Source organism: Sphingomonas sp. S1-29 (genome assembly GCF_026167545.1).
GTDB lineage: Bacteria > Pseudomonadota > Alphaproteobacteria > Sphingomonadales > Sphingomonadaceae > Sphingomonas.
The window spans coordinates 2,832,844-2,890,514 of sequence record NZ_CP110678.1 but is presented as its reverse complement, the minus strand read 5'-3'; the positions used below and the strand labels follow the sequence as shown (position 1 = coordinate 2,890,514).

General features: G+C 65.4%; 46 protein-coding genes, 1 tRNA gene and 1 pseudogene (2 of these 48 only partly in view). 23 read left to right on the top strand and 25 right to left on the bottom strand.

The genetic code is table 11. The features are described from left to right. The 6 genes from gltB to OKW76_RS13725 form a co-directional block, all read right to left on the bottom strand. Positions 1 to 2,948, bottom strand: partial view of a glutamate synthase large subunit gene (gene gltB / locus OKW76_RS13750; RefSeq protein WP_265552984.1) — the 5' portion only. 1,573 nt of this gene lie to the left of the window's left edge; the window shows 2,948 of its 4,521 coding nt (coding positions 1-2,948); it begins with the start codon at positions 2,946 to 2,948; its stop codon lies beyond the left edge, outside the window. A 40-nt stretch (positions 2,949 to 2,988) separates the two neighbouring features. Further along, positions 2,989 to 3,480: a hypothetical protein gene (locus tag OKW76_RS13745; RefSeq protein ID WP_265549421.1), complete on the bottom strand. Its 492-nt coding sequence runs from the start codon at positions 3,478 to 3,480 to the stop codon at positions 2,989 to 2,991. Continuing rightward, on the bottom strand, positions 3,477 to 3,773 hold the full coding sequence (locus tag OKW76_RS13740) for a hypothetical protein (protein WP_265549420.1): 297 nt from the start codon (positions 3,771 to 3,773) through the stop codon (positions 3,477 to 3,479). The genes OKW76_RS13745 and OKW76_RS13740 overlap by 4 nt, the downstream gene beginning before the upstream one ends. Beyond that, positions 3,770 to 5,218, bottom strand: a complete 1,449-nt coding sequence (locus tag OKW76_RS13735; RefSeq protein ID WP_265549419.1) for an NAD(P)-dependent oxidoreductase — start codon at positions 5,216 to 5,218, stop codon at positions 3,770 to 3,772. The genes OKW76_RS13740 and OKW76_RS13735 overlap by 4 nt, the downstream gene beginning before the upstream one ends. Before the next feature lie 166 nt (positions 5,219 to 5,384). Then, entirely contained in the window at positions 5,385 to 6,185 is an 801-nt protein-coding gene (locus OKW76_RS13730; RefSeq protein ID WP_265549418.1) for an undecaprenyl-diphosphate phosphatase, read from the bottom strand. A 52-nt stretch (positions 6,186 to 6,237) separates the two neighbouring features. After that, positions 6,238 to 7,170 carry a complex I NDUFA9 subunit family protein gene (locus OKW76_RS13725; protein ID WP_265549417.1) on the bottom strand — a complete coding sequence of 311 codons (933 nt, stop codon included), beginning with the start codon at positions 7,168 to 7,170 and terminating at the stop codon, positions 6,238 to 6,240. Between the two features lie 155 nt (positions 7,171 to 7,325). Between OKW76_RS13725 and OKW76_RS13720 the strand changes: the two genes are divergently transcribed. The 3 genes and pseudogenes from OKW76_RS13720 to OKW76_RS13710 all read left to right on the top strand — a co-directional run bounded on the left by OKW76_RS13720 (position 7,326) and on the right by OKW76_RS13710 (position 10,662). Further along, positions 7,326 to 7,412: transfer RNA gene (locus tag OKW76_RS13720), tRNA-Leu, on the top strand. Between the two features lie 653 nt (positions 7,413 to 8,065). Beyond that, positions 8,066 to 9,514, top strand: coding sequence for a DUF1800 domain-containing protein (locus OKW76_RS13715; RefSeq protein ID WP_265549416.1), 1,449 nt, complete (start codon positions 8,066 to 8,068; stop codon positions 9,512 to 9,514). A gap of 3 nt (positions 9,515 to 9,517) precedes the next feature. Beyond that, positions 9,518 to 10,662 (top strand): annotated as a pseudogene (locus OKW76_RS13710) (DUF1501 domain-containing protein). Between the two features lie 153 nt (positions 10,663 to 10,815). Here OKW76_RS13710 and OKW76_RS13705 read toward each other — a convergent pair. Continuing rightward, a complete protein-coding gene (locus OKW76_RS13705; RefSeq protein ID WP_265549415.1) occupies positions 10,816 to 11,304 on the bottom strand; it encodes a BLUF domain-containing protein in 489 nt (162 codons plus the stop codon). 276 nt (positions 11,305 to 11,580) lie between these two features. On the opposite strand from OKW76_RS13705, the gene OKW76_RS13700 reads away from it, so the two are divergent. Next, a complete protein-coding gene (locus OKW76_RS13700) occupies positions 11,581 to 11,901 on the top strand; it encodes a hypothetical protein (RefSeq protein ID WP_265549414.1) in 321 nt (106 codons plus the stop codon). Positions 11,902 to 12,053: 152 nt separating this feature from the next. Here OKW76_RS13700 and OKW76_RS13695 read toward each other — a convergent pair whose 3' ends face one another. Beyond that, complete coding sequence (locus OKW76_RS13695) at positions 12,054 to 12,947, bottom strand: cobalamin B12-binding domain-containing protein (protein ID WP_265549413.1); 894 nt, start codon at positions 12,945 to 12,947, stop codon at positions 12,054 to 12,056. Between the two features lie 257 nt (positions 12,948 to 13,204). On the opposite strand from OKW76_RS13695, the gene OKW76_RS16225 reads away from it, so the two are divergent. Then, a complete protein-coding gene (locus OKW76_RS16225; protein WP_416221820.1) occupies positions 13,205 to 13,726 on the top strand; it encodes a TspO/MBR family protein in 522 nt (173 codons plus the stop codon). A gap of 336 nt (positions 13,727 to 14,062) precedes the next feature. On the opposite strand, the gene OKW76_RS13690 is transcribed toward OKW76_RS16225, so the two are convergent. The 4 genes from OKW76_RS13690 to OKW76_RS13675 form a co-directional block, all read right to left on the bottom strand. Then, positions 14,063 to 17,110, bottom strand: coding sequence for a TonB-dependent receptor (locus tag OKW76_RS13690; protein WP_265549412.1), 3,048 nt, complete (start codon positions 17,108 to 17,110; stop codon positions 14,063 to 14,065). Positions 17,111 to 17,212: 102 nt separating this feature from the next. Beyond that, positions 17,213 to 18,142, bottom strand: a complete 930-nt coding sequence (locus OKW76_RS13685; RefSeq protein ID WP_265549411.1) for a FecR family protein — start codon at positions 18,140 to 18,142, stop codon at positions 17,213 to 17,215. A gap of 1 nt (position 18,143) precedes the next feature. Then, a complete protein-coding gene (locus OKW76_RS13680; RefSeq protein WP_265549410.1) occupies positions 18,144 to 18,644 on the bottom strand; it encodes an RNA polymerase sigma factor in 501 nt (166 codons plus the stop codon). Between the two features lie 68 nt (positions 18,645 to 18,712). Beyond that, the gene (locus tag OKW76_RS13675) at positions 18,713 to 20,128 is read right to left on the bottom strand and encodes a phosphoesterase (RefSeq protein WP_265549409.1); all 1,416 of its coding nucleotides are present in this window, start codon (positions 20,126 to 20,128) and stop codon (positions 18,713 to 18,715) included. Between the two features lie 494 nt (positions 20,129 to 20,622). On the opposite strand from OKW76_RS13675, the gene OKW76_RS13670 reads away from it, so the two are divergent. The 3 genes from OKW76_RS13670 to OKW76_RS13660 are packed head-to-tail and all read left to right on the top strand — an operon-like array spanning position 20,623 to position 23,278. Further along, positions 20,623 to 22,077: a PAS domain-containing sensor histidine kinase gene (locus tag OKW76_RS13670; RefSeq protein ID WP_265549408.1), complete on the top strand. Its 1,455-nt coding sequence runs from the start codon at positions 20,623 to 20,625 to the stop codon at positions 22,075 to 22,077. Beyond that, the gene (locus OKW76_RS13665; RefSeq protein ID WP_265549407.1) at positions 21,992 to 22,747 is read left to right on the top strand and encodes a response regulator transcription factor; all 756 of its coding nucleotides are present in this window, start codon (positions 21,992 to 21,994) and stop codon (positions 22,745 to 22,747) included. The genes OKW76_RS13670 and OKW76_RS13665 overlap by 86 nt, the downstream gene beginning before the upstream one ends. Before the next feature lie 33 nt (positions 22,748 to 22,780). Next, positions 22,781 to 23,278: a BLUF domain-containing protein gene (locus OKW76_RS13660; protein WP_265549406.1), complete on the top strand. Its 498-nt coding sequence runs from the start codon at positions 22,781 to 22,783 to the stop codon at positions 23,276 to 23,278. An 8-nt stretch (positions 23,279 to 23,286) separates the two neighbouring features. Here OKW76_RS13660 and OKW76_RS13655 read toward each other — a convergent pair whose 3' ends face one another. The 6 genes from OKW76_RS13655 to OKW76_RS13630 all read right to left on the bottom strand — a co-directional run bounded on the left by OKW76_RS13655 (position 23,287) and on the right by OKW76_RS13630 (position 29,548). After that, positions 23,287 to 23,760: a spore coat U domain-containing protein gene (locus OKW76_RS13655; protein ID WP_265549405.1), complete on the bottom strand. Its 474-nt coding sequence runs from the start codon at positions 23,758 to 23,760 to the stop codon at positions 23,287 to 23,289. Beyond that, positions 23,739 to 26,039 (bottom strand): fimbria/pilus outer membrane usher protein, encoded by a 2,301-nt coding sequence (locus OKW76_RS13650; RefSeq protein ID WP_265549404.1) that lies wholly within the window; start codon positions 26,037 to 26,039, stop codon positions 23,739 to 23,741. The genes OKW76_RS13655 and OKW76_RS13650 overlap by 22 nt, the downstream gene beginning before the upstream one ends. A gap of 7 nt (positions 26,040 to 26,046) precedes the next feature. Next, on the bottom strand, positions 26,047 to 26,736 hold the full coding sequence (locus OKW76_RS13645) for a molecular chaperone (protein ID WP_265549403.1): 690 nt from the start codon (positions 26,734 to 26,736) through the stop codon (positions 26,047 to 26,049). A 50-nt stretch (positions 26,737 to 26,786) separates the two neighbouring features. Beyond that, on the bottom strand, positions 26,787 to 27,302 hold the full coding sequence (locus tag OKW76_RS13640; RefSeq protein ID WP_265549402.1) for a spore coat U domain-containing protein: 516 nt from the start codon (positions 27,300 to 27,302) through the stop codon (positions 26,787 to 26,789). 539 nt (positions 27,303 to 27,841) lie between these two features. Next, on the bottom strand, positions 27,842 to 29,011 hold the full coding sequence (locus tag OKW76_RS13635; RefSeq protein WP_265549401.1) for a GDSL-type esterase/lipase family protein: 1,170 nt from the start codon (positions 29,009 to 29,011) through the stop codon (positions 27,842 to 27,844). A gap of 216 nt (positions 29,012 to 29,227) precedes the next feature. Beyond that, complete coding sequence (locus OKW76_RS13630; RefSeq protein WP_265549400.1) at positions 29,228 to 29,548, bottom strand: hypothetical protein; 321 nt, start codon at positions 29,546 to 29,548, stop codon at positions 29,228 to 29,230. 507 nt (positions 29,549 to 30,055) lie between these two features. Between OKW76_RS13630 and OKW76_RS13625 the strand changes: the two genes are divergently transcribed. The 7 genes from OKW76_RS13625 (at position 30,056) to cobA (ending at position 39,784) form a co-directional block, all read left to right on the top strand. Continuing rightward, positions 30,056 to 30,634 carry an ANTAR domain-containing response regulator gene (locus OKW76_RS13625; protein WP_033923418.1) on the top strand — a complete coding sequence of 193 codons (579 nt, stop codon included), beginning with the start codon at positions 30,056 to 30,058 and terminating at the stop codon, positions 30,632 to 30,634. Next, positions 30,634 to 31,848: a CmpA/NrtA family ABC transporter substrate-binding protein gene (locus OKW76_RS13620; RefSeq protein ID WP_265549399.1), complete on the top strand. Its 1,215-nt coding sequence runs from the start codon at positions 30,634 to 30,636 to the stop codon at positions 31,846 to 31,848. The genes OKW76_RS13625 and OKW76_RS13620 overlap by 1 nt, the downstream gene beginning before the upstream one ends. A 230-nt stretch (positions 31,849 to 32,078) precedes the next feature. Continuing rightward, positions 32,079 to 33,317 carry a nitrate/nitrite transporter gene (locus tag OKW76_RS13615; RefSeq protein WP_265549398.1) on the top strand — a complete coding sequence of 413 codons (1,239 nt, stop codon included), beginning with the start codon at positions 32,079 to 32,081 and terminating at the stop codon, positions 33,315 to 33,317. A gap of 35 nt (positions 33,318 to 33,352) precedes the next feature. Next, complete coding sequence (gene nirB / locus OKW76_RS13610) at positions 33,353 to 35,830, top strand: nitrite reductase large subunit NirB (protein ID WP_265552982.1); 2,478 nt, start codon at positions 33,353 to 33,355, stop codon at positions 35,828 to 35,830. A gap of 112 nt (positions 35,831 to 35,942) precedes the next feature. Next, a complete protein-coding gene (gene nirD / locus OKW76_RS13605; protein WP_265549397.1) occupies positions 35,943 to 36,284 on the top strand; it encodes a nitrite reductase small subunit NirD in 342 nt (113 codons plus the stop codon). A 103-nt stretch (positions 36,285 to 36,387) separates the two neighbouring features. Next, a complete protein-coding gene (locus OKW76_RS13600; RefSeq protein WP_265549396.1) occupies positions 36,388 to 38,979 on the top strand; it encodes a nitrate reductase in 2,592 nt (863 codons plus the stop codon). Continuing rightward, complete coding sequence (gene cobA, locus OKW76_RS13595) at positions 38,969 to 39,784, top strand: uroporphyrinogen-III C-methyltransferase (RefSeq protein ID WP_265549395.1); 816 nt, start codon at positions 38,969 to 38,971, stop codon at positions 39,782 to 39,784. The genes OKW76_RS13600 and cobA overlap by 11 nt, the downstream gene beginning before the upstream one ends. Positions 39,785 to 40,608: 824 nt before the next feature. On the opposite strand, the gene OKW76_RS13590 is transcribed toward cobA, so the two are convergent. Continuing rightward, complete coding sequence (locus OKW76_RS13590) at positions 40,609 to 40,869, bottom strand: histidine kinase dimerization/phospho-acceptor domain-containing protein (RefSeq protein ID WP_265549394.1); 261 nt, start codon at positions 40,867 to 40,869, stop codon at positions 40,609 to 40,611. Beyond that, positions 40,869 to 41,216, bottom strand: coding sequence for a hypothetical protein (locus tag OKW76_RS13585; RefSeq protein WP_265549393.1), 348 nt, complete (start codon positions 41,214 to 41,216; stop codon positions 40,869 to 40,871). The genes OKW76_RS13590 and OKW76_RS13585 overlap by 1 nt, the downstream gene beginning before the upstream one ends. A 281-nt stretch (positions 41,217 to 41,497) precedes the next feature. Between OKW76_RS13585 and OKW76_RS13580 the strand changes: the two genes are divergently transcribed. Genes OKW76_RS13580 through OKW76_RS13565 form a run of 4 tightly spaced genes read left to right on the top strand, consistent with a single transcriptional unit; the run spans position 41,498 to position 44,893 of the window. After that, positions 41,498 to 42,403: an ABC transporter ATP-binding protein gene (locus OKW76_RS13580; RefSeq protein WP_265549392.1), complete on the top strand. Its 906-nt coding sequence runs from the start codon at positions 41,498 to 41,500 to the stop codon at positions 42,401 to 42,403. After that, positions 42,403 to 43,155, top strand: coding sequence for an ABC transporter permease (locus OKW76_RS13575; RefSeq protein WP_265549391.1), 753 nt, complete (start codon positions 42,403 to 42,405; stop codon positions 43,153 to 43,155). The genes OKW76_RS13580 and OKW76_RS13575 overlap by 1 nt, the downstream gene beginning before the upstream one ends. 32 nt (positions 43,156 to 43,187) lie before the next feature. Next, positions 43,188 to 44,291 (top strand): sensor histidine kinase, encoded by a 1,104-nt coding sequence (locus tag OKW76_RS13570; RefSeq protein ID WP_265549390.1) that lies wholly within the window; start codon positions 43,188 to 43,190, stop codon positions 44,289 to 44,291. After that, on the top strand, positions 44,288 to 44,893 hold the full coding sequence (locus tag OKW76_RS13565) for a response regulator transcription factor (protein WP_265549389.1): 606 nt from the start codon (positions 44,288 to 44,290) through the stop codon (positions 44,891 to 44,893). Before OKW76_RS13570 ends, OKW76_RS13565 begins: the two co-directional genes overlap by 4 nt. A 573-nt stretch (positions 44,894 to 45,466) precedes the next feature. On the opposite strand, the gene OKW76_RS13560 is transcribed toward OKW76_RS13565, so the two are convergent. Genes OKW76_RS13560 through OKW76_RS13550 form a run of 3 tightly spaced genes read right to left on the bottom strand, consistent with a single transcriptional unit; the run spans position 45,467 to position 48,653 of the window. Continuing rightward, positions 45,467 to 46,168, bottom strand: coding sequence for a gluconate 2-dehydrogenase subunit 3 family protein (locus tag OKW76_RS13560; RefSeq protein ID WP_265549388.1), 702 nt, complete (start codon positions 46,166 to 46,168; stop codon positions 45,467 to 45,469). Continuing rightward, the gene (locus OKW76_RS13555) at positions 46,165 to 47,865 is read right to left on the bottom strand and encodes a GMC family oxidoreductase (RefSeq protein WP_265549387.1); all 1,701 of its coding nucleotides are present in this window, start codon (positions 47,863 to 47,865) and stop codon (positions 46,165 to 46,167) included. Before OKW76_RS13555 ends, OKW76_RS13560 begins: the two co-directional genes overlap by 4 nt. Continuing rightward, a complete protein-coding gene (locus OKW76_RS13550) occupies positions 47,862 to 48,653 on the bottom strand; it encodes a 3-keto-disaccharide hydrolase (protein ID WP_265549386.1) in 792 nt (263 codons plus the stop codon). Before OKW76_RS13550 ends, OKW76_RS13555 begins: the two co-directional genes overlap by 4 nt. Positions 48,654 to 48,655: 2 nt before the next feature. Between OKW76_RS13550 and OKW76_RS13545 the strand changes: the two genes are divergently transcribed. Continuing rightward, positions 48,656 to 49,618, top strand: coding sequence for an NIPSNAP family protein (locus tag OKW76_RS13545; protein ID WP_265549385.1), 963 nt, complete (start codon positions 48,656 to 48,658; stop codon positions 49,616 to 49,618). 41 nt (positions 49,619 to 49,659) lie between these two features. Here the strand turns inward: OKW76_RS13545 and OKW76_RS13540 are convergent, their stop codons facing one another. Both OKW76_RS13540 and OKW76_RS13535 read right to left on the bottom strand, forming a co-directional pair. After that, entirely contained in the window at positions 49,660 to 51,144 is a 1,485-nt protein-coding gene (locus tag OKW76_RS13540; protein WP_265549384.1) for an MFS transporter, read from the bottom strand. Between the two features lie 78 nt (positions 51,145 to 51,222). Further along, positions 51,223 to 52,269, bottom strand: a complete 1,047-nt coding sequence (locus OKW76_RS13535) for a LacI family DNA-binding transcriptional regulator (protein ID WP_265549383.1) — start codon at positions 52,267 to 52,269, stop codon at positions 51,223 to 51,225. Positions 52,270 to 52,609: 340 nt separating this feature from the next. On the opposite strand from OKW76_RS13535, the gene OKW76_RS13530 reads away from it, so the two are divergent. The 3 genes from OKW76_RS13530 to OKW76_RS13520 form a co-directional block, all read left to right on the top strand. Continuing rightward, positions 52,610 to 55,264: a TonB-dependent receptor gene (locus OKW76_RS13530; protein ID WP_265549382.1), complete on the top strand. Its 2,655-nt coding sequence runs from the start codon at positions 52,610 to 52,612 to the stop codon at positions 55,262 to 55,264. Between the two features lie 74 nt (positions 55,265 to 55,338). Next, the gene (locus tag OKW76_RS13525) at positions 55,339 to 56,847 is read left to right on the top strand and encodes a tryptophan halogenase family protein (protein WP_265549381.1); all 1,509 of its coding nucleotides are present in this window, start codon (positions 55,339 to 55,341) and stop codon (positions 56,845 to 56,847) included. Then, positions 56,844 to 57,671, top strand: the 5' end (the start) of a protein-coding gene (locus OKW76_RS13520; RefSeq protein ID WP_265549380.1) for an alpha-amylase family glycosyl hydrolase. The gene runs 1,020 nt beyond the window's last position; the window shows 828 of its 1,848 coding nt (coding positions 1-828); its start codon is at positions 56,844 to 56,846; the stop codon falls past the right edge of the window. Before OKW76_RS13525 ends, OKW76_RS13520 begins: the two co-directional genes overlap by 4 nt.

Sequence of the window (57,671 nt, the reverse complement as noted above, 5' to 3'; positions counted from 1 at the left end):
GTCGCGTGGCGAAGCTTGGCGATGAACTCGGTCACCTTGAAGCCGGGCAATTGCCCGCCCTCGCCGGGCTTGGCACCCTGCGCCACCTTGATCTCGATCTCGTCGCAGGCGTTGAGATATTCGGCGGTCACGCCGAAGCGCCCGCTGGCGATCTGCTTGACCCCCGAATTGGCGTTGTCGCCATTGGCATAGGGGGTGTAGCGCAGCTTGTCCTCGCCGCCCTCGCCCGACACCGCCTTGGCACCGATGCGGTTCATCGCGATCGCCAGCGTCTCGTGCGCCTCGGGGCTGAGCGCGCCCAACGACATGCCCGGCGTGACGAAGCGCTTGCGGATCTCGGTGATCGCCTCGACCTGCTCGATCGCGATTCCCTCGCGCGGGAAGTTGAACTCGAGCAGGTCGCGCAGATACACCGGCGGCAAATCGCGCACCCCGCGCGAGAACTGCATATAGGTCGAGAAGCTGTCGTTGCCGACCGCGGTCTGCAGCAGGTGCATCAGCTGCGCCGAATAGGCATGCGTCTCGCCCGAATGGCGCTGGCGATAGAAGCCGCCGATCGGCAGCGTCGTCACCGCGCGATCGAACGCCGCTTCGTGCCGCTCGGTCGCGTTGACGTAGAGCGAGGCATAGCCCTCGCCCGAGATCTTGGCGGGCATGCCGGGGAACAGATCGGCGACCAGCGCGCGGCTCAAGCCCACCGCTTCGAAATTATAGCCGCCGCGATAGCTGGAGATCACCGCGATCCCCATCTTCGACATGATCTTGAGCAGCCCCTCGTCGATCGCGGTGCGATGCCGCGCGAGGCACTGGTCGAGCGACAGGTCGCCGAACAGCCCGCGTGCCTGGCGGTCGGCGATCGCGGCTTCGGTGAGATAGGCGTTCACCGTCGTCGCGCCGACACCGATCAGCACCGCATAATAATGCGTGTCGAGGCATTCGGAGACGCGGACGTTGACGCTGGCATAGGAGCGCAAGCCCCGCCGGACGAGATGCGTATGCACCGCCGCGGTCGCGAGCACGCCGGGGATCGCCACGCGATCCTCGCACACCGCCTCGTCGGTCAGGAACAATTCGGTCTTGCCCTCGCGCACCGCCTGTTCGGCCTGCGCACGGATGCTGGCGATCGCGGTGCGCAGCGAATCGGGGCCGCTGGCGGGCGAGAAGGTGCAGTCGATCGTCGCCGACAGCCCGCCGAAATGCGCCTTCAGCCGATCCCATTCGGCGCAGGTGAGCACCGGCGATTCGAGCACCAGCACGCGCCCGCGCGCCGCCTCGACATCGAGGATGTTGGCGAGATTGCCGAACCGCGTCTTGAGCGACATCACATAGCGTTCGCGCAACGGGTCGATCGGCGGGTTGGTGACCTGGCTGAAATTCTGGCGGAAGAAATGGCTGATCAGACGCGGCTTGTCGCTGATCACCGCGAGCGGGGTATCGTCGCCCATCGAGCCGATCGCTTCCTTGCTCATCTCGACCATCGGCGCGAGGATGAGCTCCATGTCCTCGAGCGTCTGGCCCGCCGCCACCTGCCGCCGCGCCAGTTCGGCGCGATCGTAGCGGCAGGTGCTGGCCGGAACGTCGGGCAGGTCTTCGATCGAGAGATAGCCGCCGATCATCTCGGCATAGTCATGCTCGGCGGCGATCCGGTCCTTGATCTCGCGATCGTGGAACAGCACGCCGGCGTCGAGGTCGACCGCGATCATCTCGCCCGGCCCAAGCCGGCCCTTTTCGAGCACCGAGGATTCGGGCACCGGCACCATGCCCGTCTCCGATCCGACGATCAGCAACCCGTCCGACGTGCGCGTGTAGCGCAGCGGGCGCAGTGCGTTCCGGTCGAGCCCCGCCACCGCCCAGCGTCCATCGGTCATCGCCAGCGCAGCGGGGCCGTCCCACGGCTCCATCACGCTCGCGAGATACGAATACATATCGGCATGCGCGGTTGGCAGGTCGCTGCGGCCCTGCCAGGCCTCGGGCACCAGCATCAGCTTGGCGGTGGGCGCGTCGCGGCCCGAGCGGCAGATCGCCTCGAACGTCGCGTCGAGCGCGGCCGTGTCCGACGCGCCCGCCGGGATCACCGGCTTGATGTCTTCCGAATGCTCGCCGAACGCGATGCTCGCCATCTTGATCTCGTGGCTGAGCATCCAGTTCTTGTTGCCGCGGATCGTGTTGATCTCGCCATTGTGCGCCAGGCAGCGGAAGGGCTGCGCCAGCCACCATTGCGGGAAGGTGTTGGTCGAATAACGCTGATGGAAGATTGCGACCCGGCTCTCGAAGCGCTCGTCGAGCAGGTCGGGGTAGAAGAGCGACAGGCTCTCGGCGAGGAACAGCCCCTTGTAGATGATCGAGCGGCAGCTGAGCGAGCAGATGTAGAAGCCGCTGATCTGCGCGGCGATCACCTGCCGCTCGATCCGCCGGCGGACCAGGTACAGGTTCTTCTCAAACTCGGCGGCGTCAGCCTCGTCGGGCATCGGGCCGGCGATCATGATCTGCTCGATCTCGGGCCGGGTCGCCTGCGCCTTCATGCCGATCACCGACACATCGACGGGCACCTGCCGCCAGCCATAGATGGTGTAGCCGGCATCGATGATGACGCTCTCGACGATCGTGCGGCAGGTTTCCTGCGCACCGAGATCGGTGCGCGGCAGGAAGATCATGCCCACCGCCAGCCGGTTGGGCCGCACCTTGTGCCCCGAGGCGACGACGGCGTCGTCGAAGAAGCGCAGCGGCAGATCGACATGCACGCCCGCGCCATCGCCGGTCATGCCATCGGCATCGACCGCGCCGCGATGCCACACCGCTTTCAGCGCATCGATCGCCGACTGGACGACGCGGCGCGATGGCTTGCCATCGGTGGCGGCGACGAGCCCGACGCCGCAGGCATCGCCTTCATATTCGGGGCGATACATACCGTGTTCGGCCAGGCGGAGGCGTTCGGTTTCGTTGGTCATCATTCGCATGTCCTTGGCGGTCGCAGTCGCGAACCGAGTGCTAGAGATCGCCGTGCAAGAGCCGTTCGCGCTCGACAAAGTCGTGGATCGATCGACCGGTTTCGATCAGGGTTTCGCGCATGTGCCAGGCGGCATTGACCTGGCCCGCCTGCTTTGCCGGATCGAGCGGATATTCATGCGCCAGCGCGTTGCGAACCCGTACCGCATCAGCCCATGCTTTTGCGTCGGGAATGATCCCAAGCGACGCTGCCCGAAACGCCACGTCGCGCGGCGTCAAGCGCAGCACCTCACCCAAGTGCATCAGCATCACGACCGTCTTCAGGGTCCGACCCAGCGCCTCTTCCAACTGTTCAAAGGTCTTCAGGAACGCCAGCACATAGATGTGATCGTCGCCGGCAAGCGCTCTTGTCCGCTCGGGGGTAAACGGCACCAGCGAGGCGATGCGCCCCTGCACCCGGTCCAGGCTGCCCACCAAATGGTCGACCGTCTCCAGATGCTCGCGCAGGATCAGCGCTTCGCCCTCGCGGTTCACAGCGCGATCCCGTCACGACGTGCGACCAGATCGATGCCCCGCAGCGGGTTGCCGCGCTTGTGAACCGTGACATCGACGCGCTGTTCATCGATCCGGGCGAACAAATTATCCTCGAACCGCAAACGGGCGTTCCACTCATCGATCTCGGGCGCGACTTCGACATGGAGGTCGATATCACCCCCCTTGCGAGCATCATCGACACGGCTGCCGAACAGCCGCACGACCGCATCGGCGCCGAACGCATAAGCGGCGGCGGCCTTAATCGCCTTTGCTTCGCCCGGCTCAATTCTCACGCCGCCACCCGCTCGCGCGCCGCCTTTGCCTTGAGCCAGGCATGCATCCGGTCGCTCACGTCGCGGCCGTCGCGGATCGCCCACACCACCAGGCTCGCGCCGCGCACGATGTCGCCCGCTGCGAACACGCCCTCGAGGCTGGTCATCATCGTCTTGTTGTCGACGCGGATCGTGCCCCAGCGATTGACGCCCAATTCGGGCGCGCCGAACATCGCGGGCAGGTCCTCGGGATCGAAGCCCAGCGCCTTCACCACCAGATCGGCCTGGAGCACCATCTCGTTGCCCGGATCGGGCTCGGGGGTCCGCCGGCCCGAGGCATCGGGCGCGCCCAGCCGCATCCGCGTCGCGCGGACACCCGAGACGCGGCCCTCGACCGCGGCCTCGAAGGCTTCGGGGGCCGAGAGCCAGACGAATTCGGCGCCTTCTTCCTCGGCATTGGCGACTTCGCGCTGGCTGCCGGGCATGTTGGCGCGGTCGCGGCGATACAGGCACTTCACCGATGCCGCGCCCTGGCGGATCGCGGTGCGCACGCAATCCATCGCGGTATCGCCGCCGCCGATGACGACGACATGCTTGCCCTGCGCGTTCAGGCTGCCATCGTCCCAGGCAGGCACCGCGTCGCCGAAGCTCTTGCGGTTCGAGGCGATCAGATAGTCGAGCGCCTCGACGACGCCTTCGCTGCCGATCCCCGGTGCCTTGATCGCGCGCGCCTTGTACACCCCGGTCGCAACCAGCAGCGCGTCGTGGCGCGAGCGCAATTCGTCCATCGTCGCGTCGCGGCCGACCTCGAAGCCTTCGTGGAACACGATGCCGCCCGCCTTGAGCCGCTCGACGCGGCGCATGACGACGGGCTTTTCGAGCTTGAAGCCGGGGATGCCATAGGTCAGCAGCCCGCCGGCGCGATCGTGCCGGTCATAGACATGCACCTCGTAGCCGAAGGTGCGCAGATATTCGGCCGCCGACAGCCCCGCCGGCCCCGCGCCGATCACCCCGACCGACTGGCCACGCGCCGGCCCCGGCACCAGCGGCTCGACCCAGCCTTCTTCCCAGGCGGTGTCGGTGATGAACTTCTCGACCGAGCCGATCGTGACCGCGCCATGGCCTGAAAATTCGATGACGCAATTGCCCTCGCACAGCCGGTCCTGCGGGCAGATGCGGCCGCAGATCTCGGGCATCGTCGAGGTCGCGTTCGACAGTTCATACGCCTCGCGCAGCCGACCCTCGGCGGTCAGGCGAAGCCAGTCGGGGATGTGGTTGTGGAGCGGGCAGTGGACCGAGCAATAGGGCACGCCGCATTGCGAGCAGCGCCCCGCCTGTTCCTCGGCCTTGGGGACCGCGAACCGATCGGCGATCTCCTGAAAGTCCTTGTTGCGTGCATCGGCATCGCGCTTGGCCGGATAGGCCTGGTCGATGCCGACGAACTTCAGCGTCGAGCCGGTGGCCATGCGCAGTTCCTGTATGATTGCCTTACGAGGCGCCTATACAGTCGCAAACCGCGATTGTCACGCACAAATAGACCGATAGGACACTTATGCTGCCCTATTTCGCCTCAAGCCCCATTCCGGACCCAGCAATCCCGGTCTGCCGCACCACAAAGCGCCCGGATCGGCCCTACCGCGCCAGCAGCCAGATTAGTGCCGCGCTCCCCACGATGATTCGATACCAAGCGAACGGCGCGAAGCCGAAGCGCGAAACCACCTTCACGAACGCCTTCACCACCGCCAGCGCGACGATGAACGCAACGGTGAAGCCGATCGCGATCGCCAGCAGGTCGTCGGCATTCAGCAGCGCGCGATCCTTGTACAGCGCATAGACCGTCGCGCCGATCATCGTCGGCACCGCGAGGAAGAAGCTGAACTCGGCGGCAGTCTTGCGCTCGACCCCCATCAGCAGCGACCCCATGATCGTCGCCCCCGATCGGCTGACGCCCGGCAGCATCGCCAGGCACTGGACCAGCCCGATCGCCCCTGCGGTGGTGGCGGGCAAGGCCTCGACGCTTTCATATTTGGCGACCTTCACCATCCGCTCGATCACAAGGATCGCGATCCCGCCGACGATCAGCGCGACGGCGACGACGATTGGCTGCTGCATCACCGCGCGGATCGATTCATAGGCGATCACGCCGACCACCACCGCGGGGGCGAAGGCGAGCAGGATATTGCGCGCGAAGCGCCAGGGCTCGGCCTCGCCGCGCAGCATCCCGGTGCCGACCGTCCAGAATCGCCGCCAATAGGCGACCAGCACCGCCAGGATCGCGCCGAGCTGGATCGCGATCTTGAACGCGATCGAACCTTCCTCGGTGAAGCCCAGCAATTCGCTGGCGAGGATCAGATGCCCGGTCGACGACACCGGCAGGAATTCGGTCAAACCTTCGATCAATCCCAACAGGATGATCGTCAACAAGTCTTCCATGGCAGCCCCCTGGCCGGTTGCCCGGCCCGACGGCCACAGGCGTTAGTGGAATTCAGGCGGCGATCTTGCCGCCGAACCGTCCGTTGCGCCGATACTGTACCAGCCAACCGAGCGCCATCGCGCCGATCGGCGTCGCGGTGACGCCCAGCGCGGCAAGCCCCTTGGCGCCCTGCGCGACGACATTGTCGCGCTGGAGCATCAGCCACTGGTCCTTGGTGATCGGCGCGCCGGGCAGGAAGCCAAGGCTCGCCATCATCGACCCCACCGCGTCGGGGAGCGCGGGCATCGGCGGGGTGCGGCCGATCTGCTCGCCGATCCAGCGATGCAGCTCGGCCATCGTCAGCACGTCGGGGCCGCCGAGCTCATAGGTCTGCCCGCCATGCGCGCCGGGATCGGACAGCGCCGCGGTCACCGCCTTGGCGACGTCGCCGACATAGACCGGCTGGAACCTGGCATCGCCCTTGAGCACCGGCACCACGGGCAGGCTCGCGATCATCGCGGCGAAGCGGTTGATGAACTGGTCCTCGCGGCCGAACACCACCGAGGGGCGAAGGATCGTCGCGCGCGGAAACGCCGCCAGCACCGCCTGCTCGCCCTCGGCCTTGGTGCGCCCGTATAGCGAGGGCGACTGCGCATCGGCGCCGATCGCCGAGATCTGGACGAACGCCGCCGCCCCCGCCCCCGCCGCGGCCTCGGCGATCGTCCGCGCGCCATCGACATTGACGCGGCGATAGTCGGTGAAGGTCCCCACCAAATTCACCACGGCATCCGAGCCGGCAACAGCCCGCGCGATGCTGTCGGGCTTGGCGATGTCGGCGGCGACGAACTGGGTCTGCCCCAACCCACCCAAGGGCCGCAGGAAAAAGGCGCTGCGCGGATCGCGCTGCGCGATCCGGACGCGCGCGCCCGCCGCCAGCAGTTCCTGCGCGACATAGCGCCCCAAAAATCCGCCGCCGCCGACCAGCGTTACCAGCTTGTCCTTCATCGCCCACACCTTCTCATGCGCCACTGCGCGTGTCTGCCGCCTTCGAACCCGCCAAATGCCCCGCCGCGCGCCAAACGGCAAGCGAGGAGCGACCATCGGCGATCGCCAGTTGACAACCCCCCGACCCCGACCCTAAAGGCCGCTCCCTACCCCGTGCCCAGATGGCGGAATTGGTAGACGCACCAGCTTCAGGTGCTGGCGCTCGCAAGGGCGTGGAGGTTCGAGTCCTCTTCTGGGCACCATATTTTCGCTTTTCGTTCCGTTCAGGAACGTCCAGCGGCGTCCAGCAAGCGGCTGGTTTCAAAGCGGAATTTCATCGACGATCGCTGGCAACCGTCCGGGTTGATCCAGTGGAATTCAGCAAAAGAGACACAAAAACAGTCTCATTTTGTGTCTGCTGGGTGGATCCGGAGTAATCCGGGATCACGACGATGTTGACACAACGCAAGATTACCTCCGCCAAGCCCAGAGCGAAGCCGTACAATCTTGCCGACACTAAGTTCTGGCACAAATTCGTCCGGGGACACGCCGCCGGCATCGCTGGAACAGCGATATCCGCTGTCAGATAAGAGCCGGAGCGGCGCCAGCGCCGTCGAGTGGTTGGCCGATCGGTAGCACTACGGCCCACACTCGGCCATTCGCGGCTTGGTTTCGGCTACTCGGCTTCGGCCATTCATTCATGTCCGAGGGGGAGAGGAGTCGTAGGCGTCCTCTTGCCCAACGGCACGCCGGCTTTCCCAAAAAGGATGCTATTTCAGCACCTGTTTCTGTGCGCCGGCAGACTGGCTGCGGCGCGTGTTGCGACGAACTGTCGCAAGCCCACGACAGAAGCTTCCAGCTGACAAAGTCCTGATACAGTTAAGCCCCAGGCTGCGCCGCGAATAGGAGCGAGTGTATGCGTCCACCTGCGATTGCGACTAACCGTTTCGGTCTTGGTGCCCGATTAGGAACCGAGTTGCCGAAAGACGCACGCGGCTGGCTGCTTGCCCAGCTCGACAGCTATATCGCGCGTCCACAAGCGATCGCCGCCGCGCCCTCGCGCGCCGAGGCGGCAGCGGCGCTGGTCGATTTCTATCGAGCGGCCCGCGCGGGGCGGATGCAGCTGCGGGCTGGCGAGGCGACGGCCGGTACGGCAGCAACCGCGGGCGCAGTTGACTCGCCGATCCCCGGCGCCGCCGTGCAATCACGGCAGATCGAGCGGTCGAAGCTTCGCGCGCTGTATGTCGACTCGGTTGCTGCCCGGGCGACCGCTGCGCTGACTACCCCGACCCCCTTCGTTGAACGGCTGGTCCATTTCTGGGCGAACCATTTTGCGATTTCGGCCGAGAAGCCTCCGGTCATCGCGATGGCCGGCAGCTTCGAATTCGACGCGATCCGGCCGCACGTGCTGGGCAGCTTTGCCGCGATGCTGCGCGCGGTCGAGCGGCATCCGGCGATGCTGACCTATTTGGACCAAGCGCAGTCGGTCGGGCCGGGCAGCATCGCGGGACAGCGCGCCGCCGCCAACGGACGCAAGCGCGGGCTGAACGAAAATCTGGCGCGCGAAATCCTCGAGCTCCACACCTTGGGAGCCCGCACCGGCTATGGCCAGGCCGACGTCACCGATTTGGCGCGGGCGCTGACGGGGTGGACCGTGGGGGGGATCGCGGGCGGTCCTGGGAGCCGGCTGGCGACCGCGTCGCCCGGGGATTTCATGTTCGCACCTGTGCTGCACGAACCGGGTCCGCGCACCGTGCTGGGGCGCAGCTTCGCGCAGGCGGGCGAGGGACAGGCGCAGGCGGTGCTCGACATGCTGGCGACGCATCCTGCAACCGCGCGCCACCTTGCGACGAAGCTGGCGCGCCATTTCGTTGCCGACACCCCTCCACCTGCGCTGGTGGCGCGCCTGGAACGCGCCTTCCTGCAATCGGGGGGTGATCTGCCCACGGTCTATCGCGCGCTGGTCGAAGCGCCCGAGGCGTGGGCACCCGAAGCTGCGAAGTTCAAGACGCCGTGGGAATGGTCGGTGTCAGCGATGCGAGCGATCGGAGCCGAAACCTTCCCCACCCCCAATGTGCTGGGCTACGTTACGCAGTTGGGGCAGCCGGTGTGGCGACCGGGATCGCCCGCCGGGTTCGACGATGTCGCCGCGAGCTGGGCAGGCCCCGATGCGCTGATGCGACGAGTCGAGGCGGCCGAACGGGTGGCGGCCCGTGCGCAGGGTGCCGGTGACGCGCGCGCGGTTGCGGCCACGCTGTTCGGCAGTTCGCTCTCGCCACCGACGGCGACGGCGATCGCGCGTGCCGAAAGCCCGGCGCAGGGGCTGGCGCTGCTGCTGGTTTCCCCCGATTTCATGCGGAGATAGATGATGATTGATCGACGGAACCTCCTGCACGGCGGGCTACTCGGCGCAGCGACGTTATTCACCCCACGGATCGCCTTCGCAGCAGCCCCACCGACAAGCGTTTCATCTTCATCATCCAGCGCGGCGCCGCCGATGGCCTTGGCATCGTCGTGCCCGTCGGCGATCCGGCCTTTGCTGGGCAGCGCGGGATGCTCGGCGACGTGGCGCAGGGGGGTGCCAAGCTCGATTCGACCTTCACGCTGCATCCTGCGCTGGCGCAGATCGGCGCGTTATACGGCGAGCGCCAGGCGTTGTTCGCCCATGCAATCGCCTCACCCTATCGTGAGCGTTCGCATTTCGACGGGCAAAATGTCCTCGAAAGCGGCGGCAGCGGCCCCTATGCGCTCAAGGACGGGTGGCTGAACCGGCTGCTGTCGCTGCTGCCCAAGGGCGATGCTCGCGCGATGGCGATAGCCGCCACGATCCCGCTGGCACTGCGCGGATCGCGCGATGTGGCGAGCTATGCCCCCTCGAACCTACCCCAGGCTTCAGACGATCTGATCGAGCGCGTGTCGATGCTATATCAAGGCGATGTGCAGCTGCATGGGCTGTGGGACCAGGCGCTGGCGACACGGCTACTGACGGGCGACCTGTTGGCAGATAATGGCCGCAACGCCGCCGCGACGGGTGAATTATGCGCGCGGCTGGTAGCGCCGGCGAATGGCGCGCGCGTCGCGATGATCGAAACCGGCGGCTGGGACACGCATGCCGGGCAGAAGCCAAGACTGGCCGGGCAATTGCGCGGGCTCGATGCGATGATCGGCGCGATCCGAACGGGTCTTGGTGCAGAGTGGGCCAATACGATGGTGCTGGTCGCAACCGAGTTCGGACGCACCGTGGCGGTCAACGGCACCGGCGGCACCGACCATGGCACCGCGGCAAGCGCGATGCTGATGGGCGGCGCAGTCAAGGGCGGGCGCGTGATCGCCGACTGGCCGGGCCTTGCCACTGCATCGCTGTACGAGGCGCGCGATCTGCGGCCCACCACCGACCTTGATAGTTTCATCGCCGGGGCGGTTGCCGCGCACTTCGCGCTTGACCCCGGCCGCACCCGGCGCGCGCTGTTCCCCATGGCGCGAGCCGGCCACATTGTGGACGGCCTCGTGTGAGCTGCTTGTGATCGGTGTTCGAAGCACCGGTGCTCCTCCGCGGCAACAAGATCCGAATGCAGACATTCGCGGCCTCATGCGCGCTAAAAGGCGGACGCCTGTTCATCCGGCACTTTGCACCTTGATCTGAAAAAGCCCTGCTGCATCCTATGGTCAGGACCGAGGACCTAACGACCTTCCCAGCGAATCGAGCGAACCGGAACCGAGATGTTCGAGAATACGTCTTAGCGCCGCAACGTTGTTCTCGTCCTCTGCGCTTTCAAGTGCGTCCTGCAACACCGTGCGGATGTCGTCGGCTTCGACCCGTTCCATCTCCCAATTTGGATACAAGCGCTCGCGCTTTTCTTCACTCCGATCCAGCGGGACGATGTCGTAATGGCGCGGATCGCCATGCAGGTTTGCTATCAGCTTTTGCACTTCGGCGGGCGGTCCCTCGATCCATTGGAAAAAGACGCCGCTGCCGAAAACCAGCACTCCGGTGATGCCTTTGGCGAGATTGTAGCGCTGCGCCGATTCGATGATGCGATCGACCTCCATATCATCGACGCCTTCGGCGGCACGACTGCAGTATACAAAGGTATAAAGCGTAGGCGCGGCGTAATCGAAGTCAGCGTCGCCTGGAAAACCATATTCGTCGAACATAGGTTCGCTCGCCTTTTCTGTGGCGGGTAGGCCGTACCACCCGAAGGATAATTCAGGTTAGCGCATCTGTACGGCTTGCGTAAGGAAACATCTTACAATCAAACTCTTGATGAGCAGGATGTCCGCCCCCTGAAGCCGAGCAGGCCGGCACCGGGGTCGGCGCCTCCAATGCCTGATCTGAATCATTAGCCCGAACGCCTGCGGAAAGCGCTCCGCCGCGATGCGGCCCGGTGTCGGGGATACCCAAACGCTACAGGTCCCTAGGGCGATATTGCCATGTCGTCGGCATGGTGCACGTTGGCCGGGCAGCAAGGCGCGGACCGCGCGCTCTTTTCGATGTCCAATTCTGTGGTTTACGAGGTCTCATTGAAAACGATTCTGATCGCGACACGGGTATTTGCCTTTCTCACCCTGTTGTTCGTGCCGGCTTTCGCCGTTCTGATCCTCGTCGCATTCGTCAGCGGCCAGGCGTCGTGGTTCGCCATTTTCGGACTGCCTGCCTTGTTATTGAACGCCTGCATCGTCCTGGCGAAGCCGCAGCGTGACCGCATCTGGCGCTGGGCCAACAGCGTCGCCGGCACCGAGGCCCGACTGTAGCCGACTAAATCCCGACTGCTAGCGGGGTGGTTGCGGGCTCTCGAGATGGCCGTGCCATGGCCCGCCAGTAATGGTCATCCTGTCACAAGCGCTCACAGCCCTCTAAAAAGGCTTCCGAACGTCGTGCGTCCATCGACGTGGGCATGCACCAATTAGGCCCGTTGCCGATGCCCCAGATCGAACAGTTTCTGGGCTACCAACACGGCTGCAGGTGCGTTGGGTGCGGTGTCGTCTGCGCCTACGTCGCGAGCCAGTTCAGGGTTTGCGGTAAACATCGGCCCGCCCACCATGACGCCGATCGCTTGGTTGCGGGACTCCCGTCGTATCTGCGCAATCGTTGTGCGCATGCTTTCGAGCTGGCGTTCCGATCCCGCAGTCAAGCCGACGACGGCGAACCAGTTTTGCTTCGCGACATTTGCGATGTCCTCGTAAGTGCCTTCAAGCTCGGTACGTACCTGCCATCCGGCAGCTGTCAAAAACCGCTCGACCATCGTGATGCCGAAGAAGTGCTGGTCCCCCGGCGTCATCGCCATCAATACGGTACGATGGGTATCCAGCCCTGGGAGAACATGGGTCTCGTTGAAGATCGCAAGCAGCTTTTGCAGGCGAGCCACCCCCAGCGTCACGTCGATGAAGTCGCAATCATCGCGATCCCACATCTCACCAAGCAAACGCGCGGCCGGCTCGAGCAGCTCGACGAACAACGTCTCCATCGAAAGCCCGCGCTCGCGCATCATCAGCACATAGGCGGCGGCGGCCTCGAGATCGCTACCAAGCACGATGTGGGCAAGGCCGGTGATATCGGCGCTGGTAGGCACCAAGGCTTCGATAACTACCTTGATTGGCGGCGCGGCTGGCACGACTTCGGCATGGAGCTTCAATAGCCGCGGGACTATCTCGTTTGACACGATGCGCGCCAACTTGGCCTGACGCTCAGCGACATCGTCGCGCCGGTATATATCCGGCACGATAAACAGCGTTTCGAGCCGATGAAGGCCTTGGCGATCGATCGTCGGTATCGCCAGTGCTCTGGCCGTCTGCCCCATCAAACCTCTCCCGACGCCTCGCTACTGTGTCGAGTGCGTGCTCGAAACGCACCACATCCCACCGGCGATGTCGATACCGCATCTTTACCCTTCGAACGCGATCGGGCGCGAATACCGTTGCGAGAAACGCTGCGGGAACGAGGAAGATTCTTGGCCGAGCCCGCTGATTGGCGTTGATCCAGCTTCAAACATGTTGCTTTGCTTGGTTCGTGGGAACTCGTTTCCCTGTCACTTGTCTAAGCAACGAGGAGACGGAAATGGCAGCTGCGATTGAGAAAACCAGGATGGCACCGCGTTTGGCGGCCGGATTGGCTATCGGCACTGTTACTGCCGCTCTGCTACTAGGCGGTCGCGCCAGCCCTTCTCCTAACAATCCCCGCACGAAGCGCTGGTATGATCGGCTGCGTAAGCCTGGCTTCACACCACCCGCGCCTGTGTTTGCTCTGGCATGGCCAACCATCCAGGCCGCACAGGCATACAGCGGGTATACATTGCTCCGAGCACCGTCTTCGCCAGAGCGCACAACAGCGCTGGTCTTTTGGGGGGCGAACCAGATCGGTGTCGCAGGCTGGTCCGAGGTGTTTTTCGGTTTTAGGGCACCAGGGTGGGCAGCGATAGGCTCCGCCGCCTTGGGCGGCAGCGCTGTTGGTCATGTAGCTGCCGCCCGCCAAGTGGACACCCGCGCCGCCGTCGCGGGATTACCTTTGGCAGCGTGGGTCGGCTTTGCGACCTTGCTCGCTGAAGAGGTCTGGCGTCGGAACGATACGCCTGCAACATGAAGCATTGCAGTAAAGACAGGCGACAACAATAGTCGCCGCCCTAGCCTAAGCCAGTTGTTCGAATGGCGCGTTAGGTCGCGCCCCAGACACAGATACGAGTATCACTACAGCTTCGCCGATCGAATATGCTGCTGCCGCGGCGAGATCGCCGCAAAATGAACGCCGGATATTCAGTCTCGACGTGGATGGGCATCCGGGGGACCTCACAAGCCGAGACAGGTGCCAACATGCACTCTCGATGGCCAACTGGGGTCTGGCGGCGACCGTCGCAAAGCATAATTCGTTTCCGGCTCGCATCGGGGGCGGCCCTTTGTTCAGACCACCCCACGACACCGGTCAAAACTTCGCGCGCACCCCGAAATTCACCGTCCGCCCGAAGGTGTGGATTTCGGTGAATTCGTCGCGGCTGCCCGCGAACGACACCTGGCGGCTGTCGAGCACGTTCGTCGCCTGGACGAAGGCCTCGACATTGGGGCGGATCTGGTAGCTGCCGCCCAGGTCGAGGATGCCGAACCCGTCCTGGTAGAAGGCGACGACGTCGTCCGCGGTGGGCAGCGACGTCACCAGCGCGCCCGCGTCGGTCATATATTGGCTGCGATAGGTGTAGCTGAGGTTGAGCTCGAACGGTCCGCTCTCGAAGAACGGGGTGATCGAGTAGCTGACGTCGGACACGCCCTGCACCCCCGCCGACTGGACGCCGACGCCGGCCAGGTCGAGCTCGAGCTTTGACGTCGCGAAGGTCGCGGTCGCGGTGACGCCCAGGCCGAAGGACAGCCGATTGGTATAGCCGAACTCGATGCCCGAAATCGTCGCGTCGCCGACATTGGTCGGGGTGGATACCAGCACGTCGACGGGCAGGGTCGATCCGTCATTGACCGCGAAGGCCAGCGTACGGGTTTCGAAATCCGCCGCGATGTAATCGCTCACGTCCTTATAGAAAGCCGCTGCGGTGAACGCGCCGAACTTGTCGAAATACCATTCGAACGACAGATCGAGGTTCCACGACGTATAGGGCCGAAGGTTCGGATTGCCCGCCGATGCGTTCAGATTGATCGTCTCATCCGCAAGCGCGGCGGCGCCCAGATTGAAGATGTTGGTGACGGTCACGCTGTTGGTGTTGATCGAATTGCGCAGTTCGGACAGCGACGGCCGGGTCATCGTCCTGGCGGCACCCAGCCGCAGCTGGATGTTGTCGGCGACGCTGAAGTTCGCATTCGCGCTCGGGAGCCATTCCTCGTAGCTCGCGGTCGTGGTGATCGGCGTCACCTCGGTCGTCACGCCGCCCGCGGGGGTGCGTACCGGGGATACGATCGTCCCATCGACATCGGTGGCGGTGCGGACATAGCGCAGGCCGACATTGCCGCGCACCGGCACCGCACCCGCGTCCGACGCGAAGTCGATCCGGCCATAGCCAGCGACGATCTCCTCGTCGATGCGATAGCTGTTCTGCCGATCGGCGGCATTGGGTTCGAGGTCGTAGGCGCTGGGATTCACCCCATCAAACTCGCCCCGCAGCACATAGGACTGGTTGAACAGCCCCCAGTCGACATTGGTCCAGGGCTGGAAGGTGCCGATCGACTGATCGAAGGCGTTCGAGGGGACCGGCGCGCCGAGGAAATCGCCGGTTCGCGTAACGCCGTCGCGCAGCGCGGTCGTGCTGCGATCGCGCCGCTGATAATCGCGATAGCGATCCGAATATTGCCCGCCATAGGCGATCCGCGTGATCTGCAGGCCACCAAGATCGAACGCGGTGTCGCGCGACACGTTCAGCACCAACGTTTTGTCTTCGTCGCGCGAATTGATCGGCCGCACCGCGAAGCTTTCGAACGGCATCAGCGACGGATCGGTGAGGTCGAGGGTCGTGAAGAGCGAATTGATCTTCGCGCGATCGAGCACGTCGCCGCTAAAATCGAAGGTCAGGTCGCCGCCGCGATTGTTAGCGGTGCGATATTGCACGCGCTGGATCGGGGTATCGAGGTCGCTCTTGGCCTGCGCATAGCTGAAGCGCGGTTCGAACCGCCAGCCGTCGAGGTCGAGCCGCATCGTCGCATTGAGCTGCAGGTTCCGGTGCGACTGGTCGAGATATTCGGCATAGTTGCGGATGCGCGCACCGCGGATCGTCCCCGCCACCAGCCGGCCATCCTCGACCACCGCGGTCGCCGGGTCGAGCCGGGCGATCTGGCTGGGGATGTAATAGGTCAGCCGCCGTTCGATCGTCTCGTTGTTGAACTGCGAATAGAGGCCGTCGATGTCGAATTCGAGATTGGGGGTGGGGCGCCACTGGATACCCGCAACCGCGCTGATCCGCTCGCGATCCTCGAGCTCGAGATAGGGCTGCGCGTCGCCCGGCGCACGGATCTCGCCATAGCCCGGCACTTCGAGATCCTGCCAGCCCACGCGGAGCCGGTCGAACTGGACCTCGCGCTTCGAATAGGAAATGCCGCCAAGCACCCCGAAGCTGTTGTCGGCATTGTGCCAGCCCGCCGACAGGCTGCCATTGGGATTGAGCGTGTCGGTCCGCTCCTCATAGCCGCCGAAGAAATTGGCGGCGACGAACGGGTCGCGATCGAGCGGGTTGAGCAAGCGGATGTCGACGGTCGACCCGATGCCGTTCTCGACCAGGTCGGCGGTCGGCGATTTGATGACGACGATGCTGTCGATCAGCGTCGCGGGCAGCACCTGCAGCCGGAACTGGCGGCCCGACTGGCCCGAATTGCGGATATTCTCGTTATACGCCAGCGGCATCCCGTCGAACGTCACCGCCTGGAAGTTGGGGCCCAGCCCGCGGACGCTGATGAACTGGCCCTCGCCGGCTTCGCGGACGATCGTGACGCCGGGAACGCGTTGCAGCGCCTCGGCGATGTTGAACGCGGGCAGCTTGCCGATATCGGCGGCGACGATCGCGTCGGAGATCGAATCGGCGTTGCGCTTCACGTCGAGCGAGCGTTCGACGCCCGCGGAAAACTTGGCGGTGATGACGATGTCTTGCTCATCGGCGGCTTGGTCGCTTGCGACCGGCGTCGGCGCCACCGCGGGCGTTTGCCGGGCCGCCGCCGGCTGAGGGCGGACGATCAGCGCCCCCGCCGCGTCGCGGGTGACGCTCAGCGGCTGGCCCGCGATCAGCCGGCGCACTGCGGCTTCGGCGGCGAATTCGCCGCTTAGCGCGGGTGCGTTGAGCCGCGCGACCGTCGCGCGCGTGAACAGGATATCGCTGCCGCTCTGGCGCGCGAGCTGTTCGAGTGCCCGGTCCATCGGCTGCGCGGCAATGTTGAAGCGCACGCGGCGCTGTTGGGTCTGCGCCTGCGCGGCCCCCGCCGTCACAACCGCCGAAAGCGCGAGCGCAAGCGCCGCCGAACGGCAAAGCCGCCGCTTCAAGATCGTCATAGGAAACCCCCGTCTCGCGCTCCCAGCGAGCGCCCACCCCCCTGACGATCCGCGACGATTTTACCCCACCCCGGCGTGCCGAAAAAAATTCGCGCGGGGAATTCAGGTGGCCGAGGATATCCGGATGGCGTCGGCATCGGCCTCGACGCGCACCGGCAGCAGCACCGCCAGCGAGCGCGCGAACGCCTCGGGATCGCCGACACGGTACATGCCGGTGAAGCGCATCGCCGCCGCCTGCGGATCGGCGACCACCAGCGGGCGCTGGGTATAGCGGTTCATCTCGGCGGCTGCCTGCGCCAGCGTCTCGTCGCGAAACGCCAGCCGGCCGCTCTGCCAGGCGATCAGCTCTTCGAGTTCGGGGCGGTCGATGCGGTCAGGGCGGCCATCGGCCATCGCGACGCGCTCCCCGGGGGCCAGCGCCAGCGCGGCGCCGGTTGCTTCGACGCGCGCGACCCCTTCGATCGCAGTCAGCGCCGCGCGCTCGCCGTCGAAGCGTATGTCGAGCCGTCCGCTGCGTGCCAGCGCGCGCCGCTCGCCCGCGCGGATCGCGAAGGGGCGCGGATCGGAAGCGATCTGCAGGTCGACCCGCCCGGTTGCCAGCGACAGCAGCCGCAGGTCCGATCGCGCGGCGAAGCGGATCCGCGTGTCAGTGTCGAGCATCACCCGCGTGCCGTCGTCGAGCACCAGCCGCTTCTGCTCGCCCACCCCGGTGCGATACACCCCCGCGGTCGCCTCGCGCCAGCCGAGCAGCGATCCGCCCGCAACCAGCAGCGCGCTCCCGCCCGCCATCACCGCGCGCCGAGACAGCATCGGCTCGCGCACCGCTGGCACGGGCTGCGGCGCGACCGGCGGCAGGCCACCGACGCTATCCCATATCTCCGACGCGCGTTCGAAGGCATCGGCATGGCGCGGGTCGGCCCCCAGCCAGGCGCGGAAAGCGGCATGGTCGGCGTCGGTGCGGTCGTCCGCGTGCAGTCGTGCCAGCCAATCCGCTGCCTGCCGGTTGGGTGCTGCCGGCTCGCCGCGGATCACGTCACCAACTCTCCATCCAATCGGTCAGATAGACCATCGCGCGTGCGATGTGCTTTTCGACGGCGCTCTGGCTGATGCCAAGTTCGTCCGCAATCTCACGATACTTACGCCCACCCAGCCGGTGCATCAAGAAAATCTGCCGGGTGCGCGGGCTGAGCTGCTCGACGCCGATCCGCACCCGCTCGAGCCGATGCCGCGCGATCAGCGCCTCGTCCTGCAGCGGATTGCGATCGGCCAGCGTCTCGGCGGCAAGCTCGATCGACACCGCGGTCCCGGCCCGCCGCTCGCGCCGATAGGCGTCGTGCGCGCGATTGGCCGCGGCGCGTGCCAGCAGCGCGCCCGGATTGTCGGCCACCACCTGCCGCTCGGCCAGACCGATCCAGGCATCGTGCAACAGATCCTCGGCATCGTCGCGCCGGGTCATCCGCGCGATCTGGTCGCGCAGCCGCCCCCAGCCCGACAGCAACATGCCGCCCTGAATCGAAGCGTCGCTTGCACCCATGCGCCGCGGTTAGGGACCGATCGATACGCTTTCGTGACGTTTCGATTGCCGCGCGATGACGCTTGCGTTCAGCCGTTCCAATAGACCGGGTTCGAATAGAACCACAGGTCCTGCCACGGGTCCTCGCCGGCGACATCGGGGACGGGCTCCCCCTCGGGCGTGCTGGTGCCACGCACCCGCAGATAGCCGCCCGCTGCCGAGGCGGGCATCCGATGCTCGACCACCAGATCCTTGCCGTCGCGCCGCCAGTCGCGCGCAGTGAAGCGGCGAACCATTTTCGCGCTGGGGTTGCGGTCGCCCACGCCAAGGGTGACATCGCCCGCGATCAGATCGACATGGTCGACCCTGGGCACCGCGCCCGCCGCATTGGCGCTGCCGGCGGGCCGGAAGCGGATGGTCACGATCATTTCGTCGCCCTGCTTCACCGCCAGCGTGTCGCCCATTGCAGCCTTGCGACCGGAGGCGGCGGCGGTCACGTCGAGTTGCTCGATCAGCCCGCCGGTCGCGACGAACACGCGGCCCGCGCGCAGCCCGTCCAGAATGTCGGGCGAAGTCGGCGCGGCGAACACCCAGGTCTTGGCATATTCGCCCGGCCAGAAATCGGCCCCGCCCTCGCGCCAATGGCCGTGCGAGTCCGACGTGGCGGTGATTGTCCAGTGCAATCCCTGTCCCAGCAGCGCGTCCCAGCCACCGCCAAGCGTCGCGACCATCTGGTCGAACCCGCCCATCGTCGGATAGCCGCCATATAGCCCGCGCGACCCGTGCGCGGTGTCGAGCCCAGGCTTGGGCCGCGCCGCCTGATGCCCCGGCGCCCCCTCCATGCCGATCGTGACGCGCGGCGCGGCGGCGTGCCAGGCGCGATATTCTTCGGGCGCGTGCTGGCCCCAGATGCCAAGCCCCTTGGCCGTGCGCGAGGGGTGGTTGCCGATCACCACCGGCGGATCGGCGAGCCCCGCCATATAGCGCAGCGCCTCGATCATCCGCGGCTTGGTGTTGCGCGCCGGATCGGCGGGAAAGAGCTCGCGCTTGCCATAGCCGCGCTCGATGCCGCGAAGCGCGTCTCGCTCGGCGGCGCCGATCGGCAGGATCAGGCTGGCATGTTCACCGCCGGGCACGTCGAACTCCATGCCGTAGAACAGCACCAGCCCCGGCACCGCACGCCGCGCCGCGACCACATCGGGCCAGGCGCGGGCATGGTTGAGCTCGGCATGGTTCGGCCCGCCATGGTCGGTCGACACCATCCAGTTCAGCCCGTGCCGCCGTGCCATCTGGGCGTTCATCTCGATCGTATGCGATGAATCGCCGCCGACGATCGGCGGAGGCGGCTGATCGGGTCGTGCCGGGTCCGGGGTATATCTGGCGCTATAGATGCTGTGGACATGATGATCGCCCGCCAGCCAGCGCCGCTGCGGCACCTCCTGCCCCGCTGCCGGGACTGCACAGGCCGCTAACGCCGTAAAGAAAAATACTGCCTGACGATGCATAACGACCCTTCGGAATGACAAGTAACGCGAACTGCCGGTCTTTAGCGACAGCAGTATTACGGTGATCCTGGCGGCGGCGCCCAGCGCTTCGCTCATCACTTTGGGATAACAAAATGGCCCGGCGGGCGCGGTCGAGGTTATGCAATTCATGTTTGCGGTTGGGCTGCACCATGGCTGCCGCGCAGGTCTTTGGTGGGGATCGCTTTTGGTACGCCGTGGCGCCGGAGCGCCTGCTTCCTTCAACGTTTCGCGCCGCCTGTGTTCCGGCCGTCGGCGTTAACTCCGGCGCAATGACGACCTTTCGGTTTTGAACGAAAGCGTCTAGGGAAACAGCGGAGGTATGCGCGACGGACGGCATATCCATCGGCAATCGGAATGGTGGAATAATGGTCCGACCGACCGGCGTTAGCGCTGCACGATCCGCCGTCGAAGCCTGTGTTGATCAGTTCCAGACAGAGCTGGGCCCCTTTTTCGTAGCGGCCGCGAGCACGCCGATGCCCATGGTCATCGTCGATGCGCAAATCGATGGCCACCCGGTCCTGCTAGCTAACGACAGTTTTTTATCGCTTACGGGTTTCAGCCGTGCCGAAATCATTGGCAGGGGGGTTGCCGTCCTGCTTGAACCAGTAACCGATCCACACGCCATCTCGATGATCGAGGATGCGTTGGACAGCAGCCTCGCCGGCACCTGGGAGTGTCGGTGTCGACGCGCCAACGACGACGGGTATCTGGCGAGAATTTTTCTTAGCCCGCTGGTAGACGAGCAGGGCAAGGTCCGGCAGCATTTCCTAGGGTTCGTCGAACTCAATGACCAGATCGACCGACTGGCCGAACAACGTCGCCAGATCAATGCTCTCTACGACTTGGCCCCAGGCTTTGTGGTATCGCTTGAGGGGAGAGATCATCGGATCACGTTCGCCAATGCTTCGTACAAGCGTTTGGTGGGGCGCGGGGATCTGGTTGGGCACAGGCTCTGCGACGTGTTGCCAGAGGTTGCCACGCAAGGCTTTATCGCGCTGCTAGATAGGGTGTTGGAGACCGGCGAACCGTTTTTAGGCTATGGCGTGCCGATACAATTATCGACACCGTCTGCCGCCACCCCCGACACGAAATATCTGAATTTCATGTATCAGCCGGTGCGGGGACCCGACGGCACCATCACCGGGGTTTTCGTCGAAGGCTATGACGTCACCGCCGAGCGCCTGGCCGCTAATCGATTGTCCCTGCTACAGGGAGAGGTGGCGCACGCCTCGCGAGTGAACGCGATGGGCATGATGGCGGCCACACTGGCACACGAACTCAACCAACCGCTCGCGGCCATCGCGAACTATGCCGGCGCGAGTGCCCATCTGGTCGACCCCACCCAGCCAGGGCGCGACGCGCTGATGGAGGCTTTGCGTGGTATTGAAGAGGCGGCTCAGCGCGCGGGTCACATTATCCGAAACGTGCGGGAACTGACGAAGCGAGGCGAAACACCCAAAGTCCGGTTCAACCTCAAAGCTGCTATCGCGGAATGCGTGAAGCTGGTTCGCGCCAGCGGCTGCCCCGCGGCCATTATCGAGGATCGAACCCCGGAGGATTTGATGGTCTTCGCCGATCGTCTCCAAATTCAGCAAGTCGCTATCAATTTGTTGCGCAATGCCTGCGACGCGATTGCCGGAACGGCAGGCGGCGTCGTCACCGTCGATGCGACCCGCAAGCAGGTCGATGTTGAAATCCACGTCACCGATACGGGCCACGGACTATCGCTAGAGGCAGCCGAGAACATCTTCCACTGGATGGATTCGTCAAAGGACGGGGGCACCGGGCTGGGCCTCGCGATTTCGCGGACGATGATCGAAGCGCAAAGCGGTCGGATCTGGCTTGAGCGCAGCGACCAGTCGGGTTCGGAATTTTGCTTCACCGTCCCGGCTGCAAGCCACGTATCCGGCGGCGCATATGGAAATTGACCGCCGTGCACCGCCGCCTGGGCAAGAGGGGGGCGCCGCCGTCGCCCGCCAAACCGCGCTGCTGCGGACAGCGTATATCGTCGACGATGATCAGATGGTTCGTCGTGCGCTCGGCTTCGCGCTCAAGGCATCGGGATTCGACACGCTGAGCTTCGCTTCGGGCCGCGATTTTCTCGATCGGGTCGACGGCCTCACCTCCGGATGCGTTTTGCTCGACCTGAGAATGCCCGGCATGGACGGGATTGCAGTGATCGAGGCGCTGGGGGACCGCGTCCATCGCTTTCCGGTCGCAGTGATCAGCGGCCATGGCGACTTGGAAGTCGCGGTGAAGGCGATGAAGCGGGGCGCCAGCGACTTCCTCGAAAAGCCCTTCACCGATGCAGCGCTGATGGAAACGCTCGACTTGTTATCTGCCGCCCTCGCCGCGCGCATGTCGGACCTCGCCGAGCGTGAAAACGCGCTAGTGCGGGTAGCCGGGCTGACGCCGCGGGAGCGAGAGCTGTTGCAAGGGCTCGCAGGCGGCCTTTCAAATAAGAGCGTCGCCGAACAACTCGGCATCAGCGTCCGCACGGTCGAAATGCATCGCGGCAACCTGATGAAGCGCCTCGGGGCGGGGTCGGTCGCCGAAGTCGTCCGCCTAGCGATCTTGGCGGGGGTTACGAAGTTGTGACCAACACTCACCGCATGGCGATAGCAACTCGCCGTGAACATATCCGATGCAGCGGTTCGCAAGTTTGGGCGCGCGATGCCGACATTTAGGCTTATCTATGCCAGCCGATCGGTCATTGCCCCCGAGCAAGCCGAGGGGGTGATCGAAGCGATTGTCGATGTCAGCCGCATCCGAAATCGCAACGTTGGTGTGACCGGCTGCCTGATCCTGGCCGGGGGCAGGTTCGCCCAGGTTTTAGAGGGCGAGCAGCACAGGGTGGAAGACATCATGGCAAGTATTTGCCGTGACGTCCGCCACACGGACATCGGCATTCTCGAACAAAAAATGGTGCCCCAGCGTCGTTTCAGTGCATGGTCCTTGGGGTATGCGGGCCCCTCCAGCTTCGTCAAAAACGCCATCGTAGCGCAGTTGGCGCGAAATCTTCGTGGCTCGCCGCGGAGCATTGAAGCGCTACTGCGCATGATGGACGCTTTTTGCGCGGAACCGGTGCCGCCCGATGCTTCGCCGGCAAAGGCTTCGGACCTGCCGTGAACGAATGCCTAATAGGTCACCGTAATTGAAAGCGTGTCGGTATAGAGCCCCGGCCGCAAATTCTGCCCCGCGGGCGCGCGGCCGTAAATCGTGAAATCGCCGCGGGACGCGATCGCGCTGACGGCACTGGTGCTGCCCGTGCCATCCCCCCAAACCGCGGTGCGCTGGGGATCGATGTAAAGATTATAGGCCATTACGTCGTCCCCATGGGTCATCGTCCGCGCGGCATAGGAACCGGCGCCGGGCGTGACTGCAATCTCAAAGGCTGTTTCCGCGTCGCAGCTGACCGTGATCGTCGAAGCGGCGTCGGACGGAGCGCTGCTGAAGGGGTCGTATTGCCCGAAATTCAGGCTCTCGCTGCTTACCGAGCAATTCGCCGCCAAGGCTGGCAACGGCATTAGCGTCGCACCCCATAGGGTGAGCAAGGCGAGCCACCCATGCCGGTTGGAACGAGCGATCATCACGAGGCGGCCGCGCTGCACGTGAACTGCCCAAGCTGCGGTATGGCCTCGGTGCTGGCCGCGAACCGGAAAGCGAAGCTACATTGCGCCTCCCCCAGATCCGCCACGGCTATGTTACTCAATTGAAGGCCCGTGAGATAGAGGTCGCCGCCCGCCGCACTGACGAACTCCTCCGCCGCCCCGTTCAGGCGGATCGGAGTGCCTGCTGGAAGCGGCGCGCCATCATCGAGGACGATGCGGAGCATCCCGCCTCGCGATTCTGTTGCAGCAAAGCGCACCGTTACTCCGCTGCGATCGAAGGGACGGATCTGCTGCTCGCCCCCGGCCACGATGGCGTCGAGCGGAAGGTCCTCGACGTTGATCGATAAACGGTTGGGTTCGAAGGGACGAAGCCGAGGCACGATGACGACGCCTGCCCGGTTGGTCCGGCCAATCAACTGGTTATCGGCATACACACGAACGCCCGGATATTTTCCTACGTGAACCGCGGCGAAGCTCTGTCGGATTTTGCGCGATGCAAAAACTTGGCCGTCGACCGCGGCGATCGAGCCGGATAGGCTCAGCCGCACCCCCGTTCTACGATCGCTCCAAGTCACCTCGCCGTCGAGATTGCCGATATCGCTTTGCAGCATCAGCGCGCCGCTAAAGCGATCGAACGCCCCGGTGGTGGCCGACAGCTGATAGCCGATTCCGTTGCCCGCGGGGAGGTTGCGTTGAAGGTTCGCGGTAGCGCCCATGTCCCCCTGCGCCAGCTGTATCGCCGCGCTCGCGCTCGTACGTTGTCCAAGCGGGATCGTGAGAAATGCCTGGACCGCGATGTCCCGCGGCGCCGTTAAGCTTTGCCGCCCGCTGAGATTAAGCGACCCAAGGTTCGCCAGTCGCACCGAAGCGCTGGCGTTTAGGAACGCGACATCGGGCAAGCCCGAGCGCCGGCGCGCCAACAAGGAAGCAGCGACCGATCCGAAGCCGGTTGGGGCGCTAACAAATAGCCGCGCGTTGGCGCCAGCGTGGGACCGGTCAGCGATCGCACCGATCGGCGCGTATCCCGAGGTGGTGATTTCGCCCGTTGCGCCGAGCGACATGAAGGGGGTCCGCCGTTCAAACCCGATCGCAAGCAGTCCGCCGGTTGCGGCGTTCGACCGACTTGCAGCCGCAGCTGCCGAGAAAACACCGATACCGGGCCATAGCAGGTCGACCCCGACGCTGCCCGCCTGGACACGCTGCGTGGCCTCGACATGCGCCTGAAGCGTTGTCGTGTCGGTGGCACCATAGCGATGCGTGCCTGAAAGCATCGCCGAACCATAATGGTTGCTTTCGACCGCGAAGCCTTCGCGAAGCAGGCCGAGTTCATAGGAATAATCGTGAACACCCTGCCCCAGCAGGTGCGGTGCCGCATAATAGGACTGGGTAATGACGGTGTTGCGCCCAAGCGCGTCGCGGACGACCAGACGGATATCGCCACTGCCCGCGATCACGGGCATGCTGGTAAATTCGAACGGACCGGGACTGATTGCTCGGCTGGTTTGCAACAGGTCGTTGACATAGACGTCGACGATCGAAGGCAGGGCCGCACTGCCGCTCATGGTTGGCAGCGCCATCGAGACGAAGCCTGGTTGCGTCGAGAAATTGGTGGCGAGTTGGAAGCCGCCAAAGCGCAAGGGTGACGCCCCTACCCCGCCGTGACTTATGCTGTCGCCGAAACGCAGCGAGCGCCGGTTTTCAGGATCGTCGATGGTCCAATTGCTCTCGAGCCGAACGAAGTTCGGCCTGCCCTCGGCGCGACCGATCACGGTGGTCGAGCCTGTCCCTGAAGCCGAAAATATGCCGAGTTCGAACAGGCCGTTGGCGTCGGTGCGGCCGTCGGCAATTTGGCCCACCAGCTCATAGTTCAAAAACCCACCGAAGCCGCTTGCCGTCATCGGCCCCGGATCATTGGCCGACAGCCCGATACGCGCTGCATCGAAGCTGGTGGCGGCCACCGTCAAGTGGAGCGTCTGGTCGCCCGCTTTGACCTCGACCGTTACCCCCGGTACCTCGTTGATCGCGCGATAGACCCCGCCTTCGAACTGTACCGTGGCCGCCGTAGCCGGGTTTAGCCGCCATGCTTCGAAAGCCGATTGCGGCAGAAATATCTCCCCGGCGGCATTGCGCAGGACCCACAAGGGCTCGCCCTGATCGATACCGTTCAGCGTCACGCCAAAGAGTTCGAGTTGGCTGGCAACAATCGTCTCCCCGGTCGGCAATACGGCAGTGGTGACGGCGGCAGCACCGGCACCGCTGACCGACCAAAATCCGGCCACCGCCAGGCTAGCGATTCGCCAGTTTGGCCATGATCCTATCTTCGCCACTTGAACTCCGAACACTGAGTTGAAGATCGGCCCCCGCCGCCAGCTCTGGATGCCGGCCGATCTTCCAACGACGCATGCTGGCGGGCAGGACCACGCCCATGGCTGTCGTAAGCATGGTCTTGCGCCCCGCGGGATCGACCAGCGCGATGGCTGTGATCTGGGCATGACGGGTACCGTCGTTGCGCGCTTCGAGGATGAGGTCCCCCGCAGCGTCCCGCGTCGCGCTCCAGCGTAAAATCGGTACCCCCTCCCGTGCCGCCAACACATACAAAGGTAGGTTCAGCCGTAGCGCGACCTGAATGACGTTCTCTTTCGCCGGACGCGGGATTTCCTCGAAGATCACGCGATAGGCGGCGCCCGGCATGCGACGCCGCAACCCCACGCGAACCAGCTGCTTGCCGCTCGCCGGAATCGCGAAGATTGGCGGCGAAACGATCAGGTCTTCCGTAGGCGTGTAAACGTCATCGCCCCCCACCTGCGTCCAGCGGTACGTGAGCACCTGCACCGCAACCTTCTCACGCTCCGAATTGCGGATCGTCACCGATGTGATCGTCTTACCCGGCTGAAGAACGATCTGAACTGGATTGACTTGGAACGAACCGGCCACCGCCGGAACGACGATCGAGACCGCCAACAGACTGGCCGCCAAGCGGCGACCAGTCCCTTGATGTACACTTCGTGCTATCACCGGCTTGGAAATCAATACGTGACGGTCACGGCGACCGTGTCGGCATAGCTACCTGCCACGGCTCCGGTTTGCGCTGCGGCGATGCTGCCATAAATAATCTTGTCCTGCGCGACTCCGGTGCCGATGTCGTCGATCGTCGACGTCGTGGTGGTGCCATCTCCCCAGATCGTGGTACGGGTTGCCTCGGTGAAGAGCGCATAGTTCAACGTGTTGGCGCCATCGGACAGTTGACGGACCGCAAGCGTAGCGGCCGCGCCGGTACCGACATCGGCCGACGCCGCCCACGCAGTACCGTTGGTGCAGACGACCGATATACCACCCGTTCCGAGCACCGCCGCGCCGGTGGTTACGTCGACATTGCCGAAGTCGATAGCCGTCGAGGTGACCGCGCAATTGGCGGTTACTTCGGCCGAAGCACCGAGGTTCGAGCCAGCGGTCTGCGCCATCGCCGGTTGTGCGAAGATCGCTGCGCCGGCCAGGGCAGTCGCCCCCGCGGTGCGCAGGTTGATAAGTTTTACAATATTCACTTTGCGATCCTTTTGACTAGACAGACGCAACAGACGAACTAGTCGAAGCATCGTCACTTATTGCCACGTTCAAGCTGGCATCCGAAACAGATAGCCTCCTTTTGCTGGCTTGCCACTTATGGATCATTTAAGTTTATGCATTGTGTCTCGCGATGAATAATCTCAAGTTAATTGTTGAACACTGCGACCTTTCATAATCTCGCTCGCCGTAATTGATCTAGTATTAGTACGGTATAGTAGTTTTACTGTAGATCAGAAGTTTGCCGCTTGAGTGCTTGTGCGAAGAAAGAGCTTTGCGGTCGATTTTCCCTGAAAGCCCGGCAACTGCCGTGCCGAGGCGAAAGGTCGATGCGAAAACGCCCCCCGGATGCGGAGCATTCTCAGCCGTGTGTTCCCATGCGGCATCGCCACCGCGCGTTGCGATCGCGATGTGCGCTCTCCGCTTTCCTAAGGAAGGATTCTGAAACGAGAATTTGGCGCGAGGAGTGAAGGGCTGCTCAGGTGCAGGAGCGAGCGAGCTGCGTTTGCGGCAAGCGTCATCAGCCGTTCCGGCGCCCGCTCCACAATTCAGGCTGCGCCTTGATCCACGCAATCATCCAACCCGCCAGGTTCTGATGGTCGCTACGGCTGCCATGGTAGTCGCACGCGCTGTTCTCCGGCGTGAAATCGGGCAGCGAGGGGAACTCGATACGGGGAACGCCTGCCTTGACGGCCGCAGCACGAATAGCAGCCTGAGCCGTAGAGCTGAACCGCTGCATAGCCGGATCGTTGCCCTTGGCCAGGTTGGGCCACGGCAGCAAGAGCGCTGCACCAGGTGACCTCTCGTGGATTGTGGCAATAAATTGCTGGTACGCGCGCACGTAGTCGTCGGCGAGCGCGGTTTGATCCAGCCAGCGTTCGCCCGGCTGAATTGGCGTGGTGAAATCATTGAACAGCAGCACAACCACCACTTGTGGTTGCCACGATTGGTTCTGCCACACCGCAGTCCCGTCGGGCAGCGTTCGCGGGTAGAGGGCGGACATTACGCGCTCTGGTGCGGTACCACCGTAATTGCGCACGAGACCGATCCCAGAGACGGCGTTGATCTGATAATCTGCGTTGATCGAATGAGCGACCAGCGAGGGCCAGGCCGCCCCACTGTCCGTGCGCAGCCGCACCTCCTCCTTGGTACAGGTAGGCGTATCGGAGCGGATGCCGTAGCCGGTCATGCCCGAGTCTCCGATAAACTCGATCTGTCGTGATCGCGCCCGAGGCGCCGGCAACACCGCTTCACCCCGCGGAACGAAAAAGCCGTTGAAGGCGCGTGCGACCTCGACGCTCTCCGTTACCTTGTCGAGACGCGCTCTGTGCCGACCCGGCCGCAGTCCGGTAACCACCACCGCAGCCCGGCCCGGTTGCGGTATGGGTATGGCTGCCACATGATCAATCGTGAGCCGGTACTCGTTCTTGTCGTCGTCAAATTTCAAGATCAGCCGGTCGCCAATGAAGGCCGCTTCCCAATATACTGCCGGCCATTGGTGAACATAGGCGCGTGCGCCTTTCGGCGCGGGCGCCGCCAACGGCGCCATAGCAACGCGACCGCCGATGTGGACCGGCAGTGGGCGAGCATCGCTTTTTATGCTGCGGTTGGTGACGTCCTTGGTGATAGTCACTGCCGATTGTGCGGGAGCCGCTAACATCGCCAGATTTGCTAAAGCCAGCGTCCACATTGGCCGATCCCCCCTCGCGCCATTCGAAATAGCTGCGCTTTCCACAAGCCGACAAGCCTTCAGCTGGCTTTCCACCTAGTCGATCGCGCAATCACCCAAATAGCCCGGCAGCGCGCGCTCAAAGGGCGCAGGGCCGCTTCTCGACTTGGGCCGTGTGGTCTGCAGTCAGCCTTCAGCGTAGCGGTGCCGACGTCGATGGCGGTCCGCATCAGGGCATCAATTACCTTCGGCGTCCACCGTGAACACCACCGGCTTGCCGCGCGACATCGGCTCCCAGCCGGCTGACAAAGCGGCGCGCACGCACCGTGAAATCGTTGCGTCATCAAGCTGGAGTCTACCGCGCGGCAACCCCTTCAATAACCGCTTGGGCGGCGGGAATTCCAGCAATGCTTCGCGCTTGGCATCTTGCTGGAAAAGCGAAACCGTCATTCCCTTCCAACCCCCGTCATCCAACGGATACGGTTCGCGCTGAAGACGCCAGTCATATGGGACGCCATCGACATCGACGATGCCGGCATTGCTTCGGAAGTTTGCCATATCGGTGCTGTAGCATGCCAGTACGGCCAAGCACATGTTCGGAGTCGCCGGCCGACGCGCAGCATGCCCAAGGTCAACTCGATGATGGGTTTGGCTTCAACTCAGGCAGACAGCCTTTCCCGACGACGCGTGTCCGTGCCGAGCCATATACCGACCTTCACGATGCCATCGCAGCCTCCCTAGGCCGCCCACAGGTTCATGGTCCTGGTAATCTGGCCGTTCGCGAACGGGCAGGCATATTGATTTCCGCCACGGTGATTGCCCGCTCGCGCGCTGCCGGGCTACTTATTCGGCGCCACGACAGGGTTTCCCGCCGAAGCCGATCAATCAGGCTGAAAGAATTATATCCAGGATCGTCGCGGACGGTCCGCAAAGCCCAATCTTTGTCGGGCATGGCGGTCACGGCGCCCGCCTTGGTACAGCTTTAGGGGAGACTTCCGGAACGACCCGATTGCCTCCTCCCTACGAAGCCGTTGGCATCCCCGCCTAACCCCGCATAATGGACCGATGCGGATCGCGATCATCGACACCAGCACCACGCGCGCCGCGATCATCTCGGATGGCCTGCGCGAGGCGGGGCTCGACGATCTGGTGATCATCGACAGCGGCGGGCGGCTGGTGGCGCAGCTCGAGGCGGCGGCGCCCGAAGTGGTGTTGATCAACCTCGAAAACCCTAGCCGCGACGTGCTCGAGGAATTTTTCGCGGTGTCGCGCGCGCTAGACCGGCCGATCGCGATGTTCGTCGATCAAAGCGATGCCGAATCGACCGCCGCCGCGGTCGATGCCGGGGTGTCGGCCTATATCGTCGACGGGCTGGCCAAGCAGCGGATCAAGCCCGTGCTCGACCTGGCGATCCGTCGCTTCCAGGCATTTGCGCGGCTCCAGGCCGAGTTGCACGAAGCCAGGAGCGCGCTCGCCGATCGCACCACGATCGATCGTGCCAAGGCGATCCTGATGAAACGGCGCGGCATCGACGAGCCCGCGGCCTATGGCTTGCTGCGCGCGCAGGCGATGCGATCGAACCGCCGGATCGCCGAGATCGCCGACGCGATCATCACCAGCGACGCGTTGATGGGGGATATGTGATGGCGCTCGACCGGGTTCGAATCGGCTTCCTGCCACTGGTCGATGCCGCGCTGCCGATCCTCGCGCGCGAGCAAGGGTTCGCCAAGGCCGAGGGGATCGAGATCGAGCTGGTGCGCGACATGAGTTGGGCGACGGTACGCGACCGGCTGCTGTACGGGCATACCGATGCCGCGCACATGGTCGCGCCGCTTGCGCTGGCGACCGCGCTGGGGCGCGGGCGGCCGGCGGTGGCGATGGCGGTGCCGTTCGTGTTGGGGCTCAACGGCAATGCGATCACGCTGGCGCTGCCGCTCGCCGACCAAGTGCTCGATGGGGATTCGCTCGGCGATCCGGTGGTGCTCGGCGCGCGGCTCAAGACGCTCGCGCTGGCGCGCGCCGCTGCGGGCGAGCGGCTGCGCTTCGGCGTGGTGCATCGCTATTCGAGCCATAATTATATGCTGCGCTATTGGCTCGCGGCGGTCGGTATCCGGCCCGATGTCGATATCGAGATCGTGACGATCAGCCCCAGCTTCGCCGCCGACGCACTGGCGGCGGGCGAGATCGACGGCATCTGTGTCGGCGAACCGTGGAACAGCGTGGCGGTCGATCGGGGAGTCGGGCGGATCGCGCTGGTCACCGCGCAGATCTGGCGGCGCGGGGTGGAGAAGGTGCTAGCGATGACCGCCGACACGCTGGCGCAGCGCGGCGACACCGTCGCGCGGCTGATCCGCGCGCTGCACGCCGCCGCCGCGCACTTCGTCGATGCCGACAGCCAGGCCGAAAGCGCCGCGATCCTTGCGCGCCCCGAATATCTCGCAGCGCCGGTCGACCCGATCGCGCGCGCGATCGGCGATCGGGTTCGACTGGTGCAGGGGGCCGAGCCGGTCCACGTCCCCGATTTCATGTTCCAATATCGCGAGGCGGCGAACTTCCCGTGGCGCAGCCAGGCGGCGTGGCTCTATTCGCAAATGACCCGATGGGACGGCACGCCGTTTTCGGCGGCGGAGGCGGAGACCGCGCAAGGCGTGTTCCGGCCCGATGTCTATCGCGCCGCGCTCGCCGGATCGGGCGCACCGCTGCCCGGGGCCAGCTCGAAGATCGAAGGCGCGATCGGCGGCACCGGAGTCGCGGCGGGGTCGACGCAGGGGCGGCTGATCCTGGGGCGCGACCCGTTCTTCGATCACCGCGCCTTCGATCCCGACGATATTCCGGGCTATCTGAAGGCATTGCCCTGATCATGCTGCGATTGCGAAACGACGCTTGCGTCGCGCCTGCGAATCGGTCATCTTCCCCGCGTCGGACAAGGAAGTCCGGCACGAGATAACCGCGCAAGGTTCCAACGAGGGGACCGAACCGCGTCGGATGGCCGGATGGTCGTCCACAGGCAACGAAGCCGCCCCGATGCGCCCGCAAGGTCGCCGTCGGGGCGGCTTTTTCTTTGTCCATCGCAGATGGGGGCACGACCATGGCAACGACCTTCTGGCATGACGAACCGAGCGAACCGACTCGCGGCTTTTGGGACAGCGGCCACAAGCCGACGCTGATCGCAGCGTTCCTGTATTTCGATTTCGCGTTCATGGTGTGGGTGCTGCTCGGCCCGCTCGCCCCCGACATCGCCCTGGCGCTGGCGCTGACGCCCGCGCAAAAGGGGCTCATGGTCGCGGTGCCGACGCTCGCCGGCGCGGCGCTCCGCGTCGTCAACGGGCTGCTGGTCGACCGGATCGGGCCGAAGCGGTCGGGGGCGATCGGCCAGATCATCGTCATCGGCGGGTTGTTCAGCGCCTGGGCACTGGGGGTGAACAGCTTTGCCGGCACACTGGCGCTCGGGGTGATCCTGGGCTTTGCCGGGGCGAGCTTCGCGATCGCGCTGCCGCTCGCCAGCCGCTGGTACCCGCCCGAACATCAGGGCAAAGCGATGGGGCTTGCCGGAATGGGCAATTCGGGGACGGTGCTCGCCGCCCTGTTCGCGCCGACGCTGGCCAAGATGTTCGGCTGGAACGCGGTGCTCGGGCTCGCCTGCATCCCGCTGACGCTGGTGCTGATCGTCTATCTGGCGCTGGCCAAGGACGCGCCGGGTGCCCCTGCCCCCAAGCGCCTGTCCGAATATCTCGAACCGCTCAAGCAAGCCGATGCCTGGTCGCTGATGGGGTTTTACGCGGTCACCTTCGGCGGGTTCGTCGGGCTGGCGGCGTCGCTGCCGATCTATTTCACCGACCGGTTCGGGCTCGATACCGTGCTGGCGGGCTATTGCACCGCGGGCTGCGTGTTCGCCGGATCGATGGTGCGGCCGATGGGCGGCGCGCTCGCCGACCGGATCGGCGGGGTCAAGACGCTGTCGGTGGTGTTCGCGGTCGCCGCGGTAGCGCTGGCGGGAGTCGGCGCGGCCAGCCGGGTCGATGCCGCGCTGGCGTTGTTCGTGCTGGCGATGCTCGCACTGGGCGCAGGCAACGGCGCGGTGTTCCAGCTGGTGCCGCAGCGTTTCGCTGCCGAGATTGGGGTGATGACCGGGCTGGTCGGCATGGCGGGCGGGGTCGGCGGCTTCTACCTCGCTTCGTCGCTGGGCCTTGCCAAGCAATGGACCGGCAGCTTCCAGCCGGGCTTCCTGATCTTCGCCGCGCTGTCGCTGATCGCGCTTGCCGGACTGACGCTGGTCAAGCCGCGCTGGCGTGCGCGCTGGACCACCGTTGCCGGGGTGCGGATCTGATGCGCCCGCCCCTACCCCTCCCGCTGGACGATCCGATGCACCACCAGTCGCACCCCGCCGCCGCCCTTGAGCGCGAACATCTGGTCGTGATCGGCAACGGCATGGCGGGCTGCCGTGCGATCGAGGAGCTGATCGCGCGCGATCCCAGCCGCTACCGCGTGACGATCTTCGGTGCCGAGCCGCATGTGAACTACAACCGCATCATGCTGTCGCCGGTGCTCGCGGGCGAAAAGAGCTTCGACGAGATCGTGATCAACGATCGCCAATGGTACGCCGCCAACGGGATCGAGCTGGTCACCAGCGATCCGGTGCTGGCGATCGATCGCACCGCGAGGACCGTGACTGCACAATCGGGGCGCACGGTCGGCTATGACCGGCTGTTGATCGCCACCGGATCGGACCCGTTCATCATCCCCGTCCCCGGCAAGGACCTGCCCGGCGTCATCACCTTTCGCGACATGGCCGATGTCGATCATATGCTCGCCGCCGCAGGCAAGGGCGGCGATGCGGTGGTGATCGGCGGCGGACTGCTTGGGCTAGAGGCGGCGCATGGGCTGACATTGCGCGGCATGAAGGTGACGGTGATCCATCTGATGCCGACGCTGATGGAGCGCCAGCTCGACGAGGCGGCGGGCTGGCTGCTCAAATCGGCGCTCGAAGCGCGCGGCCAGACGATCCTGACCCAGGCCAACACCGCCGAGATCGTCGGCACCGAAGCGGTCGAGGGGGTGCGGCTGAAGGACGGCACGCTGATTCCCGCCAGCCTGGTGGTGATGGCGGTCGGCATCCGCCCCTCGGTGGCACTCGCGCGCGACGCCGGGCTGGCGGTGGGGCGCGGCATCCAGGTCGACGATCATATGGTCACCAGCGACCCCGCGATCCTCGCGGTGGGCGAATGCGTCGAGCATGACGGCCAGGTCTATGGGCTGGTCGCGCCTTTGTGGGACATGTGCCGCGCGCTCGCCGACGGGCTGGTCGGCAGCCATAGCGGCTATCGCGGATCGGTGACCTCGACCAAGCTCAAGGTCGCCGGGCTCGACGTCTTCTCGGCAGGCGATTTCTCGGGCACCGACGGTGCCGAAGACATCGTGCTGCGCGACGCCTCACGCGGCATCTACAAGCGCGTGGTGGTGAAGGACGACCGCATCGTCGGCGCGGTGCTATATGGCGACACCGGCGATGGCGGCTGGTATTTCGACCTGCTCAAGCGCGGCGAGGATATCGGCGCGATCCGCGACATGCTGATTTTCGGCCAGGCCTTCGCCTCGGGAGGGGGCGTCGCGGACCCTAAGGCCGCCGTTGCAGCGCTTTCCGATACCGCGGAGATTTGCGGCTGCAACGGCGTGACCAAGGGACAGGTCGTCGCGTGTATCGACGCCGGCGGGCACAGCCTGGATGCGGTGCGCGCGGGGTGCAAGGCATCGGCATCGTGCGGATCGTGCACCGGCATCGTCGAGACGCTGCTGGCGATCACGCTGGGCGACGCGGTCGAAGCCGGCCCCAGGACGATGTGCAACTGCACCAGCTTCGGCCATGACGATGTCCGCCGCGAAATCGTCGCCCAGCAGATGCGCTCGATCCCCGAGGTGATGCAGAAGCTGCACTGGGCGACCCCCGATGGCTGTTCGTCGTGTCGCCCAGCGCTCAATTATTATCTGCTGTGCGCGCTGCCGGGCGAATATGTCGACGACCAGCAGAGCCGCTTCGTCAACGAACGGATGCACGCCAACATCCAGAAGGACGGCACCTATTCGGTCGTCCCGCGCATGTGGGGCGGGCTGACCACCCCGCGCGAGTTGCGCGCGATCGCCGATGTCGTCGAGAAATATGATGCGCCGATGGTCAAGGTGACCGGCGGTCAGCGGCTCGATATATTCGGGATCAAGAAGGAGGATCTGCCCGCGGTCTGGGCCGATCTCAACGCCGCCGGAATGGTCAGCGGCCATGCCTATGGCAAGTCGCTGCGCACGGTGAAGACCTGTGTCGGGTCCGAATGGTGCCGCTTCGGCACGCAGGATTCGACCGGGCTTGGCGTCAAGATCGAGCGGATGACCTGGGGCTCGTGGATGCCGCACAAGTTCAAGATCGCGGTGTCGGGCTGCCCGCGCAATTGCGCCGAGGCGACGATCAAGGATTTCGGCGTGGTGTGCGTCGACAGCGGCTATGAGCTGTCGGTCGGCGGCAATGGCGGGATCAAGGTGCGCGCCACCGATTTCCTGTGCAAGGTGGCGACCGAGGCTGAGGCGATGCATTATTGCGCGGCCTTCATCCAATTATACCGCGAGGAAGCGCGCTATCTCGAGCGCACCGCGCCGTGGATCGAGCGCGTCGGCGTCGACTATATCCGCGCGCGGATCGCCGACGACGCCGAGGGACGTGATGCACTGGCGGGGCGGTTCCACGTCGCGCAGCAGTTCTTGCAGGACGACCCCTGGGCAGCGCGCGCGGCGGGGGCCGAACGCGAACAGCATGCGCCGATGGCGCGCTTCACCCCGCATGCGGTGCCGGCATGACCGCCGCTCCCCCGTTCGTGTCGAGCGAAGTCGAGACACGCTTTGAGCCGCCACCACCCCGCCAGCGCTTCTCGACTTCGCTCGAAGCGAACGGATTTCAGGAGGATCGACCATGTTGACCGGTGAATGGCTCGACATCGGCTGGGCCGATGAAATCCCCGTGCGCGGCAGCCGCACGGTGCAGGTCGAAGGCGGCGACGACATCGCGGTCTTTCGCACCGGCGACGGCCGCGTCTTCGCGCTGGCCGATCGCTGCCCGCACAAGGGCGGGCGGCTGAGCCAGGGGATCGTCCATGGCGGCGCGGTCGCCTGCCCGCTCCACAATTGGCGGATCGCGCTGGCGACCGGCGAAGCGCTGGGTGAGGACAAGGGGTGTACACCGGTGATCCCGGTGAAGCTGAGCGGCGGGCGGGTGCTGATCTGCCGGGCAAGCACGATGCAGGCGGCGGCGTGAGGGCGCGTTCGTCTTCTCCCTCTCCCCTCCCGGGAGAGGGGCTGGAGCCGCGGCGCCTCCGCACTGCCCCTCTCCCAACCCTCTCCCCGGAGGGGAGAGGGCTTTGAGCATCCGCACCACCTGCGCCTATTGCGGCGTCGGCTGCGGCATCCTCGCCACCCCGACCGGCGAGCGCAGCGCGACGATCGCGGGCGATCCCGATCATCCCGCCAATGCCGGCAGGCTCTGCTCCAAGGGCACGCATCTGGGCGAGACGATCGGGCTTGAAGGGCGGCTGCTCCACCCGAGGATCGGCAAGCGCCGCGCGACCTGGGACAAGGCGCTCGACCTGGTCGCCAAACGCTTCCGCGACACGATCGCGCAGCATGGGGCGGGCAGCGTGGCCTTCTACGTCTCGGGTCAGTTGCTGACCGAGGATTATTACGTCGCCAACAAGCTGATGAAGGGCTTTATCGGCTCGGCCAATATCGACACCAATTCGCGGCTGTGCATGGCCAGCGCGGTCGCGGGCCACATGCGCGCTTTCGGCGAGGATGTCGTACCCGCAAGCTATGCCGATCTCGACGCCACCGACCTGATCGTGCTGGTCGGATCGAACACCGCCTGGTGCCACCCGATCGTCTACCAGCGCATCCGCGCGCGCTGCGAGGCGGGGGCCAAGCTCGTGGTGATCGATCCGCGCCGCACCGAAACCGCAGGCGAAGCCGATCTGCATCTGGCGATCCGTCCGGGCACCGACGTCGCGCTGATGAACGGGCTGCTCGCGTGGTGCCGCGAGGCGGGCGTAGTCGACGACGCGTATCTGGCGGCGCATGTCGCGACGCCCAAGGATTTCTGGGACCGAGTTGGAGAGGGAAGCGACCTGTGGTCGGTGGCGCGCATCTGCGATGTGCCGCCGCAAGACCTCAGGCGCTTTTTTGAATGGTTCGCCGCGACGCCGCGCACCGTGACGATGTTCAGCCAGGGGGTGAACCAGTCGCTGTCGGGCACCGATCAGGTCAACGCGATCACCAACCTTCACCTCGCCACCGGGCGCATCGGCAAGCCCGGCGCCGCGCCTTTCTCGATCACCGGCCAGCCCAATGCGATGGGCGGGCGCGAGGTCGGCGGGCTGGCCTCCAGCCTCGCCGCGCATATGGATTTCGCCCCCGAAAACGTCGCGCGCGTCGGACGGTTCTGGGCCGCGCCCAATATGGCGACCAAGCCGGGGCTGAAGGCGGTCGATCTGTTCCGGGCGGTGGGCGAAGGACGGATCAAGGCGCTGTGGGTGATGGCGACCAACCCCGCGGTGTCGATGCCCGACGCCGGCCGGGTGCGCGCGGCGCTGGCGGCGTGCCCGTTCGTCGTCGTCTCCGACGTGGTCGCGCAGACCGATACCTCGCGCCACGCGCATGTCCGCCTGCCCGCCACCGCCTGGGGCGAAAAGGACGGCACCGTCACCAATTCGGACCGGACGATCAGCCGCCAGCGCGCCTTCCTGCCCGCGCCAGGCGACGCCAGGCCCGATTGGTGGATCGTCACCCAGGTCGCGCGGCGGATGGGGTGGCGCACCGCCTTCGCCTATGATCGCCCGGCCGACATCTGGCGCGAGCATTGCCGGCTGTCGACCTATGAAAATGACAGCGAACGGCTGTTCGCGCTGCCCGGCCGATCGGGGGGCGGCAATGCCGAATATGACGCGATGACGCCGTTTCGCTGGGGCGGCACGCCGTTTGCCGACGGCCGCTTCTCGACCCCAGACCGGCGCGCGCGGCTGGTGCCGGTCGTGCAAAAGCCGATCGCCGCGCCGCTGGCCGATTGGCCGCTGACGCTCAACACCGGCCGCTACCGCGACCAATGGCATACGATGACTCGCACCGGGCTCAGCCCGAAGCTCGCGCGCCACCGCGAACAGCCGATGGCCGAGATCCACCCCGACGACGCGCGCGGCGCTGGCATCGCCGAGGGCGGCCTGGTCCGGGTAGCGACACCGCAAGGCGACAGCCTGTACCGCGCCAGCATCGTCGCCACCCAGCGCGCGGGCGAAGTCTTCGTGCCGATCCACTGGACCGATCAGCAGGCAAGCGGCGGGCGCACCGGGCTGCTGGCACGCGCGCTCGCCGATCCGTTTTCGGGCCAGCCGGGGTTCAAATCGACCCCCGCGCGGATCGAGGCGGTGGCCTGCGCCTGGCGCGGTTTCCTGATCGTCCGCGACGAACTCGCCGCGCGCCCCGACTGCCTATGGGCAACGCGGATCGCGGTCCCCAGCGGCACCGCCTGGGATCTGGCGGGCGACGGCGACGCCGCCGCGCTCGACCGGCTGTTGCCGCATGGCCAGCGGATCGAAGCCGCCGATGCCGCCAAGGGATCGCGGCGGATCGCCATCCTGAACGACGGTCGGCTGGCAGCCGCGTTGTTCATCACCCGCGACGGCACCCTGCCCCCGCGCGATTGGCTGGTCGATCAACTGCGCGAGGCGGTCGTCGCGCCGCACCTGCTCGCGGGCCGCGCGCCGGGCGAGCAAATCGATCGCGGGCCGATCGTCTGCGCCTGTTACGATGTCGGGCTGCAGACGATCCTGCACGCGATCGCACAGGCGCGGCTGGTCGATGTCGCCGCGATCGGCGCGGCACTGGGCGCGGGCACCAATTGCGGGTCGTGCCGCCCGGCGCTTGCCCGCCTTCTGGCTTCGGAAGGATCGCACCATGCCGCATGATTTCGCCCCCGGATCGGTCTGGCTGGTCGGTGCCGGCCCCGGCGATCCCGAACTGCTGACGCGCAAGGCCGAACGGCTGATCGCGGCTGCCGACATCGTCTTCCACGACGCGCTGGTCGGCCCCGGCGTGCTCGCGCTGATTCCACCCGCGACCGCGCGCGTATATGTCGGCAAGCGATCGGGCCGTCATTCGAAGGACCAGCAATCGATCAACGACCTGCTCGCCGCCGCCGCGCTCGCGGGCAAGCGCGTGGTGCGGCTGAAGGGCGGCGACCCGTCGATCTTCGGGCGTTCGACCGAAGAGATCCACCATCTCGCCGAACGCGGCGTCACGGTGCGGATCTGCCCCGGCATCACCACCGCCAGCGCCGCCGCCGCATCGGCGGGCATATCGCTGACGCTGCGGGGGATGGCACGCAAACTGACCTTCGTCACCGCCCACGCCCGCGCAGGCGAACCGCTCGACCTCGACTGGAAGGCACTCGCCGCCCCCGAAGCGACGCTTGCGGTGTATATGGGCGCTGCCGCCGCCGGCGAAGTAGCGCGCCGGCTGATCGCGGCGGGGCGCGCACCCGACACCCCGGTGCTGGTCGCGGTCAACGTATCGCTGCCCGACGAACGCATCCTGCGCGGGCCGCTATCGGCGCTGGCGTTCCTGGTCGAAACGATCAGCGGCGATGATCCGTCGCTGCTGTTGATCGGCGAAACGGTCGGCGCTCCCGCTATCGTGTCAGCTACCGCCGAAGCCCGGGGTGCCGTCAGTCCAGCGCTGATGCAAAAAGCGCGTACGTCATTGCCAAGATGACCCACTTTCAGACATCCGGCTAGCGATCCGGCGTTCTCGATCTCGACCGTTCATTCACCGATATAGTGAAGACCAGAGATGCGAACGGCCCAGTGTACTTTTCCCATACGGTACCCAATCCCGTCGGCGGACCAAGGCGTCGATCATCTACAAGCAACGGGAAATCTTTGCACGGTCAAATCCCGCTAGCCATACCAAGATCGAGAGCCCCGTCCGCTATCTGGGCCTCGATTTCGAAGATACTCTGGAACTGTCAAAGCGAACAGAATTTGATCGGATCGGCTTGACCCAGAAGCCGCCGTTCCGGGACGCATTTTAGCCGCGACTGCGGACATCTGTTCATACGGCGCGAAGCGAATATTTAGCGGCATCTCAAGGGTGGTTGCCCGCCCGGTCAGGCGCCTTGCATGACGGCGTCGCGGCCGGCCACCGTAAAGGCGCTGCGATTACTTGCGTGGTGGTGACGACAAAACGCCCCTCTACACCGCGGCTTGGCCCGCATAGTTCCCGGCATCTAGGTGACAGCCCACCTAAGGTTTTGGCCTCAAGCCAGCGGAACGATAATCTCGAACACCCGCGCGCAATCAGCCTCAGCGATGCCCGATCCGTCGTCGCGAATTTGAATGTTCGCTCATGCCGCGCGTGGGGTGCTGTCGACCGTGACTTCGCTCGCGCCTGCCTGCCGGCTGTTTTCGAACATCGTCGACAGGACTGTCATCCGCGTCTCGTCCGCGATATGTGCGAAGATCGCATAGGCGCCAGTCGACAGCTGGACGCGTGAGTGATCGACCTACTTCGCCAGCCGGCACACCACCGCCACGATGTCACACCGCGCGTCCTCGTCGAAGCTCGACAGGTTGGCGCGCAAAATCGAGCAGGCGCTGCACCAGCCAGGACAGCCGCTCGGCGTCGCCGTTGGCGTTGTCGAGGAAGTGGCGACGCTCATCGGATGGCATGTCGGCATCGTGGTCGCGCGGCAACTCGATCGCGCCACGGATGCCGGTAAGCGGCGTCTTGAACTCAGGGCTCATCGCTGTGGCGAAGTCGCGCAGGTAGCGCGTCCGCTGGTCGATGCGCTCGGCCATCACCGCGAGTTCGCGTACAGTTCGCGGATCTTGATCGCTGCGGTCGCGGGCGCTTCCGGCATGCGCGGGCCGCCCCGGGCTACGTCCTGGCTTGCGGCGGCGAGCGCGCGGATCGGACGCGCAATGCCGCGCGACAGCAGGCCAGCGAGCACGACGAGCGTAGTGAAGATCGCCAGGACGCCGAGCGCAATCTTGCCGCGGTCTGATACCGCCCGACGAACAACCCGCGCGGGCGCGACGCTACCGCGCCTTCGGGCATCGCCAAGGTGAAGCGCGCTTCGTTCTGGACGTCGGCCGCGTTCGCGATCGCGATCGCCCACTCGGCATTTTGGAAAACGATAGGACATCGGCCCCTCGCTTCATTTGCGAGGACCGCATATCAGCCGCGCGCGCAGGCATGGTCCGGCGACGAAGGATGATCGTCGCAGCGGAAGTGGAGAATTGGTGCAGGGACCATATCGGACGCTGCGGTTAACGTCGGACTGAAGACGTACAACGAGCACGAAGCGATATCCAAGCAGTTCAAGCGCGGTTAGGCTTAGTGACAACTGTCACCCCTCCAACCTGACAAGTCGCACTGGTCCAAGACCGATCTCCGTCGATGATTGCACCTGCAAGGGAGCAAGCAATGGGCACAGACACCATGGCCGTGGTCGCGCGGCTCGACGGCATATCCAAGCGCTTCGAGAACCATCTGGTGCTGGACGACATCGCGCTCGAGGTCCGCGCGGGCGAAGTCACCGCGCTGCTGGGGCCGAATGGCGCGGGCAAGACGACCTGCGTCGGCATCCTGACCGGCAGGCTGGCGCCCGCCAGCGGCCAGGTCGAGCTCTTCGGGCTCGATCCCGCCCGGCCGGCGGCGCGCGCGCGCATGGGGGTGATGCTCCAGAGCGGCGGTCTTCCCGACGTGCTGACGGTACTCGAGCTCATCACGCTGCAGTCGGGTTATTACCGATACCCGCGCGAGGTGACGGCCACCATCGCGCTGGCGGGGCTCGAGGGGCTCGAAGCGCGCCCCGCTGGCAAGCTTTCGGGCGGGCAGCAACGCCGGCTGCATTACGCGCTGGCGATCTGCGGCCGCCCCGACCTGCTCGTGCTAGACGAGCCGACCACCGGCCTCGATCACGAAGCGCGGCGGCAGCTTTGGACGACGGTGCGCGACGAGGCCGATGGCGGCGCGGCGGTACTACTGACCACCCATTATCTCGAAGAGGCCGATGCGCTGGCCGACCGGATCATCGTGATCGACGAGGGGCGGATCATCGCCGACGATGCCCCCGCCGCGATCAAGGCGCGAGTCGCGGGTTCGACGATCCGCTGCCGCACCGCGCTTTCGAAGCACCAGCTCGCGGCGCTCCCCGGCGTGCGCTCGATCGACCGGAACGGCGCTGCTGCCACGCTCATGGTCGCCGACGGCGCGGCGACGGCGCGCGCGCTGCTCGGCACCGATCCCACGATCTGCGACCTCACGATCACCGCCGCCTCGCTCGAGGACGCCCTCAGCCATCTCTCCAGCATGAAAAGGGCAGCGTGATGGACACCGCCATTGCCGATCCGCTCGGCGTCTTCGGGCGCGAAAGCGTCGCCGAACTGCGCAAGAGCCTTCGCCTGCCCCAATTCACCCTGCCGACGATCATTACCCCCGCGGCCTTCTACGGCTTGTTCGCGGTCGCGCTCAACAAGGCCGGCCCCGACGCCGCGGCATATTCGCTCGCGACCTTCGGGGTGTTCGCCGCCACCGGCCCTGCCCTGTTCGGCTTTGGCGCAGGTGTCGCGATCGAACGCGAAAACGGGCTGATCGAATTGAAGCGGGTGTCGCCGCTTCCTGCGGGCGCCTATGTCTTCGCCAAGCTGGTGGCGGCCGGAGCGATGGCGGCGATGGCGCTGGGGTTGATCTACGGCCTCGCGTTGCTCGGCGGGGTCAGCCTGCGTCCCCAGCAATGGAGCTTGCTGGTGGCGGTGCATCTGCTGTCGGTCGTGCCGTTCGCCTTACTGGGCTTCGCGGCCGGGATGCGACTCGGCTCAAAGGGCGCGATCGCCGCGTCGAACGCGCTGTATCTCGGGTTCTCTATCCTCGGCGGCCTGTGGATGCCGGTCACGATCCTGCCCGGCTGGATGCAACAGATCGCGTGGGCGACGCCGTCGTTCCATCTTGGGCAGCTCGCGCTCGCGACGATCGGCGTTCCACCGCAGGGCGCGATATGGCTGCACTTGCTCACACTGGTCGCGATTTCGGCCGCGGCCGCGTGGTTCGCGGTGGGTGGCTGGCGGCGAAGCCCGGCTTGACCGCCGGCCAACCGCCAGCGACCATCGCCCATATGCAACCGAACGCGACTCCAGGGGTTGGCGGCCAGCGCTGGTACCAGCGCCTGGTCGACGTTCGTGGCCCATGGATCTGGCTGGTCTATCTGCCGCTGTTCGGGGTGCCTTGGCTTGGCAATCCGCCGAACACGCTCGACCTGGTCGCGTCCGCCGCCGGGCTGGCGCTGTTTCTCGCGCTCTACATCTACGCCGCACGCGTTTCGGGCCGCCGGATCATCGCATCGGCGATCCTGATGATGGCGCTGGCGATTGCGATGATCCCGTTCGGGGGCAATTGGGCGGTGCTTGCGGTGTATGCGTGTTCAACGGCGGCAGAGCTGCGGCCCGCGCGCCATGCAGTGCGCCTCGTCGCCGGGCTGATGCTGGTGTCGATCATCGCAGTGATCGGCGCGGGCCTGCCCTGGTATGTCGCGGTGATGGTGCCGCTGTTCGAAGCCATGGTCGTGTACGGCAAGATGGCGGGGCTCGCGCTTGGCGAGAAGCACGGCGCGCTGCTTCGCGCGCAGGAGGAAGTTCGCCTGCTGGCGCGAGAGGCCGAGCGCGAGCGGATCGCGCGCGATCTGCACGACCTGCTGGGGCGTACGCTGACGTTGATCGCGCTCAAATCCGATCTGGCCGCGCGCCTTGCCGATACCGATCCCGCCGCGGCCAAGCGCGAGATCGACGAAGTGGGCCAGGCTGCGCGCGGCGGGCTGGCCGAGGTCCGCGCCACGGTCGCCGACATGCACCACACCGGCCTGGCGCGCGAGATCGAGGCGTCGCGCGCTGCGTTGCGGACCGCGGGCGTCGCCTGCACCGTGATCGGCGAGGAGCTTGCGACCTCCGCCGCCAATAGCGCGGTGCTGGCGATGGCGCTGCGCGAGTCGATCACCAACGTGATCCGCCACGCCGCCGCGACGAGCTGCACGATCGCGCTGCAGGACGACGGAACCGCCGTCGCGCTGATCGTGTCCGACGATGGCCGAGGCGGCCAGTTTCGCGAGGGTTCGGGCCTGCGCGGCATGCGCGCCCGCCTTTCGGCCGCGGGCGGACGGCTGCGCGTCGAGGCGCGTGGTAGCGGCACCCGGGTCACCGCCGCGGTGCCGGCGGCTGTGGCATGATCCGTATCGTGATCGCCGAGGATCAGGCGATGGTGCTCGGCGCGCTGGCTTCGCTGCTCGCCTTGGAGACCGACATCGAGGTGGTCGGACGCGCCCCTGACGGGGTGAAGGCGCTCGACCTGGCACGATCGCTCGGGCCGCACTTGCTGCTGTCGGACATCGAGATGCCCGGGCTGACGGGAATCGAGGTGGCGACGCAGCTGGCGCAGGAACGCTCGGCCACGCGGGTGCTAATCGTGACGACCTTCGGCCGCGCGGGCTATCTTCGCCGCGCGATTGACGCCGGCGTGTCGGGCTATCTGCTCAAGGACAGCCCCGCCGATCGACTGGCCGACGCGATCCGTCGCGTCGCGGCGGGCGGCCGCGTGATCGACCCCGACCTCGCCGCCACCGCGGCGTTCGCCGCGTCGGACCCGCTTTCCGATCGCGAACGCGCAATCTTGCGGCTGGCGCAGGAAGGCCATTCGAACAAGCAGATCGGGCGCTCGCTCACGCTGTCACCGGGGACGGTACGCAATTACCTGTCGGAGGCAGCAGCCAAGCTCGGGGCATCGAACCGCATCGAAGCCGGTCGCATCGCTCGCGACAATGGCTGGCTTTGAACGCGCCACCTACGAGCGATACGAAGTTGCCGGATACCGCACAGGGCTTTCGACGAGAAAGGAAACTAGGCTCGGGTGATCATGCCGCCCTGATAACGGCTTTCGCTGATCAGCTCACCTCTCATATTTTCCTTGGCCGATACGCAGCCCGCTTACGGAGTGCTGGCGGTGAGGAGCCGCTGCTGGAAGTAGCACCGCGCATAGTGATGAGATCGTTGCGGTTGCCTGACGGTGACACCGAACCGGTGTCATAGGATTGCACGAATCACCCCCACGGGATGAACAAATATATGAACTTGGCGAAACCGATCCCACAGAAGCCGTTGCGCCGAACGCGGCGGCCGCCCCCCGTGGTTCAATCGCTTCTAGCAAAGAAACTGCCGCCGGGATCGGAATGGTCATTGGACCGAGTTGACGAATGGCTGAAGCTGTTATCGTCCGCGGTACGGCGATCGGCCGATGAACATTTGGCTTCGTGGACCCCGCTGACGCACCTTTTACGGCGCCCCTCGAACCGGCGCGACGTCTATTCCGCTCCTGCCGCGCCCCCGGCGCGCGACGAGCGGCGAGCCTTCAAGTCGTGCGCACGCCGAGCTTCAGCTCCGCCAGCAGCGCAGCAAGGTGCGTCCGCGCGTCCACCGACGGGCCGGGATACGGGCCTTCGGTGGGCTGGTCGCCGACATAGCCCATGTCCTTCTTTCCCTCGGGCAAGGTGTAGAAGCCCAGCACGAACAGATGGCGCAGCCGATCTATGAACTTGACGGGCATTTCTAGTTTCCCGGCAGGCGCCGCGGCGCACAGCGCATCGAGCATTGTGCCCCGCATCGGCTCGCCAATCACCGCGAAAGCCTTCCGGTGCTGGGCGATGCTCTGTCGGTCGAGCCAGTCGAGGCCGCCGAGGACCGTCGCGCGATCGCCCTGCTGCGTCGGATAGGGCGCGCTGATCCATTCGTCGATGAACGCGCCGACGCCGAGCTGCCCTGCGCCGGGCGACACATCGTCTGCGGGAAGGATCATGTCGCCGAGCAGGTCGATGGTCGTGCGCTGCGCCCTGGTCAGCGTCAGCGGCCAAGCGACCTTGGGCTCCATCAGCGTCGGGTCGCGACCATAGCCCTTTGTCGTAGGAAGCGGCGGCGCGCCCGGCCAGTCGGCGATCGGGCCGAGCAACGGCGTACTCGCCCCCTCCGCAGCGGAGGCGGGGGGCATCCAGCGCGCGAGCGGGGTTGCCGCCGCGGCGATCATCCATTGCAGCGTCGTCCGGCGCGAGGGCGTCATGCGAAGGCTCCCGACTTGAAGCGCGCGGCCAGTTGCTCCGAGGCGCGCAGCGCGAGCGCCAGGATGGTGAGCGTGGGGTTCTTGTGCGCGCCCGAGGCGAAGATCGCGCCGTCCATCAGAACGAGATTGTCGACGTCCCAGGCGCGGCCATAGCTGTCGACCACCGACGTTCGCGCATCGGTGCCCATCCGCGCGGTGCCGAGCTCGTGGATGATCTCGCCGCCCGCAGCCATGATCTTCTCGGGCGGCAGGCTCGGGTCGTCGAGGATCCGGCCGTTCATGCGTTCGAACAACGCGTGCGCGATGCGGCGGCCATGCGCGACCTGATTCACCTCGTGGCGCGAGAAGCGGAAGGCGAAGCGCAGCACCGGGATGCCAAAGCGATCCTTCACCCCCGGATCGATCTCGCAATAGGTCTGCTTATTGGGGATCATCTCGCCGCGCAGCGACAGCCCGATCGTCGCCCCCGACGCGCTACGCACCGCCTTTTTCAGGTCCGCGCCCCACACCCGCGGCAGGACGTTGGGGGAGGGAACGCCGAAGCGCCCCCACACCTCGAAATGATAGCCGCGCGCGAAGTCGAGCTCGCCGCGCTGCTGCTCCTGGTACAGCCAGAACGGGATGTAGACGTGCTGCCCGCCGATGCCGTCCTCGTTATAGCGCGGCCGGTCGGCAAGGCCGGGGATGAAGGCGCTGAACGACGCGCCGGTGGAGTCGGTCAGGTTGCGGCCGAGCTCGCCCGACGCATTGGCAAGCCCCCGGCCCGGCTCACCCGAATTGAGGAGCAAGCGTGTCGTCTCGCCCGTGCCCGCCGCCAGCACCACGGCGCGCGCGCTGACCCGATGCCGCACGCCCGTCTTGCGATCGACATATTCGACGCCCGTGGCCCGGCCCGCCTGGTTCGTTAGCACGCGCGCGACCATCGCGTCGGTGACCACCGTCAACCGCCCCGTCGCCTTCGCCATCGGCAGGAACGAGGTCGTCGTCTGGAACATCGCGCCGATCGTGCAGCCGCGGCTGCACGGCGTCGCGTTGAAGCAGGCGCTTCGCGGCGCGACGGGATCGGGCATGTCGCGCGTCAGCACCGCGGTATGCGCCGCCCGCACGGGAATGCCCATGCTCTCGGCGGTCGCCTTGAGCAGCAGCTCGGGCACGCGCGGCGCGGGCGGCGGCATCAGGCAGTCGGCGGGCGAATCGGGATGGTTCTCGAGGCCGATCGGACCGCCATTGACGCCAATCATCTTCTCGACCCGGTCGTAGTAGGGGGCGACATCGTCATAGCCGATCGGCCAGTCGACGCCGAGCCCGTCGCGCGAAAACGGCTTGAAGTCATAGGCACCCCAGCGCGGCACGTGGCGACCCCAGTGATTGGTGCGCCCGCCCAGCATTCGCGGCCGCCACCAGCGAAAACCGCTGCCCTCGGTCGAGGTATAGGGCTCGCCATCGACCTCCCAGCCGCCGTCGACGGTCGCGTCGAAATAGCCGAACGGCTTGTCGGGGGTCGCGCTGCCCCGGAGCGGCGCGTCGCTTTCGGGCGCGAGCATGTTGACCTCCTGCTGCGGGTCATAGTCGCGCCCCGCCTCGAGCATCAGGCAGCGCAGCCCGGCCTTGGTGAGGCTGTACGCCGCCATGCCGCCGGCAGCGCCCGAGCCGACGATGATGACGTCTGCGGGGGCGGTCGCTGGACCGCGGCTCACGGTTTGTCCGCCACGGCGCTCGCGGCGATCGGGCGCAGCTTGATGTTCCTGAACGCGACCGGCTCGCCATGATCCTGCAGCGCGATGACGCCGCTGGCGAAGGTGCCGAAATAGGGCATTTTCGCGAATTTCGAGCCCGCCACGCGCCGCCGCCAGGCATCGTCGCCGTAGGAGACATCGGCGGTCATCACGCCGTTGAGCCATTGCCGGATGCGTCCCGGCTCGACGAGCAGCCGCGCCCGGTTCCAGCTGCCTGCCGGGCGCGCGGTGCCGGGGGGCGGCACGGTCATGTCGTAGAGCGCGCCCGCCCGGTGCGAGGGGATCTTGCCATCGGCATGCCCCGCATCGTCGAGCACCTGCATCTCGAGCCCGGTTTCATACACCTGCCGCGTTTGCGGGATGTTGCGCGCCAGATAGAGGACGCCGCTATTGCCGCCTTTCGCCACCTTCCAATCGAGCGTGAGTTCGAACGCGCCGAAGCTTTTGGCGGTGACGAGGTCGGTCCCGCTCATCTGGCCGTCGTCCTTGACCAGCACGATCGCGCCATCCTGCACGCGCCAGGTCGGCGGCGCGTCGCCGCCGGCAAAGGACCGCCATCCCGACAGGTCGCGACCGTCGACGAGGAGCGTCCAGCCCGCCGCGCGCTCGGCCGCGGTCAGCCTGTTGGCCGCCGGCACCTGCGCATCCGCCGCCATGCCGCCCGCTACGAGGAGGAGGCAGGCCATAACGGATCGCTTGAGCTTGAACATCGACCTCTCCCGATCTTCCCGCGCGCGGGCGTCGTGCACTGTTGTCGGCAGATCGCAGCCAATCGATTGGTTTTCAACCGCCGAGCGCCCTGCCGCATCTCAAGCAGGCGGCGCGGTGGTCGAACCCTTGTGGATTGACGACGCCCGCGACATCGGCTTCGTACCGCGACAAACGGCTTTGCGAGGACATGATGGCGTACCCAATTGATCGACGTTCGGTGCTCGCAGGGGCTGCCGCCGGTGGTGTAACGCTCGCGAGCACCGGCGCCCGGGCGCAGCGCCGCGCCGCGGCGGTGACCCCCGAGGTCTACGAGCTTCGGACCTACCGCCTGGTTCACGGCGGGATGAAGGCGCGCCTCGACGCCTATCTTCGCGATGCCTTCATCCCGGCGGCGCGCCGCGTGGGTTGTGGCCCCATCGGTGCGTTCACGGTGGCCATCGGCCCGGGAAGCCCGAGCGTCCATGTCCTCGTCCCCTATCCCTCGATCGCCGACTTCGTGGAGCTGCCCGGCAAGCTGGCCGATGACCAGGGCTATGCAAAGGCCGCCGAGCCGTTTGCCGACGCCACGCCCGAAGGGCCGCCTTACGCCTCGCTCGACGTGAAGCTGATGCGCGCCTTCCCCCATTTTCCGCGCGTCGAGGTTCCAGCCGCCGCGGGCGCCAACAAGCCCCGCATCTTCGAACTGCGGACGTATTTCAGCCATAGCGACAAGGCGGGCGCGACCAAGATCGAGATGTTCGACACCGGCGGCGAGATCGAGATATTTCGCCGCAACGGCCTGACGCCGGTCTTCTTCGCCCAGGACCTGACGGGCTCACGCCTGCCGAGCCTGACCTATCTGCTGACGTTCCCGGATTTCGCGGCGCGCGAACGAAGCTGGAGCAGCTTCGGGGCGGATCCGGCGTGGCGCCGCCTGATCACGACACCCGGACTTACCGACCCCGAAATCACCACCGGAATCGACAACCAGATCCTGAGCCCGACGCCCTATTCGCAGATCTGAGGTCCAGACGGACCACGGCTGCGCGAATTCGACAAGCGAAATCAAACCTTCACGCGCCGCATCGCCAGCACCGCGACCGCCATCACTGCAGCGGCGATGAGCATGGTATATCCCGGATCGGTCGGGAACACCGCGTCGATCAATGCGCCCATCAACGCAGCGACGATCAATTGTGGCAGCACCACGAAGAAATTGAAGATCCCCATGTAGACGCCCAGCTTATGCTGCGGCAGCGTATTGGCGAGGATGACATAGGGCATGGTCAGGATCGACGCCCAGGCGATGCCGATGCCGATCATCGCGGCGATCAGCAGCGTGGCATCGCGGATGACGAACAGGCCGACAAACCCGGTCGCCCCGGCGGACAAGGCGATCATATGGGTTCGCACCGGACCCAGAGCCTTTGACAGCAGCGGCAGTGCAAAGGCGCAAATCGCCGCAACCCCCGAATAGATCGCGAATAGCACCCCCACCCAATTGCCCGCCTGATTATAGGCTGCAGAAGCGGGGTCATCGGTGCCAAACGCATTTTGCGCGACCACCGGCACCGAATAGATCCACAGGATGAACAACGCCCCCCAGGTGAAGAACTGGACAAGCGCGAGGCGGCGCATCGTCTCGGGCATCGTCGCCAGATCGTTGACGACGTGGCTGAGCAGATTGTCGCCACGCCCGGCAGCAATCAACCGGCGCGAGACGATCTGCGCGATGCCAAATACCACCAGGCCGATCGATACCAGATACGCCTCGGACTTGAGCGACAGCGCGAAGGCCGCGAGCGCCGCGAGCAACCCGCCCACCAGCCAATAGGGTCCGGTTGCGGGGGTTGCGGTGGGAACGTGATGCGGCGGGGGCGGTAGCTCGCCATCGGCGACAGCGTACAGCGCCTGTTGTTCGGGGCTATATTCGCGCGTGCCGAACACCGTCCACAATACCGCCAGCAGCAATGCGGCGGCACCGATATAGAAGCTGAACCGCACCGTATCGGGGATTTGCCCCTCGGGCGCGACATTGGGCACGCCGAGCTCGGTCAGCACATACGGCGCCAGGCTCGCAATCACTGCGCCCACGCCAATGAACGCGGTCTGGAAGGCGTAACCCGCGGGCCGCTGCGCGCGCCGCAGCATATCGCCGACAAAGGCGCGGAAGGGCTCCATCGTGACGTTGAGCGAGGCGTCCAATATCCACAAGGTGACCGCGGCTGCCCAGATCGCGGGCGAATTGGGCATGAACAGCAACGCGACGGTGCAGAGTATGGCACCGACGAGAAAATAGGGGCGACGGCGGCCGAGGCGGGTCCAGGTTCGATCGCTATAATGCCCGACGATCGGCTGCACGAGCAGGCCGGTCAGCGGTGCTGCCATCCACATCAGCGCAAGATTTTCGATCGGCGTGCCGAGCGCCTGGAATATCCGGCTGGCGTTGGCATTTTGCAGCGCAAAGCCGATCTGAACCCCCAGAAAACCGAACGAGATCGACCAAAGCCCCCAAAAGCCCTGTTGCGGCTTGCCGCCTTGCTCGGTCATCGCTGTCCCTCTTCTCTACGCGCGCCGTACTCGCCGAGTTCATCCTTCGCGACGCTGAGCGGGAGGAGATACAGACCCTTATACAGTCGTATGCGCGACACTGCTGGCCCGGATTTTGAGCGATACGGGCAACAAGCAGCTAACCGGCTCGCGTTGTTCGAGCCGTGCGAGCAGCGCATTTACCAGCGCATCGCCGGCGAGTTGCGCATCCTGCTGCACCGTCGTCAGTGGCGGGCTTGCCTGATGCGCGGCGGGGATATCGTCATAGCCTACGACCGCGATGTCGTTCGGTATCTGTTTGCCGCATTCCTGCAGCGCGTGCATCGCGCCGATCGCGATCAGGTCGCTGGCGGCGAAGATCGCGTCAAATGCACCGCCGCGCGCGGTCAACGTGTGGACCGCGCGATGCCCCGCCGCTTCCAAGGTTATCGCATCGACCTGCAACGCTGGATCGGGTTCGATCCCGGCGGCATGATGTGCATCGCAATAGCCCAGCCAGCGTTCGCGAAATTCGGGAGAATGGTTGTCGCATGCGCCGAGAAACCCGATCCTGCGACGCCCTTGGTGCAACAGATGCTCGGTCGCCACGCGCCCGCCCGCGCGATTGTCGCACCCGATTGTCGTGCCGCGATCGCCGTGTTCGGGCGATCCCCAGCGGACGAAATGCGTCCCTTGCGCGTAAAGTTGTTCGAGCCGGGGCCGATATTGTTGGTAATCACCATAGCCGAGCAGGATGATGCCATCGGCCTTGCGACTGTCCTCGTAGCTTTTCGGGCAGTCACCCGCATGATGCTGAAACGAGATCAGAAGATCATAGCCCGCCTTCCCTGCGCCGCGGGTGATCGCGCCCAGCATCGACAGGAAGAAGGGATTGATCAGCGAACCGTCGGCGGTCACATCCTCGAAAAACAACAGCGCGATCGTATGGGACTGCTGGCTGCGCAGGTTCGATGCGTTCTTGTCGACCGCATAATTCAGCTCCCGGGCAATTGCTTCGATCCGAGCGCGGGTAGCGGCGCTGACCGACGGGCTGCCACGCAGCGCACGCGATACCGTCGGTTGCGACACGCCTGCGCGATAGGCGATGTCGAACGACGTGGGGCGCTGTGACGCCGATCGGGCCACCAAGCTGTTCCTCTCCCGGATGTTCGGCCTGCATAGCCTATGGCCTTGCAAGCTAAGCGATCGGCGCGCGTGCGTAAAGCGATGCTGCGCGCATGGCGGCATCCTCGCGCGGATCCACCGGTCACGCGGATCGCACGATGACATACGTATGCCATCTGTTCGACATCCCGCAACTCGACCTATCCCCACCCTTACGTGCCGCGTTCGTCAAAGGCGGCGCAGCGAACAATAGAACAAGCCGCGGGAACAAGCGGGTCACAGATAGGGGAGAGACCGAATGAAATCATCGATCTGTCGCGCGCCTTTGTCCGGCGTCAGCACCACCACCATAGCGCTTTCCATGATCGCGTTTGCCACGCCGGCGATCGCACAGGACGTGCAGGAAACGCCGCCCGCCGAGGCCGAATCCGAAGAGATCGTCGTAACGGGGTTTCGCCAGAGCCTTGAGAACGCCGTTGCCGCGAAGAAAGAACGCGATCTGGTCGTCGAATCGATCTCGGCGGAGGATATTGGTCGCCTGCCCGACGCGTCGATCGCGGAATCGATCGCACGCCTCCCGGGCCTGACGTCGCAGCGTGTGTCGGGCCGCTCGAACGCGATATCGATCCGCGGTTTCGCGCCCGATTTCTCGACGACGCTACTCAATGGTCGCGAGCAGACGTCCACCGGCGATAATCGCGCGGTCGAATATGACCAATATCCGTCCGAGGTCGTCAACCAGGTGCTGGTCTACAAGACCGCACAATCGAACCTGATCGGCCAGGGCCTTTCGGGCACGGTCGACCTGCGCACCATCCGCCCGCTCGAATATGGCAAGCGTACGCTCGCGATCGGCGGCCGCGGCACCTACACCGATCTTGGCAAGCTCAATGCCGGATCGAAGGAATATGGCTACCGCGTGTTCGGCACCTATGTCGATCAGTTCGCCAACGATACGATCGGCATCGCGCTATCGGCCAACTATCTCGACGAACCGTACCAGATTCAGGAATTCAACGCCTGGGGCTATGCGGGCGCGGGTCCGGCGAACCCCGATGCCGGGGTGATCGGCGGATCGAAGAGCTATGTCACGTCGACCAACCTGAAGCGGCTGGGGCTGCAGGGGACGCTGCAATGGCAGCCTGCGCCGAACTATACGATCACGCTCGACGGATTCTTCTCGGATTTCGACGATCCGCAGATCAAGCGGGGTATCGAACTGCCGCTGGCGTTCGACGGCGATGGCCCGCAAGCGACCCGACCGCAGTTGCTGAACCCGGTCGTCGACAACAACTTCGTGACGGGCGGCACCTTCACCAATGTCGAAGGCGTGGTCCGCAACGATTCCTTCGAGCGCAAGGCCAAGCTCTACTCCTTCGGCCTCAACCAGAAATACGAAGGCGATGACGGCTGGAACCTCTTCGTCGACATCAGCTATTCGAAGACCGATCGCAGCGAGACGATCATCGAAAGCTACGCCGGGACCGGCTATGGTCTCGATACCGGGGCGTCCGATACGATCGGTTTCCAAAGCGGTACCAGCGGCACGGTGTTCAGCCCGACGCTGAATTATTCGGACCCCAATCTGATCCTGCTGACCGATCCGCGCGGCTGGGGCGGAGCGAATGTCCAGGCTGGATATTTCAACGATCGCCAGGTTCGCGACGAAATCCAGCAATATCGCGGCGAAGTCGAGAAAGAGCTGGAGGGCTTCCTGCGGTCGATCCAGTTCGGCCTGAACTATACGCGGCGCGAAAAAGCACTGACGCCCGACGAATCATTGCTGGTGCTGAGAGGCGGCGCGTTCCAGCAGCAGATCCCGAGCGAATATCTGCTGGGATCGACCAATCTAAGCTATCTGGGGCTGGGGCCGATGCTCAGCTACAACCCCGCCGAGCTGCTGGAGGGCGGCGTTTACGACCTCATCCGGAATACCAGCCTCGACGTGCCTGCCAAGGCGTTCCAGATCAACGAAGACGTCATGGCAGCGTATCTGCAGGCCAATGTCGATCAGGAGGTCGGCACCGCGGTGCTGACGGGCAATTTCGGCGTGCAGTTCGTCTCGACGGTGCAGAAATCGTCGGGACTCGTCGCGGCGGGCGGCGCGCTCCAGCCGACCGTGGCGGGCGACGACTATATCGATGTGCTGCCGAGCGTGAACCTGTCGTTGCGGCTGCCCAGCGACTGGGTGTTCCGCGTTGCGGCGGCGCGCCAGATGCAGCGCGCGCGGCTCGACGACATGCGCGTCGCGATCAATTACGGGATCAACACCGGTGTCCCCGGCGGCATCTATCAAGGCAGTGGCGGCAATCCGCAGTTGCGGCCGATCCGTTCGAATTCCTATGACGCCACGATCGAGAAGTACTTCGGGACGCGCGGCTACATCGCGTTGCAGGGCTTTTACAAGGACCTGCAAAGCTTCGTGTACAATCTGGAACAAGAGTTCGACTTCACCTCCTATCCCAAGCCCATCGGGGTGCAGCCCGCCACCAATATCGGCCTCCTGAACCAGCCGATCAACGGCGAGGGCGGCACTATCTATGGGGTCGAGCTTGCAGGAACGCTGCCCTTTGGCGAGCTTGCCGGGGCGCTCGACGGGTTCGGCGTTACCGGTGGCCTGAGCTATACCGAAACGCAGATCCAGCCGACGCCGGGTGCGCCCTCGGAGGACATTCCGGGCTATTCGCGCTGGGTAGCGAACGGCACCGCCTTTTTCGAGAAGTGGGGCTTCAACGCGCGGGGCTCGGTGCGCTATCGCTCGACCTTCATCGGCGAATTGTCGGGCTTTGGCGCCAATCGGGTGCGCCGTCGTGCGCTCGATGAAATGATCATCGACGCGCAGATCGGCTATGATTTCCAGGCGGGATCGGCGCTCGAGGGCGTGTCGCTGTTCGTGCAAGGCCAGAACCTGACCGACGAACCCTTCGTCACGGTCGATCCGCGCGACGAGCGGGCAATTGTTGATTTCCAACAATATGGCCGTCGTTTCCTGGCGGGTGCGACGGTGCGGTTCTGAGGTAACGGGCCCCTCGCCTCGCTTCCTGGGAACCCCAGCGAGCGAGGCGCGGGCTCGCAAATGGGGACGCATATATGCGCGACGACCGGACCATCGTAATCGCGGGGGGCGGCACCGCGGGATGGATGGCAGCGGCGGCGTTCGCGCGCTTCCTGGCGCCGGGCTGGCGGATCGTGCTCGTCGAATCCGAGGCGATCGGCACGGTGGGTGTCGGGGAAGCGACGATCCCGCAGATATCGTTGTTCAACAAGCATTTGGGCATCGACGAGGATGCGTTTCTGCGCGCCACGCAGGGAACGATCAAGCTCGGGATCGAATTTCGCGACTGGGTGCAGCCCGGCCATTCCTATCTGCACGGCTTTGGCGATACGGGGCGCCCGCTGGGGCTGCTGGGTTTCCACCATTACTGGTTGCGCGCGCGATCCCAGGGGTTTGCGGCGGATTTCGGCGACTATTCGCTCAACAATGTCGCGGCGTTGCGCGGCGGGTTTGCGCGGTTCGAGGCCCGGGGACCGGTGCCGCCAATGCCCTATGCCTTCCACTTCGATGCCGGGCTGTATGCGGCGTTCCTGCGGCGTTACGCCGAGGCGCGCGGGGTGATCCGGCAGGAGGGGCGGATCCTGTCGGTCGAGCGCGACGATGGCGGCGACATTTCGGCGCTGTTGATCGAGGGCGACCGGCGGGTCGCGGGGGATCTGTTCATCGACTGCACGGGCTTTGGTGCGCTGTTGATCGGCGGCGCGCTGGGTGCGGGCTATGAGGACTGGAGCGATTGGCTGCCCTGCGACCGCGCGCTGGCGGTGCCCTCGGCGCGGGTTGCGGTGCCAATACCCTATACGCGCGCGACCGCGCAAAAGGCGGGATGGCAATGGCGCATCCCGTTGCAGCACCGCACCGGCAACGGGTATGTGTACGACAGCAAGCATATTTCGGACGACGAGGCGGCGGCGACGCTGCTCGCGAATCTCGATGGCGAGGCGCTGGCGGAGCCGCGTCCGCTGCGATTCACCGCGGGCCGGCGCGAGCAAGCCTGGGTGCGAAACTGCGTGGCGGTGGGGCTGGCCAGCGGGTTTCTGGAACCGCTCGAATCGACCAGCATCCACCTGATCCAGACCGCGATCGCGCGCATCCTGGGGTTTCTGCCGGCCGGCCGGATCAGCGATGCCGACCGCGCCGAATATAACAACGAGTCGCGGCTAGAGCTTCATTTCATCCGCGACTTTCTCGTCCTCCATTACCACGCCAATGCGCGCATCGGCGAGCCGTTCTGGGACGCGGCGCGGACGCGGAAATTACCACCCGAGCTCGACCGCAAATTGGCGCTGTGGCGATCTTCAGCGCGACTGTCGCGGCGCGAGGGCGAGTTGTTCGCCGAACCGGGCTGGACGCAGGTGCTGATCGGCCAGGAAGTGATGCCCGATGCCTGGCATCCGCTCGCCGATGCGGTGCCGAGCGCCGATCTCAAGGCCTTTCTCGATGGCGTGGCCGACGTCGCGGCGCGCACCGGCGCGGCGATGCCTGCCCATGCCGATCTGCTGGCGCAGCTTGCCGGCAACCCTGCGCAGCAAGGAGTGAATGCATGATCCGCACGCTAGCCACCGCGATGGCGATAGCCATCATCGCCGCCCCGCCGGTCGCCGCGCAACAAACCGCGCCGCCGCTCGAATTGAGACAGCGGTTGCCGCAGGACGAAGTGATCTATTTCGTGCTGCCCGATCGCTTCGCCAATGGCGATCGGCGCAACGATCGCGGCGGGATCGCGGGCGACCGGTTCGCGCATGGGTTCGACCCGACGCATAAGGGCTTTTTCCATGGCGGCGACATCAAGGGGCTGATCGACCGGCTCGACTATATCCAGTCGCTGGGAATGACCGCGATCTGGCTGACACCGGTGTTCAAGAACAAGCCGATGCAGGGCGGCAAGGGCGAGGAATCGGCGGGATATCACGGCTATTGGATCACCGATTTCACCACGGTCGATCCGCATCTGGGGGCCGATACCGATTTCACCGCGCTGGTGGCGGCGGCGCATGCGCGCGGCATGAAGGTGTATATGGACATCATCGCCAACCACACCGCCGATGTGTTCTATTTCGCCGAATGCGAGGGCAAGGCGACCTGCGCCTATCGCAGCCGGGCCGATTATCCCTATGCCACGCGCGGCGGGCCGAAGGGCGAGCCGATCAATCGGGGCTTTGCCGGCGATCGGGTGATGACGACGCAGAATTTCGCGCGGCTGACCGACCCGAATTACGCGTATGGCGTGAAAATAAAGCCCCAGGAACGTGCGATCAAGGTTCCGGCATGGCTGAACGAGCCGATCCACTATCATAACCGCGGCAACACAATGTTCTCCAACGAAAGCTCGACGATGGGCGATTTCGTCGGGCTGGACGATCTGATGACC

Bases quoted from the DNA above. Each gene is read 5' to 3' on its own strand.
- OKW76_RS13735 (WP_265549419.1), bottom strand. From the start codon at position 5,218: ATGGCCACCGGCTCGACGCTGAAGTTCGTCGGCATCGACCAGGCCTAT.
- OKW76_RS13730 (WP_265549418.1), bottom strand. From the start codon at position 6,185: ATGGAAGACTTGTTGACGATCATCCTGTTGGGATTGATCGAAGGTTTG.
- OKW76_RS13725 (WP_265549417.1), bottom strand. From the start codon at position 7,170: ATGAAGGACAAGCTGGTAACGCTGGTCGGCGGCGGCGGATTTTTGGGG.
- OKW76_RS13715 (WP_265549416.1), top strand. From the start codon at position 8,066: ATGCGTCCACCTGCGATTGCGACTAACCGTTTCGGTCTTGGTGCCCGA.
- OKW76_RS13705 (WP_265549415.1), bottom strand. From the start codon at position 11,304: ATGTTCGACGAATATGGTTTTCCAGGCGACGCTGACTTCGATTACGCC.
- OKW76_RS13700 (WP_265549414.1), top strand. From the start codon at position 11,581: ATGTCGTCGGCATGGTGCACGTTGGCCGGGCAGCAAGGCGCGGACCGC.
- OKW76_RS13695 (WP_265549413.1), bottom strand. From the start codon at position 12,947: ATGGGGCAGACGGCCAGAGCACTGGCGATACCGACGATCGATCGCCAA.
- OKW76_RS16225 (WP_416221820.1), top strand. From the start codon at position 13,205: ATGGCAGCTGCGATTGAGAAAACCAGGATGGCACCGCGTTTGGCGGCC.
- OKW76_RS13690 (WP_265549412.1), bottom strand. From the start codon at position 17,110: ATGACGATCTTGAAGCGGCGGCTTTGCCGTTCGGCGGCGCTTGCGCTC.
- OKW76_RS13680 (WP_265549410.1), bottom strand. From the start codon at position 18,644: ATGGGTGCAAGCGACGCTTCGATTCAGGGCGGCATGTTGCTGTCGGGC.
- OKW76_RS13675 (WP_265549409.1), bottom strand. From the start codon at position 20,128: ATGCATCGTCAGGCAGTATTTTTCTTTACGGCGTTAGCGGCCTGTGCA.
- OKW76_RS13670 (WP_265549408.1), top strand. From the start codon at position 20,623: ATGCCCATGGTCATCGTCGATGCGCAAATCGATGGCCACCCGGTCCTG.
- OKW76_RS13635 (WP_265549401.1), bottom strand. From the start codon at position 29,011: ATGTGGACGCTGGCTTTAGCAAATCTGGCGATGTTAGCGGCTCCCGCA.
- OKW76_RS13630 (WP_265549400.1), bottom strand. From the start codon at position 29,548: ATGGCAAACTTCCGAAGCAATGCCGGCATCGTCGATGTCGATGGCGTC.
- OKW76_RS13625 (WP_033923418.1), top strand. From the start codon at position 30,056: ATGCGGATCGCGATCATCGACACCAGCACCACGCGCGCCGCGATCATC.
- OKW76_RS13620 (WP_265549399.1), top strand. From the start codon at position 30,634: ATGGCGCTCGACCGGGTTCGAATCGGCTTCCTGCCACTGGTCGATGCC.
- OKW76_RS13615 (WP_265549398.1), top strand. From the start codon at position 32,079: ATGGCAACGACCTTCTGGCATGACGAACCGAGCGAACCGACTCGCGGC.
- nirB (WP_265552982.1), top strand. From the start codon at position 33,353: ATGCACCACCAGTCGCACCCCGCCGCCGCCCTTGAGCGCGAACATCTG.
- nirD (WP_265549397.1), top strand. From the start codon at position 35,943: ATGTTGACCGGTGAATGGCTCGACATCGGCTGGGCCGATGAAATCCCC.
- cobA (WP_265549395.1), top strand. From the start codon at position 38,969: ATGCCGCATGATTTCGCCCCCGGATCGGTCTGGCTGGTCGGTGCCGGC.
- OKW76_RS13590 (WP_265549394.1), bottom strand. From the start codon at position 40,869: ATGGCCGAGCGCATCGACCAGCGGACGCGCTACCTGCGCGACTTCGCC.
- OKW76_RS13585 (WP_265549393.1), bottom strand. From the start codon at position 41,216: ATGTCCTATCGTTTTCCAAAATGCCGAGTGGGCGATCGCGATCGCGAA.
- OKW76_RS13580 (WP_265549392.1), top strand. From the start codon at position 41,498: ATGGGCACAGACACCATGGCCGTGGTCGCGCGGCTCGACGGCATATCC.
- OKW76_RS13575 (WP_265549391.1), top strand. From the start codon at position 42,403: ATGGACACCGCCATTGCCGATCCGCTCGGCGTCTTCGGGCGCGAAAGC.
- OKW76_RS13570 (WP_265549390.1), top strand. From the start codon at position 43,188: ATGCAACCGAACGCGACTCCAGGGGTTGGCGGCCAGCGCTGGTACCAG.
- OKW76_RS13565 (WP_265549389.1), top strand. From the start codon at position 44,288: ATGATCCGTATCGTGATCGCCGAGGATCAGGCGATGGTGCTCGGCGCG.
- OKW76_RS13560 (WP_265549388.1), bottom strand. From the start codon at position 46,168: ATGACGCCCTCGCGCCGGACGACGCTGCAATGGATGATCGCCGCGGCG.
- OKW76_RS13540 (WP_265549384.1), bottom strand. From the start codon at position 51,144: ATGACCGAGCAAGGCGGCAAGCCGCAACAGGGCTTTTGGGGGCTTTGG.
- OKW76_RS13530 (WP_265549382.1), top strand. From the start codon at position 52,610: ATGATCGCGTTTGCCACGCCGGCGATCGCACAGGACGTGCAGGAAACG.
- OKW76_RS13525 (WP_265549381.1), top strand. From the start codon at position 55,339: ATGCGCGACGACCGGACCATCGTAATCGCGGGGGGCGGCACCGCGGGA.